We start from the raw sequence: 56,030 nt of genomic DNA, 5'->3' as shown, positions 1-56,030 counted from the left end.
TGAGCCCCGTGGCCGCGAGCAGCTCGTCGGACCAGTCGCGAGCCCCCACGTCGAGCCACAGCGTGCCCGCCGCATCCGACATCTCGCTGACGGCCTCGCCGCTGAGCATGAAGCGCAGCCAGTCCTTCGGCAGCAGCACGCGCGCGACGCGGCTGAAGACTTCGGGCTCGTGATCGCGCACCCACAGCAGCTTGGGCGCGGTGAAGCCGGGCATCGCGAGGTTGCCGGCGATCTCGCCCAGCCTGGGTACGGCACGCGCGAGCGCTTCGCACTGCGGCCCGCTGCGGCCGTCGTTCCACAGGATCGCGGGGCGCAGCACCTCGCCCGCTTCGTCGAGCAGCGTGGCGCCGTGCATCTGGCCCGAAAGGCCGATGGCGCGCACCGCCGCGAGCTCTTCGGGATGCGACTTGCCGAGCGCACGCATCACCTCCTCTAGCGCCTGCCACCACTGCTGCGGCGCCTGCTCCGACCACAACGGCTGCGGCCTATCGACGGTGAGCGGTGCACGGGCCACGCCCACGATGCGGTGATCGTCGGCGAGCAAGAGCGCCTTGAGCTCGGACGTGCCGAGGTCGAGTCCCAGATACAAGATGAACCCCCTGGTTTTGTGTCGGTGCTTAGGAAGGAATGCCGCTGCCGAATCGCGTGTCGGCCTGCTTTCGGAATTCGCTGGGCGTCATGCCCTTGATCTCTAGAAAGCGGCGGTTGAAGTTCGCCACGTTGTTGAAGCCCACCTGGTAGCAGATGTCGGTCACGTAGTGGTCGGTCTGCATCAGCAGGTGGCAGGCGCTGTTGATGCGCACGCGGTTGACGAAATCGGTGAAGCTGTTGCCGGTGGAGCGCCTGAAGAAGCGGCTGAAGCGGCTCTCGCTCATGCCCAGCTCGGCCGCAACGTCCGACATCGAGATCGGGTCGGCCATGTTGTTGGTGATGCGGTTGACGATGCCGTTGATCTGGTCAACCTGCGCGTCGCCGTCCGCGCCTTGCGCGCCCTGCATCTGCACGCTCGACAGCAGCCGGTAGTCGGTGCATTGCGCGAGGTCGGCCATGAAGTCGAGGAACAGGCCCAGGCGGCGCACGCCGCGCGCGGCCTTGATGCTGTCCCAGTGCGCCTGCGCCTGCTGCGACATGCCGAAGAACTCGATGCCGTGGCGCGCACGCTCCAGCAGCTGCATCACCTCGCGCAGCTCGGGAATCTGCGCCGCCGCGTGCTCGATGGGCTCGTGGCGGAACTGGATCACCCTGTCGCGCCCCGCCGCGCCGCCTTCGGGCACGTCGAGCGAGATCCAGTTGTGCGGCAGCCGTGGCCCGCACAGCACCAGGTGCCCGGGCTGGAACGGCCCGATCCAGTCGCCGATGAAGGCCTTGCCCGAGGTCTCGGTGATCAGGTGCAGCTCGTAGTCCTCATGGAAGTGCCAGCGCACCAGCGGGCTCGGAAAGCCGTGCGCAAGACATCGCACCAGGCCGGTCTCTTCGGGGGTCTCGTAGCCCAGCGAGGGAGAGCGCGTGAAGTCGCGTTCCAGCTCGGGCTGGCGCTGGCGGGGAATCGAACGCTTGCGGGTGGACGTCGTCATGATGACAGCCCGGCTCAAGGCCGGGAAGCAGCAGCAACAGCGGTATTTTGTGCCTTCGCCAGCGCGGCGTGAACCGCCTCCAGCGTCGGTGGATCGGCACCCTCGCGGGTGCAGTTGAGGGCGGCGGCGGTGGCGGCGAAGCCCATCACGGCCTTCCAGTCTTCGTCGCGCAGCCCGTCGAGCTGCCCGGGCCGTTCGACGCCGTGCGCGAGCAGCGACACCGACAGGCCGGCCGTGAAGGTGTCGCCAGCGCCGATGGTGTCGACCACGGTGACGCGCGGCGCGGCCACGCTCAGCGGCGCATGACCCGTGCGCCAGAGCGTCGCGCCGTCGCCGCCGCGCGTGACGATCACGGCGCGCGCGCCGGCCTTCAGGCACTCGGCGGCCAGCGCATCGACCGGCTGGCCAGGCGCGAGCAGCGCCGCGTCTTCGTCGCTGAGCTTGACCAGGTCGGCCATGCCGAACCAGCCGTTCACGCGCTCGCGATAGGCGGCCATGTCGGTGATCAGGCTGGGCCGCACGTTGGGGTCGAACACGATCACGCGCTGTCCCCGGTTCGCCGCGACCAGGTCGGCGATGCGCGTGGCGGCCGGGTCCTGCAGCAGCGAGATCGAGCCGAAGTGCAGGAAGCGGCACTCCGGCGGCAGCTGCGGCAGCGGCTCGGGCGCCCAGGTGGCGTCGGCACTGCCGCTCGTGTAGAAGGCGTAGCGGTTGGTCTGCGGCGTGCGCTCGACGAAGGCCAGCGTCGATGGTGCGCTGCTGCGCAGGATGAAGCTGGTGTCCACGCCGTTGCGCTGCAGGAAGCCCATCAGCCGCTCGCCGAACAGGTCGGTCGAGAGCTGCGTGAGAAAACCGGTCGGCTGCCCCAGCCGCGCGCAGGCCACGGCCGTGTTGAGCGGCGAGCCGCCCTCGTGCCCCAGGAACGCCAGGGTGCCAGCCTCGCTGGCGGTGAAATCGATGAGGGCTTCGCCCGTGAGTGCAATGCGCATGGTGTCTGGATTCTGTCTGGATCAGGGCAGGTCGCGCGCGTCGGCCAGGAAGCCGCGTTCGGCGGCCAGCGTGGCGGGATGATCGAGCAGTTCGGAAAACAGCCGCGGCGGGATGGTGATCGCGCCCACGCCCAGCTTCAGCAGCGAAAGGTAGGCCTCGCGCGAACGGATGCTGGCCACCAGCAGCCGCGTGCCGGAAGAAGGCCGCTGCGCGACCAGCGCCTGCATCTGTGCGATCAGCGCCAGGCCGTCGACGCCGGAGTCTTCCAGCCGGCCGAGGTACGGCGCAGCATAGGCCGCGCCGAGCTGCGCCGCGAAGTGCGCCTGCTCCGGCGCGTACACGGCCGTCCAGGTGACCGGCACGCCCTGCGCGATGAGCTGCGCGCCGGCGGCGAGTCCCTGGCGCGTGGCGGGAATCTTCACGACCAGCTGGCCGGGCTCGAAGTGCGACAACAGCTCCCGCGCGTCCTCCAGCATGCCGTCGGCGTCCTCCGAATAAACCTGCGCCTGCACCTGCCGCGCGCCCAGTTCGATGCAGCGCTGAAGCAGGCGGGGCAGCTCGCCGCGGCCGATGCCGGCGCGCTTGAGCAGCGTGGGGTTGGTCGTCACGCCGTGCACCACGGGGTGCGGCAGGCAGGTCTTCAGCTCGGACAGGTCCGCGCTGTCGAGGTACAGGTGGAAGTCTTCGTTCATCGCACGCAGGAAAGGAATCTTCAGCTCATGACATTGCCGCCATCGACATTGAGGGTCTGCGCCGTGATGTAGCGCGCCTCGTCGCTGGCGAGGAACACCGCCGCCCCCGCGATGTCGTCCGGCACGCCCATGCGTCCGAGCGGCACCGCCAGGCCGACCTGCCGCTTCTTCTCTCCGGGCGGCAGCCCCTCGGCCCTGGCGAACAGGCTGTCGACATGGTCCCACATCGGCGTGTCGACCACACCGGGAGCGATGCCGTTGACGCGGATGCCGTGCGGCGCCATGGCCAGCGCCGCGCTCTGCGTGTAGCTGATGACAGCCGCCTTGGTCGCGCAGTAGTGCGACACCAGCGCCTCGCCGCGCCGCCCCGCCTGCGAGGCCATGTTGATGACCGACGCGCCCTGCGTGCCGGCCTCCACCATGTGGCGCAGCACGGCCTGCATCACGAAGAACATGCCCTTCACGTTGACTGCGAACAGCCGGTCGAACGAAGCCTCGTCGCTGTCGAGCAGCGGCGCGAGGTCGAACACCGCCGCGTTGTTGAACAGCGTGTGGATCGGCCCGAAAGCGACCTGCGCCTCGGCCAGCATGTGCGCGATGGCCTTGGTGTCGGTCACGTCGGCCGCGATGTAGGCCAGCCTGTCGGGATGGCGCTGCTGCAGCGCGCGCACGGCTTCGGGCGCGGCCGCCGCGCGGTCGATCACCGTGCAGCGCGCGCCTTCGGCGATGCAGGCCGCGGCCACGGCCAGACCGATGCCGCCGCCCGCGCCGGTCAGCAGCACGTGCCGGTCCTGCAGGCGGCCGCTCATGACTTGCGCTCCGCGGCCTTCTGCACGAAGCGCGCGACGCGTCCGCCCGCCCGGCGCACGGTGTCGATCAGCCGGGCATCGCCCGCGAGATTGCCCCACAGCCCCGCGTCGGAACACAGCGCGACGACCGGGTCGGCCGCATCGCAGATGGCGTGCGCCACCGCTTCGTCCATGCCCTGGTCCTGGTAGGCATAGGGCAGCGCGCCCTTGTGCCAGCGCTGCAGGAAGGCCAGGAACAGCGCCGGCAGCATCGCCACGCTCTCGATGGGCTGGCCGGCGGCGAGGCGCTCGCGCACCGTCGGCGCGATGAAGCCCGGAATCTTCGAGAAGCCGTCCGCCGCCACGCGCTGGTTGGTGTCGCGGATGGCGGGGTTGCCGAAGCGGTCGAGCACCACGTCGCGATACGCCGCGAGGTCGATGGGGCTGGGGCTCAGGCAGGGAATGACATCGTCGGTGACATAGTCGAAAGCCATCTTGCGGATGGCCGCGTCGTGCGTGCCCTCGTGGATGAAGCCGAGCCCCACCAGCGTGCCCGCCCAGGCGATGCAGCTGTGCGTGGCGTTGAGGATGCGGATCTTCGCCTCTTCGTACGGCTGCACCGACTCGACCAGCTCCACTCCCACGCGGCCCCAGTCGGGCCGGGCGGCGATGAAGTCATCCTCGATCACCCACTGGATGAAGCTTTCGCCGGTGATGGCAGCCGCATCGTCGCGCCCGGTGGCCGCCTTCACGCGCGCGCGCAGCTCGGGCGGCGGGCGCGGCGTGATGCGGTCGACCATGGCGTTCGGACAGCGCGTGTTCGCGTTGACCCAGGCCAGCAGATCGGCATCGCCCGCCAGCTCGATGAATTCCAGCAGGCCGGCGCGGAAGCGGTCGCCGTTGTGGCGCAGGTTGTCGCAGTTCAGCAGCGTGACCGGGCCCGCGTCCGCGGCCTTGCGCGCGCGCAGGATGGCGCAGACGGCGCCGTAGATGGTCACACCGTCGCCGCCGGTCTCGCCGCGCCGGGCGCGTTCCACGTCGGCTGCCAGGTCGGGGAACGACAAGTCCAGCCGGCCCTTGTCGTCGAGGTAGTAGCCCGCCTCGGTCACGGTGAACGAGACGATGCGCGTCGAGGGCGCCGCGCCGCGCGCGATCACGTTGGCCAGCGAGTGCTCCCAGGGCAGCACCTCGCGGATGGCGCCGATCTCCTCGTAGCGGTACTCGCCCGCGGGCGAGACGGTCTCCAGCGTGTAGCGCCCGCCCTGCGCCTTCAGCGCCGCGACGACGTCGGCCATGTCCGGCCGGATGTTGGCGCCCGACAGCGACCAGCGGGTGTCGCCCGCATCGATCAGCCGCTGCAGGTACACGGCCTGGTGGGCTCGGTGGAACGAGCCGAGGCCGAGGTGAAGCACCGTGAACTCGGAAAGAGCCGGTGGAGTTTGCGCAATGGTCACGAAGATGTCCGTTGAAAAGACGGTGGATGGTTGGGGATCACGCCAGGACCGAACGGCCCTCGCGGTTGAACAGATGCAGCACCGACGGATCGAGCTCCACGGCCACGTCGTCGCCGGCCTGCAGCGGCGTGCGCTCGTTCTGCCGCGCGATCAGCGGCACGCCTGCCACGTCGACGTGGATGAGCGTGTCGGCGCCCAGCGCCTCGATCAGCTCCACGCGCCCCAGCACGTCCGACACCGGCGCGCCCTGCTTCGGATGCACGCGCAGGCCCTCGGGCCGCACGCCCAGGAAGCCGTCGGACGGCAGCCGGCCACCGGTGGCGGCGGAGAAGGAAGGAATGGCGTTCGCCGCCACCATGTTCATCGACGGCATGCCGATGAACTGCGCGACGAACTGGTTGGCCGGGCGGTCGTAGAGTTCCAGCGGCGTGCCGACCTGCTCGATGAGCCCGTCCTTCAGCACCACCACGCGGTCTGCCAGCGTCATGGCCTCGACCTGGTCGTGCGTCACGTAGATGGTGGTCGCGCCCAGCGCGCGGTGCAGCTTGTGGATCTCCACCCGCGTGTTGCCGCGCAGCGCCGCGTCGAGGTTCGACAGCGGCTCGTCGAACAAGAACACCTTCGGCGCACGCACGATGGCGCGCCCGATGGCCACGCGCTGGCGCTGGCCGCCCGAGAGATCCTTCGGCGTGCGGTCGAGGTACTGCGTGAGGTTCAGCGTCTTCGCCGCGTACTCGACCTTGGTCTTGATCTCGCTCTTCGACACGCCCGCCAGCTTGAGCGCGAAGGACATGTTGTCGTACACGCTCATGTGCGGATAGAGCGCGTAGCTCTGGAACACCATCGCGAGGTCGCGCTTGCCCGAGGGCGCCCAAGTGATGTCCTTGCCGTCGAGCAGCAGGTTGCCGCTGGTGATGGGCTCCAGCCCTGCGATCAGCCGCAGCAGCGTCGACTTGCCGCAGCCCGAGGGCCCGACGAAGACGATGAACTCGCCCTTCTGGATCTGCAGGTCGACGCCCTTGATGATGTTGACTTCACCAAAGCTCTTCTTGATGTTCTTGAGTTCGAGGTAGGCCATTCACGACTCCTTGATGTTTTGCCGGCAGGCGACCGATGCGCCGACGTTGTTCGAAAGCGCGCGGCGCAATCCGGGAGCTGCCGCGGAACCGGCTTTGCCGGGCCGCTGGCAGCGCCCCCTCGAGGGGGTTGGCGAAGCGACACGCAGTGCGCGAAGACTGGGGGTGGTGTTCATTTCACGGCACCGAAGGTGAGGCCCTGGACGAGCTGCTTCTGGCTGAACCAGCCGAACACCACGATGGGCGCGATGGCCATCAGCGAAGCCGCGGACAGCTTTGCCCAGAACAGGCCCTCGGGGCTGGAGTACGAGGCGATGAGCGTGGCCAGCGTGCCGGCCTTGGCGGAGGTGAGGTTCAGCGCCCAGAAGGCCTCGTTCCAGCTCAGCACCAGGCACAGCAGGCCGGTGGATGCGAGGCCGCCCACCGACAGCGGCATCACGACGTGGCGGAACTCGGTCCAGAGGTTGGCGCCGTCCATGCGCGCGGCCTCCAGGATCTCGGGCGGGATGTCCTTGTAGGCGCTGTAGAGCATCCACACCATGATCGGCAGGTTCGACAGCGTGAACACGATGGTCAGCGCGGTGAGCGAGTCCAGCATGCCCGCGGTCTGCGCGATCACGTAGATCGGCACCAGCGCGCCCACGGCCGGCATCATCTTGGTGGAGAGCATCCACATCAGGATGTCGCGCGTCTTCTTCGTGCGGAAGAAGGCCATCGAGTACGCGGCCGGCGCCGCGATCAGCAGGCCCAGGATGGTCGAGCCCAGGCTGGTGATGAGCGAGTTGCGCGCGTACAGCAGGTAGTCGCTGCGACGCTGCACCTCGCCGAAGTTGTCGAGCGTGGGCTCGAAGATGAAGAGCGGCGGCACGTGGATGGCCTGCAGCTCCGTCTTGAAGGCCGTGAGGAACAGCCAGCCGAGCGGAAAGAACAGCAGCAGCGCGACGGCCCACGCGCCAATGGTGCGCAGCAGTTGCGGCAGGAAGTTGCTGGGAGCTTGTGTCTGTTGCATGGCGTGCGGCTCCTCAGTCCAGGTTCTTGCCGATGATTCGGATGAGGAACACGGCCACGATGTTGGCCAGCACCACCGCGAACAGCGCACCCGCCGAAGCCACGCCCACGTCGAAGTTCATGAGCGACTGCTTGAAGATCATGTAGGTCATGTTGGTGCTCTCGTTGCCCGGGCCGCCGTTGGTGGTGATGGCGATCTCGGCGAACACGCTGAGCAGAAAGATCATCTCGATCATGATCACCACCGCCATGGGGCGCGCGAGGTGCGGCACGGTGAGATAGAAGAAGCGCTGGAACGCGCTCGCGCCGTCCATGCGCGCGGCCTCCATCTGCTCGCGGTCGAGCGACTGCAGCGAGGTGATGAAGATCAGGCAGGCGAAGGGCAGCCACTGCCAGGCCACCATGATGATCACCGACAGCAGCGGCACGTCGGTGAGCCAGTCGACCGGCTCCGCGCCGAAGGCGCGCCACACGTCGGCCAGGATGCCGTAGATGGGGTTCATCATCATGTGCTTCCACAGCAGCGCATTGACCGCGGGCATGACGAAGAAGGGCGAGATCAGCAGCACGCGCACGATGCCGCGTCCCGGGAAGGGCTCGTTCACCAGCAGCGCGAGCAGCACGCCGAGCACCACGGTGATGACGATCACGCTGCCGATCAGCAGCAGCGTGTTCCAGGTGGCCGGCCAGAAGTCGGGGTCGGTGATGAAGTAGTGAAAGTTCTCGATGCCCGCGAATGTGCGCTCGCCGGGCTGCATGAGGTTGTAGTTCACGAACGAGAAGTACAACGTCATCACCAGCGGCACGATCATCCAGGCGAAGAGCGTGAGCACGGCGGGCGCCATGAGGGCGCGTGGCAGGAGTCTTTTCATTGTGTGTTCCTCTCTGAGGCTGTTGCCCCCTCTCCCGCTTGCGGGAGAGGGTTGGGGTGAGGGCAATCGTCGCCGGCTGTGGACGCGCTGCCCCTCACCCTGGCCCTCTCCCCGAGGGGAGAGGGGAAGGAAGCGGCTTACTTGTAGTAGCCGGCCTTCTTCATCTCGCGCTCTGCAGCGGTCTGCGAGGTCTTCAGCGCCTGGTCGACCGTGACCTTGCCCGACAGCGCCGCGCTCATCTGCTGGCCCACCGCCACGCCGATGGCCTGGAACTCGGGAATGGCCGCGTACTGCACGCCGGCGTACGGCGACTTGGGCAGCGTGCTGTCGGTGAGGTTGGCGCTGTCGATCGCCTTCTTCTCGGCCGCGGCGAACTTGGCGACCTTCTGGAACTCGGGGTTCGCGTAGGTCGACTTGCGCGTGCCGGTCGGCACCGAGGCCCAGCCGGTTTCCTTGGCCACGAGGGCGATGTAGTCCTTGGAGGTGGCCCACTTGATGAACTTCTGCGCCGCCTCGTCCTTGGTCGAGCTGGCCGGAATGGCGAGGTTCCACGACCACAGCCAGTTGGCGCCCTTCGGCGTGACGGCGGTGGGTGCCTGCGCGAAGGCCACCTTGTCGGCCACCTTCGACTGCTTCGGGTCGCTGATGAACGAGGCCGCGATGGTCGCGTCCACCCAGGCCGCGCACTTGCCTTCGTTGAAGAGCGCGAGGTTCTCGTTGAAGCTGTTGGCCGACGCGCCCGGAGGGCCGTCCTTCTTCATCAGGTCGACGTAGAAGCCGATCGCGTCCTTCCAGGCCTTGGTGTCGATCTGCGGCTTCCACTGCATGTCGAACCACTGGCCGCCGTTGGTGTTGACCAGCGTGGTCAGGAAGGCCATGTTGTCGCCCCAGCCCGGCTTGCCGCGCAGGCACATGCCGTACACGCCCGCCTTCGGGTCGTTGGCCTTGTCGGCGAACTCCTTCACCTGCGCCCAGGTGGGCTGTTCGGAGAACTTCACGCCCACCTTGTCGGCCAGGTCCTTGCGGTACATGAGCATCGAGCTCTCGCCGTAGAAGGGCGCGGCGTAGAGCTTGCCTTCGTTCGACAGGCCGTCGCGGATGGCGGGCAGCAGGTCGTCAACGTCGTAGGCGGCGTCGGTGGCGATGGGCTTGAGCCAGCCCTTCTTCGACCAGATCGGCGTCTCGTACAGGCCGATGGTCATCACGTCGAACTGGCCGCCCTTGGTGGCGATGTCGGTGGTCACGCGCTGGCGCAGCGTGCCTTCTTCAAGGGTGACCCACTTGAGCTTGATGTCGGGGTTGGCCTTCTCGAAGAAGGGGGTGAGCTTCTGCATCTCGATCATGTGGCCGTTGTTCACGGTCGCGATCACGAGTTCGGTGGCGGCCTGCGAGACGACGCCCGTACCGATGAGTGCGAGGACGAGGCCCGCTTTCAGAAAACGCTTCATGTTTGTCTCCTAGAGGTGAGCGACGCCCAGGTCCTGTCGGGTCGCCGTGCCGCGAATTCTGGAGAAGCACGCCTGCGGTTTTGGTACTGCCGCCGCCATCACCAGTACTTTCATGCACCAGTTGGCTAGTGAATTCCCTAGTTAACGCAATACAGCATGGAAAACAGCAGCACAAAGGCTTCAAGCGCCGCCCAGCAGCTGGCGGCGCAGCTGCGCGGCCGCGGGCGACAGCGCCCGGTCGGTGCGGGTGATGAGGCAGATGGGCGGCACGCGCACCGGCAGCTCGATCGGAACGGCACGCAGCACGCCCAGGCGGGCGTAGTGGTCGGCCTGCGAGGCGGGCATCACGGCCGCCATGTCGGAGCTCTCGAGCAAGGCTGTGATGGCGATGGGCGATGCCGTTTCGATGATGTCGAGCCGCTCGGAGATGCCCGCCTCGCGCATCGCCGCCTCGAAGCGCCCGCGCTGCGGCGAGCCCGGCGGCTGCAGCACCCACGACCAGCCCGCCATCTCGGCCAGCGTGACGGTGGCACGCTCGAACACCGGGTGGGCGGCGCGCACCACGACCACCTGCAGCTCGCCCAGCAGCGGCACGCTCGCGTACCTCGCCTCGTCGTGGCCGTCGGTGAGGCGGCCCAGCACGAAATCGACGTCGCCCTGCTCCAGCTGCGCCTGGATCACGTCGCTGGTCTCGACCACCACCGACACCGCCACCTGCGGGTGCCTGCGGTGGTACTCCACGAGAGCCGGCGCCAGCAGCCCCGGCACCGCGCCGGGCACGCTGCCCACGCGCAAGGCGCCGCTGAGGCCCGAGCGCAAAGCGAGCATTTCCTCGCGGGCGGTGCCGAAGTCGCTGAGCACGCGGCGGGCATAGCGGATCAGGATCTCACCGTAGGGCGTGGGCTCCATGCCGCGCGCCAGGCGCTCGAAGAGCTTCTCGCCCAGCGAATCCTCCAGCTGCTGCAGCAGCTTGGTGGCCGCGGGCTGGCTGATGTTCATGGCCTCGGCCGCCCGGCCGAGGTGGCGGTGGGTGTCGAGCCGGGCGAGCAGAAGCAGCTGGCGCGGCCGCACGAGGAGCATCAGCGAGGCATCGGAAGGGCCTTGAGTCATGCACAAAAGTATATGGAGCTCCCGGCTTTTTCGATTGGATCGCACGGGCAAAGCTCCGTACGCTGGGCACCACTACAAGCAGGAGACAAACCCGATGAAGACTTCCTTTCTCGCCCGCGCGGCAGGGCTGGCGGCCGTCGCCGTGCTGGCGGCGATGCCGGCCGGCGCACAGCAGCAGGCCTATCCCGACAAGCCGATGCGCATCATGGTCGGCGCCTCGCCCGGCGGCGGCACCGACATCCTGGCGCGCGTGCTGGCCGACAAGTTCTCGCCCGCGCTCAAGCAGCCCGTGGTGGTCGAGAACCGGCCCGGCGCCTCCAACACCATCGCGGGCGAGCTCACGGCCCGCGCGCCGGCCGACGGCGCCACGCTGCTGCTGGCCACCAACACGGCGCAGGCGGTGGCGCCGCACATCCTCAAGCTCAAGTACGACCCGCTGAAGGACCTGCAGCCCGTGGGCCTTGTGGCCGTGATGCCCAACGTGCTGGTGGTGTCGGCCAGCTCGCCCTACAGGTCGGTGAAGGACCTGGTGGCGGCCATGGCCGCGAAGCCGGGCAGCTTCAAGTACGCCTCTTCCGGCATCGGCAGCACCCAGCACGTGGGCGGCGAGGCCTTCAACCTGGCCACGGGCATGAAGTCGATCCATGTGTCCTACAAGGGCAGCTCGCAGGCGCACGTCGACATCATCGCGGGCGAGGTCGACATGATGTTCGACAGCACCTCCTCGGCCATGGGCCAGATCAAGGCCGGCAAGTTCCGCGCGCTGGCGGTGAGCGCGCCGCAGCGCTCGCCCGAGCTGCCCGACGTGCCCACGCTCGCCGAGCAGGGCATCAAGGGCGCCGACGTGTCAACCTGGTACGGCCTCTACGTCACGGCCGGCACGCCGCGCCCCGCCGTCGAGCGGCTGAGCGCCGAGCTCTCGCGCACGCTGAAGCTGGCCGACGTGCAGACGCGCATCAAGGCGCTGGGCGGAGAGCCCGGCGGGCTGACCGGCGAACCCTTCGCGGCCATGAACAGGCAGGAGTTCGACCACTACGGCCAGCTCGTGCGCGACGCCAACATCAAGGCCGAATGAAACGGCCGGACGTTCCTTCTCTTCTCCTCACCAACCGCATCCGACCGACACCATGTCCACCCCTTCCCCCAAGACCCAGAGCGTGACCTCCGCCAAGCCCCGCATCGCCGTGCTGCTCGGCGACCCGAGCGGCGTCGGCCCCGAGATGGCCGTGAAGCTGCTGGCGCGCCAGCGCAACCTCGACGCCGCGCACGTGCTGCTGATCGCCGACCCGGTGGTGCTCGCGGCCGGCGAACGCGCGGCGGACGCGAAGCTCGATCCACTGCGCATCGACAGCCTCGACGCGCTGCGCTTCGAGGACGGCCGCCCCACCCTGCTCGCATGCGACTGGATGGCGGGGCAGGAGCCCGTGCCGGGCGAATCGAACGAGCAATCGGGCCGGGCTTCGTTCGAGGCCCTCGAGCTGGCCACGCAGGCGGTGCTGCAGGGGCAGGCCGACGGAATCCTGTTCGCGCCGCTCAACAAGCACTCGCTGCGCCTGGGCGGACTGGTGCACGAGGACGAGCTGCGCTACATGCAGGAGCGCTTCGCGGTGAAGGGCTTCGTCTGCGAGTTCAACCTCACCGGCTCGCTGTGGACCTCGCGCGTGACCTCGCACATTCCGCTGAAGGACGTGGCGAGCCACATCACGGTGCAGGGCGTGGGCGATGCGGTGAAGATCATCGCCAGTGCCCTGCGCCGCGCGGGCGTCGCGCAGCCGCGCATTGCGGTGACGGGGCTCAACCCGCACGCGGGCGACGGCGGCTCCATCGGCATGGAAGAGATCGAGATCATCGCGCCCGCCATCGAGCAACTGCGCGCCGAGGGCTTCGATGCGCGCGGGCCCTTCTCGCCCGACACGGTGTTCATCGGCGCGCGGCGTGGCGACGTAGACGCGGTGGTCTCGATGTACCACGACCAGGGCCAGATCGCGATGAAGCTCATGGGCTTCGAGCAGGGCGTGACGCTGCACGGCGGCCTGCCGGTGCCGGTGGCCACCTCGGCCAGCGGCAGTGCCTTCGACATCGCGGGCAAGGGCATCGCGAAGATCGAAGGACTGCAGCAGGCCTTCGACCTGTGCGTGCGCATGGCGGGCGGCGCGCCGGTGCGCGTCGCGGCGCAGGCGACTGCGGAAGCCGCGGCCTGAACCGCATCGGCAGGTGCGTCGGACCCAATGAAAAAGGGCCGCTTGCGCGGCCCCTTCTTCTTTTCTTCTTCTTTTGAAACTCAGGCGGTCGGCGGCTCGCCGTAGCTGTTCGACTCGGGCTGCGTCGGCTGCACGTAGAAGTAGATCAGCACGAGGTTGACGAGCGGGATGAGCGCCAGCAGCAGGAACCAGCCGCTCTTGCCGATGTCGTGCAGGCGGCGCGCTCCCACGGCCAGTGCGGGCAGCAGCAGGCCCAGGGCCGCGATGCCGTACACGAAGCGATGGATCAGGCTTGCCACGATGAGAATGACCAGCTGCGCAAGCACGAACCACCAGAACTCCGAGCGCGATGCGCGCCCGGTGAAGTCCGTGTACTTGCTCAGGCAGGTCTTGACCGCTGTTTGAAAATCCATTGATCGACTCCTCTTTTGTGATTGGTCCCAGGGAAATTTCCCCGGGCCATCATATCGACGCGTCTTTCAACGGCAAATACGGCCGGAAGCCATAGCCAGGCTTAAAACAAAAGACTCCGAAACGGCCTTGCGGCCGTCTCCGGATCAGCGCGAGAGCCGCTTCAGCAGGCCCGCGGTCGAGGCATCGAGTCCCGTGATGTCGCCCGATGCGAGGCGCGGTTCGATGTCCTTGGCGAGCACCTTGCCGAGCTCCACGCCCCACTGGTCGAAGCTGTTGATGCCCCACAGCGCGCCGCTGGTGAACACGCGGTGCTCGTACATCGCGAGGAAGGCACCCAGCGCCTCGGGCGTGAGCTTCTCGAACACGAAGAAGGTGCTCGGCCTGTTGCCCGGGAAGTTCTTGTGGCCGCCCTCGTCGAGCTTGCCCACCATCAGCGCCTGCGCCTGTGCGAGCGCATTGGCCAGCAGCTTGGGGTGATGGCCCTCGAGGTCGTGCGAGGCATCGCGCACCGCCACGAACTCGAGCGGAGTCACGTCGGTGCCCTGGTGCAGCATCTGGAAGTAGGCGTGCTGGCCATTGGTGCCCGGTTCGCCCCACAGCACCGGCGAAGTGCCGAAGGCCAGCGGCTTGCCGCTCGCATCGACCTGCTTGCCGTTGCTTTCCATCTCGAGCTGCTGCAGGTAGGCCGGCACGCGCTTCAGTGCGCTGTGGTACGGCGCGATGCTGCGGCTCGTGAACTTGTGGAAGTTGCGATACCAGACGTCGAGCAGGCCCAGGCGCACCGGCAGGTTGCGCTCCAGCGGCGCGGTGCGGAAGTGCTCGTCCATCGCGTGCGCGCCCGCCAGCAGCCGGCGGAAGCCCTCCGCGCCGATGGCCAGCGCAATGGGCAGCCCGATGGCCGACCACAGCGAATAGCGCCCGCCCACCCAATCCCAGAAGCCGAAGGTGGTGTCGATGCCGAACTTCTTCGCGGCTTCCACATTGGTGGTGAGCGCCGCGAAGTGGCCCGCGATGTCGGTGCCGCCCGACTGCTCGTACCAGCGCTTGGCCGACTGCGCGTTGGTCATCGTCTCGGCCGTGGTGAAGGTCTTGGAGGCGATGAGGAACAGCGTGTGCTCCGGCGCCAGGCCCTGCAGCACGCCGGCCAGCTCGTGGCCGTCGACGTTCGAGACGAAGTGGAAGCGCTTGCCCGGCGCGGCGAACTCGGCCAGCGCCAGCACCGCCATCTGCGGGCCGAGGTCGGAGCCGCCGATGCCGATGTTGACCACGTCGGTGATCGTGTGGTCGGCGCGCACCTTCTCGGCATAGGCCAGCATCGCGTCGAGCGTGGCGTGCACCTCGCGCAGCTCGCTGGCCGTCTTCGGGCCCGTGGGCGCATCGGCCGGGGCGCGCAGCAGCGTATGCAGCACGGCGCGGTCTTCGGTGTTGTTGATGTGCTCGCCGGCGAACATGGCGTCGCGGTGCGCCTCGAGGCCGCATTCGCGGGCCAGCTTGAAGAGCAGCTCCTCGGTGCGCGCGTCGATCAGGCTCTTCGACAGGTCGGCGAAGACGTAGGGAGCCTCCTGGCTGAAGCGCTCGAAGCGGCCCGCGTCGTCGACGAAGGCATGGCGCAGGTCGAACTGGCGGCCGGCGGTCTCGAAGGCGGACTGCAGTTGCGCCCAGGCCGGCGCGCGGTCGCAGCGAAGGGTCATGGCCATCTTTACTTGCCGCTTTCCTGCATGAGCTTCTCGAGCTTCACGGCGTCGGCCGCGAAGGCGCGGATGCCTTCGGCCAGCTTCTCGGTGGCCATGGCGTCCTCGTTGAGCGCGAAGCGGAAGCCCGCCTCGTCGTAGCTCACCTTGGCGATGTCGGCGCCGGCGGCCTTGGCGTCGAGCGCGTGCTGCAGCGGCTCGTTGCTCGCGGTCAGCTCGGCCAGCAGCTCGGGGCTGATGGTCAGCAGGTCGCAACCGGCCAGGGCCTTGATCTGGCCCACGTTGCGGAAGCTCGCGCCCATGACCTCGGTCTTGATGCCGTGCTGCTTGTAGTACGCGAAGATCTGGCGCACCGACTTCACGCCCGGGTCGTTGGCGCCGGCGTTCGCGGCCTCGTCCCAATTGGCGCCGGCCGACTTCTTGTACCAGTCGTAGATGCGGCCGACGAAAGGCGAGATGAGCTGCACGCCCGCCGCGCCGCAGGCCACGGCCTGCGCGAACGAGAACAGCAGCGTCAGGTTGGTGCGGATGCCCTTGCGCTCGAGCTGGCGCGCGGCCTCGATGCCTTCCCAGGTGGAGGCCACCTTGATGAGCAGGCGCTTTTCGGTGTCGATGCCTTCGGCCTTGTAGAGCGCCACGATGCGCTCGCCGCGCGCGATGGTCGCGGCGGTGTCGAAGGACAGGCGGGCGTCGACCTCGGTGGAGACGCGGCCCGGGATGATGGAAAGGATTTCGGTGCCGAAGCGCACCAGCAGGCGGTCGATGACCTCGTCGAGCGGCTTGCCTGCGTGCTTCTTCACGGCCTCGTCGAGCAGCGGCCGGTATTCGGGCTTCTGCACGGCCTTGAGGATCAGCGACGGATTGGTGGTCGCGTCCTGCGGCTTGGAAATGCTGAGCTGTTTGAAGTCACCGGTGTCTGCGACGACGGTGGTCCACTGGCGGAGGGCATCGAGTTGGTTCATGAAATCATTATCCTGTGCCGGTTGTGACAAGACCTGCACGCAGTTGCGCGCCGGCCGATGTTTTCATGCGCACCGTAGCACGGGTTTCCACGCGGCTCCATCAGCCTGCGGCCGGTGGGGTTGTCGGATCTTCCCGGCCCGTCTTCCCGCCCCCGTGCCCTACAGCGCCTGTGGTCCGTGGCTTACGGTCGCGCGCACCTGCGCTGGCTAGCCTGAGGCTTACGCCGAATGTCTTCAGCCTCAGGAGTGCCTCCATGACCCAACGCCCGCGCCCCGGCGCCACCGCCGTCCAGCCCTTCGATGACCGCCGTACCAGCAACGCGATAGGCGCGATGGCCACGGCCTTCGTCGTCGGGGGCGTGGCTGCGTGGTTCACGATGGGCGCGGCACGCAGCGCCGCCCGCGCCCGCTTGAGCAGACCAGCCGGCCCGGCCGACGGCGCACCGCTGATGCGCGCGCCGCTGCAGGTGGTGGCACCGGTCGACCTGGAGCGCTATGCGGGTCTCTGGCACGAGCAGGCCCGCCTGCCGAACCGCTTCCAGAAACAGTGCGCCGGCCCCGTGACCGCCGAATACACGCTGCAGCCGGACGGCACCGTGCAGGTGCGCAACCGCTGCGTCAGGGAAGACGGGAATTTCGACGAAGCCGTCGGCACCGCACGTGTGGTGCCCGTGGCGGGCCAGCCCGGCGCGGGCCGGCTGGAGGTGCGATTCGCGCCGGCGTGGCTCGGCTGGCTGCCCATGGTCTGGGGCGACTACTGGATCCTGAAGCTCGACCGCGAATACCAGGTGTCGCTGGTCGGCACGCCCGACCGCGAGTACCTCTGGGTGCTGTCGCGCGCCCCGCGCCTGGAAGACGCGCTGCTGCAGGCCGAGCTGGACTACGCCCGCAGCCTGGGGTTCGACACGGGCAAGGTGACGCTGACCGGCAGGTAGCGCTGCAGCTGCGACGGCAGCATGGCCGGCGCGGTGCAGTGGATGGCCTGCCAGCCGAAGGCGCGCGCCGCTTCCACGTTGGCGGCGGAATCGTCGATGAACACGGTCTGCGCCGGGTCGAGGCCGTGGCGCATGGCCAGCACCTCGTAGATCTCCCGCTCGGGCTTGAGGAACTTCACGTCCCCCGAGAACACGCCGCCGTCGAAGCGCCGCATGAAGTCGTGCCGCCGCTCGATGGCCCGCGCGTACGGCGAAGGCATGTTCGAAAGGTAATACAGGCGCAGCGGCTGGCCGGCATCCCGGTGGGCCATGAGCTCACCGAGCATCTCGACCGTGACGCCGATGGGCTCCAGCCGCTCGCCCAGCCCGTCGAGCATGGCGTACAGCGGCTCGGGCGGCAGCGCCAGCCGGGCCGACATGCGGGCGATGGAGTCGGCCAGCGTGCGGGTGCCGCAGTCGAAGCTGGTCCAGTCGTCGTGATGGAAAAGCGCGCGGCCCATGGCGGCCGCGGCGGCCTCAGTGGGGGCGTGTTGGGCGAGATGGGCCTGTACCAGCCGCGTGGGCTCCCATGCGAACAGCACGGCGCCCAGATCGAAAACCACGTTCATGGCGCCATTGTTTCATGCGCCGGGCACCACGCTCACGCCATGGGCTCCCAGGGACAGGGTGGCCTGCGCGCCGGCCGCCAGCGGGCTGGACAGGTCGGTCGACACCACGAAGACCGGCCCCAGGGAGGTATCGAAGCCGTATTCGTAGAAGCTGCCGAGGTAGGCCGCCTTGCGCAGCGTGGCCGGCAGGCCGCCCGAGGCTCCGACTGCCCCGCCGGCACCGATCTGCCAGGCTTCGGGCCGCACCGCCACCTTCACCGTACCGGGCGCCACCGCATAGCGCGGCTGCAGGCGCAGCGGGCCTAGCGCCACGCTGCCGTCGACCTCGGCCACCGCCGGGAACACCATCGCCTCGCCCATGAAGCCGGCCACGAACTCGCTCTCGGGCCGGCCGTAGAGCTGCTCGGGCGTGCCGCGCTGGGCGATCACGCCGTGGTCCATCACGATGATCTGGTCGCTCACCGCCAGCGCCTCGCTCTGGTCGTGCGTGACATAGGCCACCGTGAGCTTCAGCCGCTGCTGCAGCGCGCGGATCTCCTCGCGCATCTCGCGGCGCAGCCGGGCGTCGAGGTTCGACAGCGGCTCGTCGAAGAGCAGCACCGCCGGCTCCAGCACCAGCGCACGCGCCAGCGCCACCCGTTGCTGCTGGCCGCCCGAGAGCTCGCTGGGCAGCCGCTCGTCGAAGCCGACCAGGCCCACGCCTCGCAGCGCCTCGCGCGCCCGCGCCGCGGCCTCGTCCTTCTTCACGCCGCTCATGCGCAGGCCGTAGGCCACGTTCTCGATCACGTTCATGTGCGGGAACAGCGCGTAGCTCTGGAACATCATGCTCACGTTGCGCTCGGCCGGCCCCAGCGTGGTGACGTCGCGCCCGCCCATGAAGATCGAGCCCGAGGTCGGCGACTCCAGCCCCGCGATCATGCGCAGCGTGGTCGTCTTGCCGCAGCCCGAGGGCCCGAGGATGGTGGTGAGCGTGCCCACCGGCACCTCGAAGCTGATGCCCTTGACGGCCAGCGGCGCGTTCTTGTCCGCGCCGTAGCGCTTGGTGACATTGCGGAATTCGATGCCGTTCATGTCAGCCCCTCCATCTTGTGATGTCCCTGGTGTTGTTGTGCGGACCCTCGCCGCCCCAGCTTGCGCTCCCCCACCACCCACTGCACCAGCGCGATGGCCAGCGACATCAGGATCATGAGCACCGTGCAGTAGGCCAGCGCGATGCCGTAGTCGCCGTTGCCCACGCGGCCGATGATGTAGGTGGTGGCGAGCTCGTTCTCGGCCGTGACCAGGAAGATCACCGCGCTCACCGTCGTCATGGCGCGCACGAAGCTGTAGACCAGCGCGGCCACCAGCGCCGGCTTCAAGAGCGGCAGCACCACCTTGAAGAGCGTCTGCGAGGTCGATGCGCGCAGCATCAGCGAGGCCTCGTCGAGCGAGCGGTCGAGCTGCTTGAAAGCCGCGGTGCCGGCGCGCACGCCCACCGGCAGGTTCCGGAACATGAAGCACAGCACGATGATGAGCCCCGTGCCCGTGAGCTCGAGGGGCGGCACGTTGAAGGCCAGGATGTAGCTCACGCCCAGCACGGTGCCCGGAATGGCGAAGGCCAGCAGCGCGCCGAACTCGAAGAGGCCCTGCCCCCTGAACTCGTTGCGCGCCAGCAGCCAGGCGATGAGCAGGCCCAGCGCCGCTGTGATGGGCGCCGAGATGCCCGCCAGCTTGAGCGTGGTGATCAGCGAGTTCCACGCCGTGCCGGCCCACACCAGCCCGAACTGGCCCCACTCCAGCGAGAACGCGGTCTTGAAGTGGTTCAGCGTGAAGGTGTAGTCGCGGCCCCAGGTCTGCACGAAGCCGCCCGCGAAGGCGAACAGGTAGACCACGGCGGTGAACGCGATCCACGGCATCGCGATGCAGTAAATGGTGCGACGCACCCCGTCGGGCAGCGCCATGGGGATGCCGGCGTCGCCCTTGCCGCTGACGGTCGTGTAGTTCTGCTTGCCGAGCAGCCCGCGCTGCAGCGCGAACACGCCGAGCGCGAAGAGCGTGAGCACCCAGGCCAGCGAGGCCGCGCGGCCCTGGTCGTACTGCGCGCCGACGATGGCGAAGAAGATGTCGGTCGACAGCACCGAGAACTGCCCGCCCACCACCACCGGATTGCCGAAGTCGGCGATGCTTTCGATGAAGCCCACCAGGAAGGCGTTGGCCAGCCCGGGCTTCAAGAGCGGCAGCGTGATGGTGAAGAAGGCCCGGCGGCGGTCGGCGCGCAGCATCTGCGCGGCCTCCTCCAGGCTGGGCGCAATGCCCTGCACCACGCCGCGCATGATCATGAAGGCAATGGGCGTGAAGGCGAAGAGCTGCGCCACCAGCACGCCCGGCATGCCGTAGAACCAGCGCGTGGGCTCGATGCCGAAGACGCTCTCCAGCACCTGGTTGACGATGCCGGCGCGGCCGAACAGCAGGATCAGCCCCAGCCCCACCACGAAGGGCGGCGTGATGATCGGCAGCAGCGCCAGCACCCGCAGCGCGCCCTGCCCGCGCTTGCTGCCGCGCTCGGCCATCAGCGCCATCAGCGTGCCGAGGAAGGTGGTTCCGGCGGCCGTGAGCAGCGCCAGCACCAGCGTGTTCCACGCCACGCCGCAGCGCACGCCGCCGGACAGGCAGCCCAGGCCCCAGATGCGCTCGGTGAACACGCGGGCGACGAAGGCGCCGATCGACCATTGGCCGTCTTCATTGAAGAACGCGCCCGACAGCGCCTTGCTCACCGGGTAGGCGATGAACAGCGCCATCAGCACGCCGCAGCCGACGACGGCCGCCGCAACGAACAGGTCGCCCTTGAAGAGCCCCAGCCGCGCGATGCCGAAGGCCGCCAGCAGCACCAGCGCCGTGAGCGCCACGAAGCCGCCCGCGCCGATGCCGAACTGGTTGACAGCCAGCTCGCCGAACTGCGTGTTGAGCGCGGCCACGCTCCAGCCGCGCGCGCCGATGGTGAAGCCGGTGGCGGCGAGCCCGAGGGCGCCGATCAGGCCGCCGGCGAGCAGCCAGCGCCCCTGCGCCCTGCCGGCCGGAAGCCACGCCCCCACGGCGCACAGCAGCAGCCCGGCGAGCCCCACGAAGAGCCAGCTGCGGCCCTGCGTCGCGGCCTGCATCAGGCCGTTGGCGCCCTCCGCCTGGCCGAACACCTGCGGAACGGCCTCGTACCAGGTCGAGTCCTGGATCGCATACCAGGGCAGCAGCAGGTAGGCCGCCAGGCCCAGCGCGACCCACGCCCAGACCCAGCGCTGCGAACGCCGGGCCGCCGCCAGCGACGCCGGGTTGACCGGCGCGCCTTCGATGGAACGCGCTTCCACTTATCGGGGCAGCGAATTGACGTCTTTTTCCCAGCGCGCGATCAGGCGACGGCGCTCGGCGCTGGCGCCGTACCTGGCGTAGTCGTAGTTGATGAACTTGATCTTCTTGAAGTCGGGAATCCGCGGGTCGAGCTTGGCGTTGACGTTGCTCGGCAGCTGGAACTGCTTGTTGGCGGCGCCCAGCTCCTGCGCCCCGGGCGTCAGGGCCCACTCGTAGAACTTCTTGGCGGCGTCGAGGTTGCGCGCGCCCTTGACGATGCTCATGGAGCCGATCTCGGCGCCGGTGCCGTCGCTCGGGGTGATGGTCTCGACCGGGAAGCCCTGCATCTTCTCGCCGGGGCCGTCGTGCACGAAGCTGATCGACACGGCCGTCTCGCCGCGCGCCACCGCCTTGATCGGGCCGGTGCCCGAGCGGGTGTACTGGCCCACGTTCTTGTGCAGCGCCTTGAGGTAGTCGAAGGCCTTGTCCTCGCCCATGAGCTGCACCAGCGTGGCGATCATGGTGTAGGCCGTGCCGCTGGAGGCCGGGTTGGCCACCTGGATGTCGCCCTTGTACTCGGGCTTGAGCAGGTCGGCCCAGGTCTTGGGCACGGGCAGCTTCTTCTTGGCCAGCAGCTCGGGGTTGTAGCCGAAGCCCAGCGGGCCCGAGTAGATGCCCACCGTCTTGTAGCCCGACTGCTTGGCCTGCTGCTGCGCCCAGGGATGCAGCTGCGACAGCGTGGGCGACTTGTATTCGAGCGTGAGGCCCTGCTCGGCCGCCTGCAGGTGCGGGTCGCCGGTGCCGCCGAACCAGACGTCGGTCTTGGGGTTGTCCTTTTCCGCGATCAGCTGGGCCAGCGCCTCGCCCGAGCCCTTGAGCGCCATGTTGATGCGCACGCCGGTGGTGCGGGCGTAGACGGTCGCGATCACGTTGCACCATTCGGCCTGGACCGAGCAGATCACGTTGACGGTCTGGGCCGAGGCCGCGGCCGACAGGCCCAGCAGTGCCGCTGCGGTAAGAATCTTGCTTTTTTTCATCTGGTCTCTCTTCCTCTGTACTGCTCTCGGCAATAAAAAAAGGCCTCGCGGCCATCGGCCAGCGTAGCTTTAGTACAGGCCCGGCGAATCCGTACAAGTACCATCGTGCCTGGGGCATGTCGCATCCGCGACCAAGGCGGCCCGGCTCGGCATTCAGACAAGGAAGGAAAGTTTTCTCATGAGCTTCGATCTCGTTCTGTTCGGCGGTACTGGCGATCTCGCGTGGCGCAAGCTGATGCCCGCGTTGTTCCAGGCATTCCGGCACGGCAGCCTTCCCCCCGAGGGCCGCATCGTCGGCGTAGCGCGGGACGACCTGTCGGACGACCAGTACCGGGAGCTGATCCAGTCGCGCTTCAGCGCGGTCGAAGGCGCCAAGCGCCCCTCGCCGGAGGAGTTCAAGAAGTTCGCCTCCATGCTGCACTACCTGCGCATGGACCTCTCCAAGCCCGACGACTACGCCCGCCTGGCCGGCCTGCTCAACCAGCGCGACGCCAAGACGGTCGTGATGTACGTGGCCACCGCCCCCGCGCTCTTCACCCAGGTGGTCGAGCAGATCGCCGCGGCCGGCCTCAACGGCCCGCGCACCCGCATCGTGCTCGAGAAGCCGCTGGGCCACGACCTGGCCTCCAACCGCGCCATCAACTCCGCCGTGGGCAAGGTGCTCGAGGAGAAGCAGGTCTTTCGCATCGACCACTACCTCGGCAAGCCCTCGGTGCAGAACCTGTTCGCCATGCGCTTCGGCAATGCGCTGTTCGAGCCCATCTGGCGCCGCGAGCACATCTCCAACATCCAGATCACCATCGCCGAAGACCTGGGCGTGGAAAAGCGCGGCGCCTTCTACGACCAGACCGGCGCGCTGCGCGACATGGTGCAGAACCACGCGCTGCAGCTGCTGTGCGCCGTGGCCATGGAGCCGCCCATCAACGCGCACGCCGACGCCATCCGCGACGAGAAGCTCAAGGTGCTGCGGGCGCTGAAGCCCTGGACGCCGGAGAGCCTGGGCCTGCACGCGGTGCGCGGCCAGTACACGGCCGGCACGGCCTACGGCGAACGGGTGCCGGGCTACCGCGACGAGGCGGGCGTGAACCCCGACAGCCGCACCGAGACCTTCGTGGCGCTGCGCACCGAGATCGCCAACTGGCGCTGGGCCGGCGTGCCCTTCTACATCCGCACCGGCAAGCGGCTGGCCTCGCGCGATGCGCGCATCGAGGTCAACTTCCGCCCCACGCCGCACGCCATCTACCGCGCGCCGGCCGGCAACGTCAACAAGCTGGTGATCAACCTGCAGCCCAAGGACGGACTGGAGCTGCACATGCTCGCGCAGGCCCAGGACAACCGCCAGCGCAACGGCCACCAGAGCTCGGCCGCGCAGCTGGCGCCGGTTCAGCTCGACCTCGACTTCGACAAGCGCTTCGGCTCCGAGCGCGTGGGCGCCTACGAGCGCCTGCTGCTCGACGTGATCGACGGCCGCCTCAACCTGTTCGTGCGCAGCGACGAGCAGGAAGAAGCATGGCGCTGGGTCGAGCCGCTGATCGACAACTGGGAATCGGACGGCGGCCCGCGCCCCTATGCGGCGGGCACCTGGGGGCCGAGCGCCTCGAGCGCGATGATCGCGCGCGACGGCTTCTCCTGGGGCGAGGAGCAGTAACGCCCTCTCCCGCCTTCGGCGCGCTGCTCAGCCGAACTGCAGGCAGCGCATGCTGAGCGTGCCCGACTGGAATCCCTCGTAGACCGTCTTCGCGCGCTCGCTGCTGCCGGCGGCGCCGAGGGCGTAGAGGAAGGGGAAGTAGTGGTCGGGCGTCGCCACCGCGGTCGACGCGCCTTCCAGCTTCGCGTAGTCGACCAGCGCACGGTCGTCGCGGCCCGCCAGCGCCGACTTCACGGCATCGTCGAAGGATTGCGCCCACGGCCGGCTGGCGCTCGGGCCGTCCGGCGTTCCACGGTCGGTGGCGCGCAGGTTGTGCACCACGTTGCCGCTGCCCATCACCAGCACGCCCCTGTCGCGCAGTGCGGCCAGGTCCCGGCCCACCGCATAGTGGAAGGCGGCCGGCTTGTCGTAGTCGATGCTGAGCTGGAACACCGGGATGTCGGCCTTGGGGTAGAGGTGCTTCAGCACCGTCCACGTTCCGTGGTCCAGGCCCCATTGATCGGTGGCGATCACCGGCGCCTGCTTCACCACGCCGACGGTCTCGCGGGCCAGCGTCGGGTGGCCGGGCGCCGGGTATTCGATGTCGAACAGCGCCTGAGGAAAGCCGCCGAAGTCGTGGATCGTCTTCGGGCGCTCCTGGATGCCGACGCCGGTGGCGCCCCGGCTGAGCCAGTGCGCCGACACGCTGAGGATCGCCGACGGCCGGGGCAGCTCCTTGCCCCATGCCGCCAGCCGGCGCGTGAAGGCGTTGTCGGTGATGGCGTTCATCGGCGAGCCATGGCCGATGAAGATCACCGGCATGCGGCGAGTGGCGGCACCGGCGGCCTGCACGCTGCAAGCCAGGGAGGCAAGCACCACGGTCGCGCCCACGGCTGTTCCCATCAGGAAGCCGCGGCGGCCGAGTTCGGTCGTTGCGAGAGTCGTCGTCAATGGCATGGCGGGACTCTGCAACGGCTTCCGGCGCAAGGCAGTGCCTTTACGCACACTTTTCCGGAGATCGGGCAACGGCTCGGATCAGCGCACGCTAGATGCGCCCCTCCTCGACCGCGTGGCAGGCCACCTGCACGCCCTTGAGGCTCAGCAGCTTCGGCCGCTCGGAAGAGCAGCGCGCATTCGCGTGCGGGCAGCGCGGGTGAAAGGCGCAGCCCGTGGGCGGATTCAGCGGATTGGGCACCTCGCCCTGCACGGGCGTGCGCGAACGGCCCGTGTGCTTCATCTGCGGAATGGCGTCGAGCAGCATGCGGGTGTACGGATGCTGCGGTTCCGCGAACAGCTTCTGCTTGTCGGCCACCTCGACCAGCCGGCCCAGGTACATCACGCCGACCTGGTCGGCCACGTGGCGCACCACCGCGAGGTTGTGCGAGATGAAAAGGTAGGTCAGGCCCCGCTCGCGCTGCAGGTCCTTCATGATGTTGAGCACCTGCGCCTGCACGCTCACGTCGAGCGCCGAGGTGGGCTCGTCGCACACCAGGAACTCGGGCTGCGTGGCGAGCGCGCGCGCGATGGAGATGCGCTGGCGCTGGCCGCCCGAGAACTGGTGCGGGTACTTGCTCATGTCCAGCGGCGACAGGCCGACCGACTTGAGCAGCTCGCCCACGCGCTCGCGCAGCGCTGCCTTGTCGCTCAGGATGTCGTGCTCGCGCAGCGGCTCGCCGATGATGTCTTCGACGATCCAGCGCGGGTTGAGGCTCGCGTAGGGGTCCTGGAAGATCATCTGGATGCGGCGGCGCAGTTTGCGGCCCTCGGGGGTCTTGAACGCGGCGTGCGCGTCCTGCCCGTCGAAGGTCAGGCCGCCGCGCGTGGGCGCATACAGGCCCACCAGCAGCCGCGCCACCGTGCTCTTGCCGCAGCCCGATTCGCCCACCAGCGCCAGCGTCTTGCCGCGCTCGATGGAGAAGCTCACGCCGTCCACCGCGTGCAGCAGCACGCGCGGCTTGCGCTCGAGTACGCGGTTGAGCCAGGGCGGGGAAACGTCGAAGGTGCGCGCGAGGTCCTGGGCGACGACGAGCGGTTCGCTTGCCACGGCGTTCATCGCGTCACCTCCACAATGGGTTCGGCCGCCTCGGGCGTGGCGCGCTCGCCGGCCGCCAGCGCGTCGTGGTGCCTCGCGGCGATCTCGGCCTGGCCCGCGTGCGGGTCGGCCGCGTCGTGCAGCCAGCAGGCGGCGCGCGTGGCACCGGCATGCATGAGTTCGGGCCGCTCGACGAGGCAGCGCGCGAAGGTGCGCGGGCAGCGCGGGTTGTAGGCGCAGCCCGTCGGGATGGCGTTGAGCCGCGGCATCGCGCCATCGATCTGGTTGAGCCGCTCGCGGTCGCTGGTCATGTCGGGAATCGAGCCCATCAGGCCCGAGGTGTAGGGGTGCGCGGGCTGGTGGATCACTTCGTGCACCGGGCCGATCTCCGCGATGCGGCCGGCATACATCACGGCCACGCGGTCACAGGTTTCGGCGATCACGCCCATGTCGTGCGTGATCAGCATCACCGCCGCGCCGCGTTCCTTGCAGACCTGCTTGAGCAGCTGGATGATCTGCGCCTGGATCGACACGTCGAGCGCGGTGGTCGGCTCGTCGGCCACGATGAGCTTTGGCTCGGCCGCGAGCGCCAGCGCGATCACCACGCGCTGCCGCATGCCGCCGGAGAACTGGTGCGGAAAGTGGTCGATACGCTGCTCGGCGGCGGGAATGCCGGTGTCCTGCAGCAGGCCGATGGCCCGCTTGCGCGCCTCGGACTCGTTCACCGGCAGGTGGGAGCGGATGGTTTCGACCAGCTGCCGGCCCACGGTGTAGAGCGGGTTCAGCGAAGTCAGCGGGTCTTGAAAGATCGCGCCGATCTTGCGCCCGCGGATGGGCCGCATCGCCTCGAAGCCGAGGTTGTCGATACGCTGGCCCTCCAGCAGGATCTCTCCGCCGGCCACGCGGCCCGGCGGCTCGAGCAGGCCGATGATGGCCGCGCCCGTGAGCGACTTGCCGGCGCCCGATTCGCCCACCACGCCGAGGATTTCGCCCGGCGCGATGTCGAAGGAAATGCGGTCGAGCGCGCGCAGCGTGCCCCGGCGGTTCGGGAATTCGACGACGAGGTCTTTGACCTGGAGCAGCGTCATGGTGGCGTTCTCCTTATCTTTCTTCTGTCTCTTCAGCGCAGGCGCGGGTTGAGCGCGTCGCGCAGCCAGTCGCCGAGCAGGTTCACGCTGAGCGCGATGAGCACCAGCATCAGGCCCGGAAACACCGTGATCCACCATTCGCCCGAGAACAGGTACTGGTTGCCGATGCTGATGAGCGTGCCCAGCGAAGGCGAAGTGGGCGGCACGCCGACGCCGAGGAAGGACAGCGTGGCCTCGGTGATGATGGCCGTGGCCACCTGGATCGTGGCGAGCACGGTCACCGGCCCCAGCACGTTGGGCAGCACGTGGCGCAGCATGATGCGCAGCGGCGCCACGCCGGTGACGCGCGCGGCCTGCACATATTCCTTGTTGCGCTCCACCAGCGTGGAGCCGCGCACCGTGCGCGCGTACTGCACCCAGCCGGTCAGCGAGATGGAGATGATCAGCACGCCGAAGGCCAGCGATTCGTGCGCGCCGGGAAAGAGCGCCCGGCCGACGCCCGCGATGAGCAGCGCCACCAGGATGGGCGGAAACGACAGCATCACGTCGCACACGCGCATGAGGAAGGAATCGAGCCAGCCGCCGAAGAAGCCGGCCAGCAGCCCCAGCACCACGCCGACCACCACCGACAACACCACCGACACCAGGCCGACGATCAGCGAGATGCGCGCGCCGTAGATGACGGCTGACAGGATGTCGCGGCCCTGGTCGTCGGTGCCGAGCAGGTACTTGGAGGAGCCTTCAGCGCTCCATGCGGGCGGTAGCCGCGCGTCGCCGAGTTCCAGGGTGGCGAGGTCGAAGGGGTTGTGCGGAGAGACCCATCCTGCGAACACCGCGCAGAACACGCAGACCAGCGCGATCACCGCCGCGGCCATGGCCACGGGCGATGTGCGAAAGCTGTAGCCGACATCGCTGTCGAGCCAACGGGCGAGTGTTTTTTTCATCGCCGGGCCGCCCCAAGATGAAAAGCTGCCCCCTCGGGGGGCAGCGGACCTTGCGCAGCAAGGGGAGCGTGGGGGTTATTTTTCATCGTGAAGCAAAAGGAATGGGCCCGCAAGAAGCGGGCCCATGGTCAGGCCGCCCTGTTCAACCAGCAAGCGGCCGGCGGCATCAGGGCTTGATGCTCATCCACTTGAAGTACATGAAGTTGTCGGCCAGTTGCACCAGCTCGACCTTCTTGCTCACGCCCCAGGCCAGCGACTGCTGGTGCAGCGGCAGGTGGCCGATGTCGTCGGAGTGGAGCTTGAAAGCCTCCTTGATCATCTCGTTGCGCTTGGTCTTGTCGGTTTCCGACTGGATCTTCTTGGTCAGCTCGTCGAGCTTGGGGTTGCAGTAGGCGCCCAGGTTGAACTGGCCAGTGCCCTTGTCGTCGGGGCAGGAGGTGAGCGAGCTCAGCGCGTTGTGCGCGTCGTAGGTGGTCGGGGTCCAGCCCAGCATGTAGAAGCTGGTGTCGCGACGCAGCACCTTCGGGAAGTAGGTGCCCTTGGTCTCGGCCACGAGGTTGATCTTCACGCCGATCTTCGCGAGGTTGGAGGCCACGCTCTGGCAGATCTGGCCGTCGTTCACGTAGCGGTCGTTCGGGCAGTTGAGCGACACCTCGAAGCCGTTGGGGTAGCCGGCTTCGGTCAGCAGCTTCTTGGCGGCATCGACGTCGAAGGGCAGGCGCTTGTCCTGCTCGGCGCTCCAGCCGTTGATGCCGGGGCCGACCAGCAGGCCGGTGGGACGCGAGGCGCCGCGCATCACGGTGCGCTGGATGCCGGCGATGTCGATGGCCTGATAGAAGGCCTGGCGAACACGCTTGTCCTTGAACGGGTTCTTGCCCTTGATGTTCGAGTACTGCAGCTCGTCGCGCTTCTGGTCCATGCCCAGGAAGATGGTGCGCAGCTCGGGGCCGGTGATCACGCGGGCGTTGGGCGCGGCGTTGATGCGGGCGATGTCCTGCACCGGCACCGGTTCCATCACGTCGACTTCGCCGGAGACCAGCGCGGCCACGCGGGTGGCGGGGTTGGCGATGGGCGTGAAGACGATCTCCTGCGCGTTGCCTTCGATCTTGCCCCAGTAGGTGCCGTTGCGCGTGAACACGGTGCGCACGTTCGGCTGGCGCTCGCGCACGCGGAACGGACCGGTGCCGTTGGCCTTGAACGAGGCCGTGTTCTCGATGCCCTTGCGGCGGTCGACGGGCTTGGTGGCCTGGTTTTCCTCGCACCATTTCTTGCTCATGATCATGGTGAGCGAGATCACGTCGGGCAGGATGGGGAACGGACCGTTGGTCTCGATCTCGACGGCGAGGTCGCCGACCTTGCGCACGGCCTTGATGTCGCTGAGCGTGGCTCGCAAGTCGGAGCCGTCGCCCTGGGCGCGGGCGAAGCTGAACACCACGTCGTCGGCGGTGAACGGCGTGCCGTCGTGGAACACCACGCCCTTGCGCAGTTCGAAGCGCCACACGTTCGGCGAGGTCTGCTTCCAGCTGGTGGCCAGCAGGGGGGCAAGGCTCAGGTCCTTGTTGCGTCCCACGAGGGTTTCATAGACGTTGGCCGTGACGCTCAGCTGCAGCGACTCGTTGAGCGAGTGCGGGTCCAGCGATAGCGCGTCCCCCTGGTTCGCGATGCGGATGGTCTGCGCGCCGGCGACCATGCTGACGGCGCTCAAGGCGCACAAAACGGCGGCCGCGGCCACATTCTTCTTGAAACTCATGGGAACACTCCTCGGGTTGGAATCAAACAAATCACGTCACCGCGGTGGCGGCGGCTTTCCCTGGCTGCGCACCGCGGGTAGCGGCAAGCGGCATGCCCTGCTCGATCAGGCCGGCATGCAGCGCGGCGCCTAGCGGCAGGATCTCGTCATTGAAGTCGTAGCGGCTGTTGTGCAGGTACGCGCCCTCGCGCACGTCCTGGCCGATGCGCAGGTAGGCGCCGGCCTTCTTCTGCAGCATGAAAGAGAAGTCTTCGGCGCCCATGCTGGGCTCCATGCTGCGCTCGACGTTGCGCGCACCGACCAGCGACTCGGCCACGTCGGCCGCGAACATCGCCTCGGGCGCGGTGTTGATGGTGGCCGGATAGATGCGTTCGTACTTGATGCTGGCCGTGGCGCCAAAGCCCGAGGCGATGGCGGTGCACAGCTCGTTGAGCCGCTGCTCGACCTGCGCCTGTACGCGCGAGCTGAAGGTGCGCACGGTGCCGACCAGTGTTGCCTCTCCGGGCACCACGCTCATCGCGCCGAGGTCGCCCGCCTGCATCGCGCAGATGCTGATGACGGCCGCGTCGATCGGACGCACGTTGCGCGAGACGATGGTCTGGGCCGCGGTGATGATGTGCGCCGCGACGATCACCGGGTCGACGGTCTGGTAGGCGTGCGCGCCGTGGCCGCCCTTGCCCTTGATCTCGATGGTGATGCGGTCGGCCGCGGCCATCATCGCGCCGCGGTTGATGCCGACGGTGCCGGCCGGCATGGCGGGCCAGTTGTGCATCGCGTAGACGGCGTCGACCGGGAAGCGGTCGAACAGGCCGTCCTCGATCATCACGCGCGCGCCGGCGAAGCCTTCTTCGCCGGGCTGGAAGATGAGCACTGTCGTGCCGTCGAAGTCGCGCGTCTCGGCCAGGTAGCGCGCGGCGCCGACCAGCATGGCGGTGTGGCCGTCGTGACCGCAGCCGTGCATGAGGCCGTCGCAGGCGGAGCGCCAGCCGAAGTCGTTGTCCTCGCGCATGGGCAGCGCGTCCATGTCGGCGCGCAGGCCGATCATGCGGCCGCTGGCCGTCGAACGGCCGCGGATGACACCGACCACGCCGGTCTTGCCGATGCCTTCGTGGATCTCGTCGACGCCGCAGGCGCGCAGCGCCTCGCGCACGCGGCCGGAGGTGTAGACCTCCTCGAAGCCGAGCTCGGGGTGGGCGTGCAGGTCGCGGCGGAAGGCTGTGATCTCGGGATAGAAGTTCGCGATGTGCGCGAACGCGCGGCCGGAGGCCTTCAGTCGCGGAACCATGGGCGTGGCTGCCGCCATGTCAGTGCCCTCCCGCCTTGCCGACGCGCAGGCGCGGATCGACCACGAAATACAGCAGGTCGACCACGAGGTTGATCACCACGAAGATCAGGGCGATGAGGCAGAGGTAGGCGGCCATCACCGGGATGTCGGCGAAGGTCACGGCCTGGATGAAGAGCAGGCCCATGCCGGGCCACTGGAACACCGACTCGGTGATGATGGCGAAGGCAATCAGGCCGCCGAGCTGCAGGCCGGTGATGGTCATCACGGGCACCAGCGTGTTCTTGAGCGCATGGCCGAAGTGGATGGCACGGTTCGAGAGACCGCGTGCACGCGCGAACTTGATGTAGTCGGTGCGCAGCACCTCGAGCATCTCGGCGCGCACCAGCCGCATGATCAGCGTGAGCTGGAAGATCGCCAGCGTCACCGCCGGCAGCACGATGTGCTGCCAGCCGTCGGCGCTGAACAGGCCGCTGGTCCACCAGCCGATCTTCACCGTGTCGCCCCGGCCGAAGCTCGGGAACCAGCCCAGCGTGACGGCGAAGACGAGGATCAGCAGGATGCCGATCAGGAAGGTCGGCAGCGACACGCCAAGCAGCGACACGGTCATGAACACCTGGCTCATGAAGGTGCCGCGGCGCAGCGCGGTGTAGACGCCCATCGGAATACCGATGAAGAGCGCCAGCACTGCGGCGACCAGCGCGAGCTCGAGCGTGGCGGGGAAGCGCTCGCCGATCAGTCGCGACACCTTCGCGCCCTGGCGCAGGCTCAGGCCGAACTCGCCCTGCGCCGCGTTCACGAGAAAGTGCCAGAACTGCACGAAGAAGGGTTGGTCGAGCCCCAATGCGGCGCGCAGTTCGCGGATCTGCTCGGGCTTGGCATCCTGGCCAAGAAGGAACACGACGGGATCGCCGACGTATTGGAAAAGGAGGAAGGCGATGAACGCGACCGCGATCATCACGATCACGGCCTGGATCAGGCGGCGCAGTACAAAGGCAATCATTCAGCAAGCAAAGTGAACGGGCATGCTAGCAGTGCAAGGTGCGTGCCCGCACGGTGGTTCCCCGGGGGTGCGCATCGTGCTTTCCCGGGGGATACGGCTCGGGGCAGGACGAAAAAAAGCCACTCGACTTTCGTCGAGTGGCTTTCGAGCTTTTCACCAGAAGCTGGCTTGCGCCAGCGTCAGATTAGAAAGCGTGACGGATACCGAAGTCGTAGCCGGTGGAGCTCTTCGGGGTGAAGGCGCCAGCGGTGTTGTTGTAGAACGACGGGCCGCCAACGGTCAGGCCAGCACCGTTCTTGTTGCTGACGCGAGCGATCGTTGCGTAGAGGGCCGTGCGCTTGGACAGGTTGTGCACGTAGCCCAGGGCGATCTTGTTAGCCTTCGGATCGGCGTTGTTCACAGCGAACGGGTTGAACGGCTGGTTCGTGTCGTACTTGACGTGCGACCACGAAGCGCGGATCAGGCCAGCGCCGACCGGCACGGTCACGCCGAGCAGGTAGCCGGTCAGATCGATGTCGGGACGGCCGCCAGCCAGCGGGGTCACTTCGTAGTCGATCTTGTTCTTGGCGCGCGACAGTTCGCCGAACAGCTTCACAGGACCGAAGTCGTACGAAGCGCCCAGGTTCAGGGTGTTGACCTTGGTGGTCGTGCCAGCGTAGTAGTTGTCGCCAACCGTGCTGCTGCCGTAAGACACAGCCACGTCCAGAGGGCCGTTCGCATAGCCGAAGCGGCCACCGATGTAACGGCCTTGGCGCTGGCTGTTAGCAACGTCAGGCGTGTAGATGCCCGAGCTGTACTTGGTCTTCTCGGCGAAGGCGTACTGAACCTGGCCATAGAAGCCGCCGAGGTTGGATGGCAGGAAGTAGCCGATCGAGTTGCTGGCGCGAACGTAGTTGCTGGTGCCGACGTTGGTGAACGCGCCGGTCGAAGCTGCGGGGGTGCCGAAATTACCGAACGGGGTGTTGGCCGTCGAGATCAGGTTGGTACCAACGCCGTTGGTACCGAACGGGTCGAACACGGTGTCGTTCCAGAACGTCGGGGTGTAGTCGCGGCCCAGGCGGATTTCACCGAAACCGCCCGACAGGCTCACGGTCGAACGACGAGCGAACGTCGCGATACCTTGCTGGCCGTCGTCATTGGAGATCGGAGCTTCGAGCCAGAAGCTGGCTGCCAGACCGCCACCCAGGTCTTCCGTGCCGCGGAAGCCCAGGCGGCTGGAGTTGTAACCCGAGTTAGCCAGCCCACGGCTGCTGGTCTTGACCGAACCTTGGTTCAGGTAGACGGGAATGCCGAAGGCGTTGGGGAAAACGGTCGCGCGGTTGTCGCGCGCGGTGTTCGAGTAGCCGCTGATCGACGCGTCGACCACACCAAACAGCGTGACGGACGACTGAGCCGAGGCAACACCGGCAACAGCCAGGGCAGCCAGAGCAACTGCCCTTCCGGTGCGGAAACTAGAGTGGTTTCCGGGGCGGTCGGAGTGGTCCGGGCAGAAAAAAGCCCCGAGCTTTGCAGCTCGGGGCTAAATCCACCAATTGGAAGGGTGGAGGAGACAACTGGGTGCGCATACGTTTGCGCAATGAAATAAAGTATATCGGCTGTTTGTTGCGTTGCAACAAGCGAGTGATGCTTTTCCCACACATAAATGGATGCTGGCGTGCATTTTGCCCTGCATCCCACACCTGGAAGCCCGAAAAACCATGGAATGCACAGTAAGTTGGACCGGAGACGCAGGCACGCGATCGGCCATGGGCTTTGTTGCCGAGACCGGTAGCGGCCACGTCCTGATGATGGATGGCGCCCCTGACGCCGCGAAACCCGAGAACGGCGGCCAGAATCTTGCGGCAAGGCCGATGGAGACAGTCCTGGCTGGTACCGGGGGGTGCACCGCCTATGACGTCGTGCTCATCCTGAAGCGCGGGCGGCATCGCGTCGAGCGCTGCAGCGTCAAGCTGACCAGCGAGCGCGCCGAAAAAGACCCCAAGGTCTTCACGAAGATCCACATGCATTTCACCGTGGCGGGCAAGGGGATTCCGACTTCGGCCGTGGAACGCGCGATTGCCTTGAGCCACGAAACCTACTGCTCCGCCAGCATCATGCTGGCGAAGACGGCCGAGATCACCACCAGTTTCGACCTGATCGAAACCTGAGCCGGGCGGTCTAGATGCGGTGCGCCAGCGTGGTCATCACGCGGGACGCCACTCGCATCAGTGCCTTGGCCGGCGCCGGGAGTTCCGCCGCGCCGGCGTCGACGGCCTGGGATGCGTGGCGGGCTTCGTCGAGCTTCATCTGCTCCACAACCGCCCTGGATGAACTGTCCCCGGGTGGGAGGCGGTCGAGATGGCTGTCCAGATGGGCCTCCACCTGGCGCTCGGTTTCCGCGACGAACCCCAGGCTCAGCGGATCCCCGAGACGGCCCGCGACCAGGCCGAGGCCGAAAGCGCCTGCATACCAGAGTGGATTCAGGATCGACGGGCGGGCGCCCAACTCATCCAGTCGCTGCCGGGTCCATGCGAGGTGATCTGTTTCTTCGTGTGCCGCCTCCATGAAGTGAGCGCGCAGTGCCGGATCGCGTGCCACGGCCGCCTGGGCCGTGTAAAGCGCCTGGGCGCAGACCTCGCCGACATGATTCACTCGCATCAGCGCCCCGGCTTCCCGGCGATCTGCCTCGCTCAACTCGCCCGTTGCCTGGGAGGGGGCAGGAGTCGCCCGGGTTGCATGGGGACGGGCAAAAAGCGTGCGCAACGCCGAGTCCGCCGCGGTCAGAACTGAGTCGATCATGAGCGTCATGGGGCTATTTGAACGCACACGCGAAATGCCTCGCCGCAGCCCATGATTTTTCACATTGTGGTGTTTTGCGGGGCATAAGTCCTTTGTTGCAGGCGTGCAACGAAACGCGAGGGCCATCCAAGATTTCGGGCGATTTGTTTTGCCCTGCCGCAGCGGCTCTGGTGCAATAGCATCAACTTCCCAAAAGGAGGTTGGCCCGGGGTCCGGTGGGAGCACAAAAGTGCCAGTCACGGTGAGCCCTTCGCACCGGAGCCCTATGTTTAACCTTGGAGAAACTTGCAATGAAAAAATCTCTAGTTGCTCTGGCTGCCCTGGCTGTTGCCGGTGTTGCCTCGGCTCAGTCGTCCGTCACGCTGTTTGGTGTGGTCGACGCGTCGATCAGCGGTTACTCGTCCAGCTCGCGCGACCTGAAGCCTACCGTCCTGCGCAACAGCTTCGGCGCTCCCACCTATACGAACCAGGGCAGCGTAAAGGTTCGCCGCACCGCGCTGGCCAACTCCGGCTACAACTCGAGCCGTCTGGGCTTCCGTGGTACGGAAGACCTGGGTGGTGGCCTGGCAGCCAGCTTCTGGCTCGAAGCCCCCATCACCAACGACGACGGCGCCACCGGCGTTGCCAGCTTCGTACGTCGTTCCACCGTGAGCCTGTCGGGTGGCTTCGGCGAAATCCGTCTGGGCCGTGATTACACCCCGACGTTCTGGAACGACACCGTGTTCGATCCGTTCGGCACCAACGGCGTCGGCGCCAACCTGATCAACACGGCCAACGGCTTCAATGCCGACACCTACGGAGCCAAGGACACCGGCGGCTTCGGCGGTAACCAGAACTATGCCCGCGCCAGCAACTCGATCGGCTACTTCCTGCCGCCGAACCTCGGTGGTTTCTATGGCCAGGTGATGTACGCGTTCCACGAGAACGACAAGTACAGCAATGGCGGCTTCACCCCCAAGGACAGCGCAACTTCGAAGAGCCGCGCGGGCCGCTACATCGGTGGCCGCTTCGGCTACGCAAACGGTCCTCTGGACGTTGCACTGGCTTACGGCAGCAGCACGGTTGCCGATCAGTACTACGCAGGCACCACCGACTCGGTAAAGACCTTCAACCTGGGCGCTTCGTACGACTTCGGTCCTGTGAAGCTGTTCGGTGAACTGTCGCGCGCCAAGAACTCGCGCGACTACGAGGTCACGCCCGTCACCGGAGCTCGCCCTGACGTGGACCTGAATGGCTACCTGCTCGGCGTCACCGTACCCGTCGGCGCAGGGCTCATTCGTGCTTCCTACTCGGCCGTCAAGTACGACTACAACCGACCCGCCGTCCTCTTCACGCCGCGAGCAGCGGATCCGAGAGCCAACAAGCTGGCCCTGGGCTACGTGCACAACCTGTCGAAGCGTACGGCTCTGTACGCAACGATCGCTCGCGTCAGCAACAAGAACGGTGCAGCGCTGACGGTAGGCGGCCCGGGTTTCTACAAGGCCTCGGAAGGCGTGTTCACGCCGAAGACCTCGACGGGCTACGACTTCGGCATTCGCCACGCCTTCTGATCGTCGTGCCTTTCACGCTTTCTGTTTGACCCCGATGCTGGCTCTCGCCAGTTCGACGCGGCAACAAAGCCTCAAGTCGCCCGGCCAATGCCGGGCGGCTTTTTTCTCTTTCTGCCCTTCAGCTCGCCCGGCTGCGCCGGCTCTGCAGCAACCCCACATTCATTTCTCCGCTCAACACCGATGCGTAGAAACGCTCGACCATGTTGACGCTCGTGCGCGCATTGCGTGCCAAGGTCAACATGTCGATACCTTGCCCGTACAAAAGCCGCAGCGTGATCGCGGTATGGCGCAGGCAGTACAGCGTCCTCGATTGACCCAGTGGTCCCTTTTCGAGCCCTGCCTTCTCGAGCACCCAGTGAAAGAAGAAGTTGAGCACCGCGAGCGCGTGTTCGCGGTTCTTCAACTGCGGCATGAAGACATAGTCTTCCGCTCCACCGTATCCGTGCTCTTCACGATAGGCGAGCAGACATTCATAGACCCGTACAGCTGGGCACAGGCTCACGATGGGCTGACTGTGTCTCTTGGTCTCTGGCAGGTTCATCCGCAGATAGACATGCTTGCCGCGCACGACCTCGATGTGTTTGTGCTTCATGAACTTGATGTCGCTCGGACGCACGAAAGTGTTGACCATCCATCGGACAAGCCAGGGCAGTTCGTCCGGCATCACGAGCAGCTCGCGCGCAATCCAGAAACGCTCGCCCGCTCCGAGTTGATCGAGCACCGGATGCGAGTGTCCGCGCAAGCTGCGCGCGGTCCTGATGATAGAGCGGTACTCCGCAACGCTGAAGCTGCCGCGCGGCTGGCTACGTACCTTGACCTTCGGAAACGCAGGCGCATCGCGAAGCACACCGATGTGCACGCCATGCATCACGACCTTGCGCAACAGCACCAGGTACTGGGCAATCGTCGTGCTCGTGAAGCCCTGCTCGCCGAGGTGATCAATCAAGCGTTGCGCATCGGCCGTTGCAAACGACTGCGCCGGCACATCGCCCAGCAACGGAACGATGTGCGCGCGCAATCTGTTGCCCATCACCTGCCATGTGGCACGCCCAATTTCCTTTCGCTGAACGCGCGCGGCCTCCGCTTGCATCAGCCTCTTCGAAAGGTCCCTGACAGAAATTGATAACAGATTCTGCTCATTTGTAATTTGATCGGCGGTCGGATGAATCGCGGGATAGCTGCGTCCAAAAAATCCCGAATCATTTGCAGCTGGGGCTTTGTTGAAGAGGTTTATGACATTTGTGTCCATGTCATATCTCGCATGCAATCTCGATGCCTCTTATCATCGGCAGTTAGCAAATGAAAACTCCCTTGGAAAAAATCGTGCAAAACGCACCTCTTAAAACAGCGCTGACGCCCGCCGACTATCTCAGAAAAATACTTAACGCCCGGGTCTACGACGTTGCTGTCGAGTCCGCACTCGAGAAGGCACGCGCCCTTAGCGAACGGCTCGGCAGCACCGTTCTATTGAAGCGCGAAGACCAGCAACCGGTCTTCAGCTTCAAGCTTCGCGGTGCCTATAACAAGATGGCGCATTTGAGTCCCGCGCAATTGGCGAGCGGCGTGATTTGCGCGTCTGCAGGCAATCACGCGCAAGGCGTTGCATTGGGCGCACGCAAGCTGGGTACGCGCGCCGTGATCGTGATGCCGGTGACAACACCCAAACTGAAAATCGATGCGGTGCGTGGTTTCGGCGGAGAAATCGTGCTGCATGGCGACAGCTATTCGGATGCCTATCTGCACGCGCTCGAATTGCAGACGAAGCAGAACCTGACCTTCGTTCATCCTTTCGACGATCCCGATGTCATCGCTGGCCAAGGCACCATCGCCATGGAAATCCTTCGACAGCATCAAGGCCCGCTCGACGCGGTGTTCGTCGCGATCGGCGGAGGCGGCCTGATCTCCGGCGTCGCCAACTACATCAAGGCCGTGCGCCCCGAGGTCAAGGTGATCGGCGTGCAGATGAACGACTCCGACGCGATGATGCAATCGGTCGCGGCGCATCAGCGCGTGAACCTCCCCGACGTCGGCCTGTTCTCGGACGGCACTGCAGTCAAGCTCGTCGGCGAGGAAACCTTCCGCATCGCGAGCGACCTGGTCGACGACTACATCGCCGTCGACACCGACGCCGTTTGCGCCGCCATCAAGGACATCTTCGTGGACACGCGCAGCATCGTCGAACCCGCCGGTGCGCTGGCGGTTGCTGCCATCAAGGAATACGTCGCCCAGCACGGCCGTCATGGCGAGACCTACGCGGCGATCCTGTGCGGCGCGAACATGAACTTCGACCGGCTGCGTTTTGTCGCCGAACGCGCCGAGGTCGGCGAGGAGCGCGAGGCGCTGTTCGCCGTCACCATCCCTGAAGAGCGCGGCAGCTTTCGCCGCTTCTGCGAACTGATCGGCGAGATGCCCGCGAGCGATTCGGAAGCTCCAGGCACCGGCGGCGGCGCACTGCGCAACGTGACCGAGTTCAACTACCGCATCAGCGATGCGGCGAAGGCCCATGTGTTCGTCGGCCTCACGACCTCGACGCGCGGCGAATCGGCCGTCATAGCGCGGACTTTCAACGAGCACGGGTTCGATGCGCTCGACCTCACGCACGATGAACTCGCGAAGGAGCATCTGCGCCACCTCGTGGGCGGCCGCACCGGCCTCGCGCACGACGAACGCCTGCTGCGCTTCGTGTTCCCCGAGCGGCCGGGCGCGCTGCTCAAGTTCCTGAGCCTGATGCAGCCGAGCTGGAACATCAGCCTGTTCCACTACCGCAACCAGGGCGCCGACTACGGCCGCATCCTCGTCGGCCTGCAGGTACCGGCCGCCGAATCCGCCGAGTTCGACGCCTTCCTCAAGACGCTGGGCTATCCCTACGTGGAGGAGACCGCCAACCCGGCGTACCGGCTCTTCCTGCAGGCCTGAAAAAGCAGAAGCCGGCGCAAGGCCGGCTTCCATCCTTCATCGGGAGACTGCTGCCTACTGGGCGACAGCTTGTTGCGGCGGAGGCTCCGTCGCCGTCGATTGCTGCAACAGGCTACCGGACTGCGGTGGCTGCATCTGCTGCGGAGGCATTTGCGGCGGAGCAGCCACGGCCGGCATCGTCGCCGGCAAGGGCCCGGCCGGAGCGGTCATCGGCATCGCCGGGCTCGAAACGCTGATCGGCGCGCGCACCGGCAGCTGCAGCGTGAAAGCCGCCGGCCCGTCGACCTGCATGCCGATCGTCGCGGAGCGCAGGCCCACCGACTGCAGCACATAGCTCTCGCCGATCGTCGAGCCGACACGGAAAGGCCGCGGCGGCTTGCCATCGATGGAAATCAGTGCGGCACCCTGCTTCGAAGGGTCCGCCACCACGCCCGACAGCGCGAAGCGGCTGGCCGCCTCCGGGGCGACGGGTGCCGTGCGGGAGGCGGGCAGCACGCCCAGCAGCCGCGCCACCGAGTCCGAGTCCGCCGCCACCGAAGGCCGGGGCATCGTCGCAGCCGCCGCGACCACGTCGGTCGGCGAGGCCAGGCGAAGCGCCCAGAACACCGCGGCACCGGCCGCCAGCGCCCAAAGCCCCGTCGTTGCAAGTGGGGCATGCCAGCGGGCTGCGGAGTAAGGACTTGTCATGGCCGCGGATTATCATGCAGCGCGCCTTCCGAATCATGTCCGCACAAGCTATGAACAAATTCCTCCGTGCCGCTACCCGTACCGCCCAACGCGGCTTCACGCTGATCGAACTGATGGTGGTGCTGGTCATCATCGGCGTGCTGGCGGCGCTCATCGTGCCGAACGTGATCGAGCGCGCCGACGACGCCCGCGTGACGGCAGCCCGGACCGACATCAACAACCTGATGCAGGCGCTCAAGCTCTACCGCCTGGACAACCAGCGCTACCCCACCGCCGAGCAGGGCCTGCAGGCGCTGCTCACGCGCCCCACCGCCGGCCCGGCCGCGCCCAACTGGAAGGCCTACGTCGAGAAGCTGCCCAACGACCCCTGGGGCCATCCGTACCAGTACATGAACCCTGGCATCAAGGGCGAGATCGACGTGTTCTCGTTCGGCGCCGACGGCCAGAGCGGCGGCGAGGGCAAGAATGCCGACATCGGCAGCTGGCAATAGCGGCAAGGGCTCGCCGCCCGACAACCCGCAGCCACGCTCCCAGCGCCACCACCGGGCCGGCGGCTTCACGCTGCTGGAGCTGATCGTGGTGATCGCAATCATCGCGATCGCCACCGCCGCCGTGAGCTTCGCCATACGCGACACCAGCGCCGCCAACCTCGACCGCGAGGCCGACCGCCTCGCGGCCCTGCTCGAATCAGCCCGCGCCCAGTCGCGCGCCAGCGGCATCGTGGTGAGGTGGCGGCCGGTCGAGGGCAGCTTCAGGTTCGACGGCCTCCTGCCCGGCTCGCTGCCCGATGGCTGGGCCGCCGAGGGCATCACCGCGCAGGCCTCGCTCGCCAACGGCACGCTGGTTCCCGCGCTGCAGCTCGGGCCCGACCCCATCATCGCGGCGCAGCAGGTCATGCTCCATTCCGCCGGACCGCCCGCGCGGGCGCTGCGCGTCTCGACCGATGGGGTGCGTCCCTTCACCGTCTCGGCGGTCCAGTGACATGAGCGCACGACGACGCCCTCCTGCTTCGCCCTCGCGCATCGGCGGCTTCACGCTGATCGAAGTGCTGATCGCGCTCGGCATCGTCGCGATCGCGCTGGCCGCGGGCTCCCAGGCCACCATGTCGCTCACGCGCAACGCGCAGCGCCAGTCCGACCTCGTGCTGGCCGACCTGTGCGCCGAGAACGAGCTCGCCAAGGCCCGCCTCTCGAGGCAGATGCCGGCGGTGGGCGACTCCGGGTCCATCTGCCTGCAGGCCGGCGTCTCGTTCAACGTGACCACCTCGACCATCCCGACGCTCAACCCGAACTTCCGGCGCGTCGACGTGCAGGTGCGCGACGAGGCCGACTGGCCGATCCTGCGCATCTCCACCGTGGTGGGGAGGTACTGATCGATGCGGCAACACGCTGGCGTTCGCGCCGCACGCGGCTTCACGCTGATCGAGCTGCTCGTCGCCATCGCGGTGATGGCGCTGCTCTCGCTCGTGAGCTGGCGCGGGCTCGAGAGCATGTCGCGCGCCACCACGCACAACCAGCAGCGAGCCGATGCAGTGCTCACTCTGCAGGCCACGCTCGCGCAATGGGGCGCCGACCTCGACGCAGTGACCACGCTCGCGCAGACCCGCCCCGTCGACTGGGACGGCCGGGTGCTGCGGCTCACGCGCCGCGGCAGCGACGACACGGCGCCTTCGGTGCAGGTGGTGGCATGGACGCTGAAGTCCGGCCCCGACGGCGTGCGCTGGCGGCGCTGGCAATCGCTGCCGTTCACCACGCGCGGCGAATGGCAGCAGGCCTGGAACCTCGCGGCCGCCTGGGCGCAGGACGGCGGCGTGGGCTCGAACGGCGGCTACAGCGACGTGGCTCTGGTGCCGGCCAACAGCTGGCAGATCTTCTTCTTCCGCGACAACAGCTGGGTGCCGGCCAGCCAGCTGCCCACTACCCAGCCCAACCCCAACAACCCCTCGGGCCCCATCGTCGCCATGCCCGACGGCGTGCGCCTCGTCATCACGCTGCCGCCGGGCGATGGCCTCTCGGGCACGCTCACGCGCGACTGGGTCAAGCCGACCGTGGGGGCGCCGAAGACGTCATGACAGCGCACAGCAAGAAGCAGCAGCAAGGAGGGCGCCAGTCGGGCGCCGCCCTGCTCGCCGCGATGCTGACCGTGATGCTCGTGGCCACCTTCGCCGCCGCGGCGTTGTGGCAGCAGTGGCGCTCGGCCGAGGTCGAAGGCGCCGAGCGGGCACGCGTGCAGGCCGCCTGGGTGCTGATCGGCGCGCTCGACTGGTCGCGCCTCATCCTCGGCGAGGACGGCCGCGCCGGCGGCCCCGACCACCTGGGCGAGCCCTGGGCCGTTCCGCTGGAGGAAGCGCGGCTCAACAGCTTTCTCTCGGCCGAGAAGAACGTGGCCAGCGACAACCTCGAAGGACTGCCCGACGCCTTCCTCTCGGGCCGCATCGTCGATGCGCAGTCCAAGCTCAACGTGCTCGCGCTGGTCGACAACGGCAAGCCGTCGCCCGCGGGCGTTGCCACCTTCACCCGGCTGTTCAACCTGCTGGGCCTGCCCGTGTCGGAACTCAGCCTGATGACCACGCGCCTCGCGGCGGCCCTTGCCACGGGCACCTCGACCGATGGCAGCGGCAGCGGTGGCGATGGGGGCGATTCCGGTGCCGCGCCGCTGCTGCCGCAGCAGGTTTCGCAACTGGTGTGGCTGGGCCTCTCACCTTCCACCGCCTCGGCGCTCGAGCCGTACGTGACGATCCTGCCGGTGAAGACCACGCTCAACCTCAACACCGCGAGCGCCGAGGCCATCAGCGCGAGCATGGAGTCGCTCAACATCGCGAGCGCGCGCCAGCTGGTGGACCGCCGCTCGCGCACCTTCTTCAAGGACATCGCCGCCGCCAATGCCGCGCTGCCCAGCGGCACCGCCCCATTCAACGCGGCCCAGCACGGCGTGGGCACCCAGTTCTTCGAGGTCTACGGCAAGCTGCGGCTCGATCGCACCTACGTGGAGGAACGCTCGTTGCTACAGCGAAGCGGTGTCACGGTGACGACGATCTGGCGCACACGCGGCGCCGGCGCAACGAACACTCCGGTCAAACCCTGATTTCGATGCATTATTTGTAGCCAAAAAGCCTTCCAGAGCGCGTCACATCAGCGTGATACGCTATGAAAAACAGAGCGCCACCATGTCAGACGCGCACCTACAATCACCGGCTTTTCCAAGATCCACATGACTCCCCTGCTGCTCATTGCTCCCCTCCCTCCGGCCGATGCCGCGGGCGAGTACGACTGGGCCCAGGCAGGCGACGACGGCATTGCATTGCGCAACCAGGGCCGTGCGTTGCTGGCGCTGCTGCCCTCGAGCGCGGAGGTCATGCTCGGCATTCCTTCCGCGGCTCTCTCGTGGCACCGAGTGACGCTGCCCAAGGGCAGCATGGGCAGTGCGTCGAAGCTGCGTGCAGTGCTCGACGGCCTGCTGGAGGAACACCTGCTCGACGAACCCGAAGCCCTGCACTTCGCGCTCGAGCCCGATGCCAAGGCCGGCGCACCCGTGTGGGTCGCGGCCTGCAACCGCATCTGGCTGCGCAGCTTGGTGCAGGGGCTCGAGGCCGCCGGCCGTCGCGTGGTGCGCATCGTCCCCGAATTCGCGCCGCAGCCGGCCGACGGTCCGCCGATGCTGCTGGTCACCGGCGAGCCCGAGGCACCGCGGCTCACGGTCTGCGACGCCGACGGCGTGGTCTCGCTGCCGCTGGCCGGCGCGGGCGTGGCGCTGTCGGACGGCCTTCCGCTTGACACCGCGGTGATCACCACCGAACCCGCCGTCGCCGAGGCCGCCGAGCACCTGCTGCAGCGCCGCGTGCCCATCGTGCAGTCGCCGCAGCGCTGGCTGCAGGCCGCGCGCACCCCCTGGGAGCTCGCCCAGTTCGATCTTGCGGTGACCGGTCGCGCGCGTGCCGGCAAGAAATTCGCGTCGGTGGTGCAGACGCTGCGCTACGCGCCCGAGTGGCGCGCAGCGCGCTGGGGCGTGGTCGCGCTGCTGCTCACCCAGCTCATCGGCCTCAACGCCTGGGCCTGGAAGGAACGCAACGCGCTCGAATCGAAGCGCCAGGCCGCCAAGGCGATGCTGACGGCGACCTTCCCCTCGGTGAGGGTCGTGGTCGACGCGCCACTGCAGATGCAGCGCGAGGTCGCCTCGCTGCAGCAGGCCGTGGGCGACGTGGCGAACAGCGACTTCGAACCCATGGTCGGCGCGCTCGCCGCAGTCCTTCCTCCCGGCAAGGTGCCGAGCGCCGTCGACTACAACGCAGGCCAGCTGCGCCTGCGCGGGCTCGGGCTGCAGCCGTCGGAGGTCTCGCAGATCACCGGCGCGATGGCGCCGCGCGGCTACAACGTGCGCACCGAGGGCGACCTCCTGCTGGTACAGGCCGAGGCCAACCGATGAACTTCAGCGAACAGCTCAAGGCCCGCTGGGCCACCCTGGAAGCGCGCGAGCGCCGCATGGTCTACGCCGCCGCCGCGCTCGTGGCACTGGCGCTGCTGTGGTGGATCGCGCTCGCTCCCGCGCTGCGCACGCTGTCGGCGGCGCCTGCCGAGCATGCGCGGCTCGACGCGCAGCTGCAGCAGATGGCCACCCTGCAGGCCCGCGCGAAGGCGCTGCAGTCGCAGCCCCGCCTGAACCGCGACGATGCGCTGCGCGCGCTCGAGACCTCGGTTCGCGAAGGCCTGGGCACAAGCAATGCGCAACTCATGGCATCCGGTGGCGACGGCGCCGCCACGGTCTCGCTGCGCGGGGCACCCGCCTCCACCGTCGCGCAATGGCTCGGCCAGGCCCGCGGCAATGCGCACGCGGTGCCGCGCGAAGTCCACCTGACCCGCGCACCGGCCTCGACGTCGGCATCGACGCCGCCATCGTCGCCCGCAGCCAAGGACGCACCGAAGACGCCGCCCGTCCGCTGGGACGGCACCGTCGTCATGGCGCTGCCCGCGGCGCGATGAGCAGCAACAAGCGCCCCGCATGCTGAGCCGCACCCCCATCCCCGAAGCCCGACCGCGCCGCGGCTGGCGCTGGGCGCTGCTCGGCGCCGCCATCGGCCTGCTGCTGGCGGTGGTGCTGTTCGCGCCGGCGCGCTGGCTGTCGGCGGCGCTGTCGAGCTGGAGCCAGGGCCGCCTGGTGCTGGCCAACCCGCGCGGCACCGTCTGGAACGGCACGGCCGCGGTGGTCCTCGCCAGCGGCGCGGGCGGCACGCAGGCGGTGTCGCTGCCCGGCCTGGTGCACTGGCGCATGCGCCCCGGCTTCGGCGGCATCTCCGCCAGCCTCGACCTGCAGTGCTGCGCCGCGCAGCCGCTCGAACTCAAGGCAAGCCCGCGCGCGGGCGGCATGCAGCTCGCCTGGCAGGACAGCCGCTCGCGCTGGCCCGCCACCCTGCTCACGGGCCTGGGCGCGCCGTGGAACACGCTCAAGCTCGAAGGCGCGCTCGACCTCACAACCAAGGCCTTCTCGATGCAGTGGGACGGCCCGGCGCTGCGCATCGCCGGCCAGGCCACGCTCGACGCCACCGATGTTTCCTCCAGCCTGTCGACCCTGCGGCCGATGGGCAGCTACCGGCTCACGCTCGAAGGCGGCAGCCGCCCCACGCTGCTGCTGAGCACGCGCGAGGGCAGCCTCGAACTGAACGGCAGCGGCAGCTGGAACGGCACCTCCTTCCGTTTCAACGGCGAAGCCAGTGCCGCGCCCGGCCGCGAAGACGCTCTTTCCAATTTGTTGAACATCATCGGGCGGCGCGACAACGCGCGTTCGATCATCACCCTGGGTTGATCCTCATGATGAAGCCACTGTTTTCGACCGGCACCGTCGCACTCGCCGTGCGCGTGCTGATCGCCGCCACGTTCCTGCAGGGCGCGCCGCTCGCGTTCGCGCAGACCGGCGACGCGCCGCGCCGCGGCGAGCCGATCACGCTGAACTTCTCCAACGCCGACATCGAGGCCGTCGCCCGCACCATGGCTGTGGTCACCGGCCGCGACGTGGTGGTCGACCCGCGCGTGAAGGGCACGATGAACCTGGTCACCGACCGCGCCATCCAGCCGGCGGCCGCCTTCAACCAGTTCGCTTCGGCGCTGCGCCTGCAGGGCTTCGCGGTGGTGGAGGCCGACGGTCTCTACAAGGTGGTGCCCGAGGCCGACGCCAAGCTGCAGAGCAGCACCGTCAACACCTCCATCAGCGCCACGGCGTCCAGCGGCAGCAACCAGATCGTCACGCAGATCTTCCGCCTCAACTACGAGTCGCCGAACAACCTGCTGCCGGTGCTTCGCCCGCTGATCCCGCCGAACAACACCATCAACGTGAACCCGGGCAACAACTCGCTCGTGATCACCGACTACGCGGACAACATGCGCCGGCTGGCGCGCATCATCGCGTCGCTCGACGTGCCGAACGCCTCCGACATCGAGGTCATCCAGCTCAAGCACTCGGTCGCCACCGACATGGTGCCGCTGGTGCAGCGGCTGGTCGACGGCGGCGGCTCCGGCGCGCCCGGCGCGGCGGCGGCCCCGGGCGCGGCCGATGCGTCGTTCCGCACCACCCTGATGGCCGACCCGCGCAGCAACTCGCTGATCCTGCGCGCGGCCAACCCGGCGCGCGTGGCGCTGGTGCGCACGCTGGTCGACAAGCTCGACCGCCCCGCCGCCGAAAGCAGCAACGGCGCGGCCGGCAACATCTACGTGGTGTACCTGAAGAACGCCGACGCAGTGCGCCTGGCGGCCACGCTGCGCGCCGCGATGGCGGCGAACCAGGTGAGCACCACGCCGGGCACGCCTGGCGCCACCGGCAGCGCGGCGCCGCAGCAGAGCGCGCCGCAGGCGATGCAGGTGAACCTGAACAGCGGCAGCCAGTCCGGGGCCTCGGCCGCCGCCAGCGCACCGCTCAACAACGCCAACCAGCCTTCCACCGGCGGCCAGATCCAGGCCGACCCGTCGACCAACTCGCTGATCATCACCGCGCCCGAACCGCAGTACCGCCAGATGCGCGCGGTGATCGACAGGCTCGACGGCCGCCGCGCGCAGGTCATGATCGAGGCGCTGATCGTCGAGGTGAGCGACACGGCCGCCGCGAAGTTCGGCGTGCAGTGGCAGAGCGCGCTGGGCAACAACGCTGTGCTCGGCACCAACTCCTCGGTGGCCGGCGCCAACCTGCTGACGCTGACCCAGGCACTGGCCACGCGCAACGCCTCCGGCCTGGCCGGCGCGATCACGCCCGGCATGAACCTCGGCATCGCCGGCAAGGTCGGCGGCCAGTACATCCTGGGTGCGATCGCCAGCTTCTTCGACAGCGACAAGGACGCCAACGTGCTGTCCAAGCCCAACCTGCTGACGCTGGACAACGAAGAGGCCAAGATCGTGATCGGCCAGAACGTGCCCTTCGTCACCGGCCAGTACGCCAGCACCTCGGGCTCGGTCGGCGTCAACCCGTTCACCACCGTCGAGCGCAAGGACGTCGGCCTCACGCTGCGCGTGCGCCCGACCATCAACGAGAACGGCACCGTGAAGCTGACGATCTTCCAGGAGACGTCCACGGTCGACCAGAACACTGCCAACAACCAGAACGGCCCCACCACCAACAAGCGCTCGATCGAATCGAGCGTGCTGGTGGAAGACGGCGGCCTCGTCATGCTCGGGGGCCTGCTGTCGGACACCTACGGCAACACGATCGAGAAGGTGCCGCTCGCAGGCGACATTCCCGTGCTCGGCAACCTGTTCAAGAGCCAGGCCCGCACGCGCGAGAAGATCAACCTCATGATGTTCCTGCGCCCCGCGGTGATGCGCGATGCCGCTGCCACCGAGGCCTTCTCGTACGACCGCTACGACGAGATCCGCGGCATGCAGCAGCGCTCGCAGCCCGACACCTCGAACGTGATGCTGCGCGGCGTGGACGGCTCGAACATCCTGCCCGAGCTGGCGCCTCCGGCACGCACGACGGCCCCCACGTCGTCGAATTCGTCGACCTCGTCGGCCGCGACCGTCTCGCGCGGCGGCTCGCGCCTCGAAGGCACCCAGCTGATCCCGCCATCGCAGCCCGCGGCGGACACCCGCAAGCTGGCGCCGAGCCCGCTGCGCGGCGCCCTGCCCCCCACCGCCGACCCGGTGAGCTCGCGGGAAATGCCTTGATACTGACCTGATGTCCATGCGCTATCCCCTGCCCTACGCCTTCGCACGCAGCCAGCAGCTGTTGCTCGAGGAGACCGACGACGGCCGCTACACGTTGTGGATGTCGCCCAACCCGGCGCGCAGCGCGGTCGGCGAGGTCTCGCGCAAATATGGCGTGCAGGCCTTCGAGGTGCTGGCCGACGGCCCGCTGGCGCAGCGCATCAGCGCGGCCTACGCGCAGGGCGAGTCGAGTGCCGCCGCGGTGGTGAGCGAGGTGCAGAGCGACGCCGACCTCTCGCGCATGATGCAGGAGCTGCCGGCGGTCGAAGACCTGCTGGAAAGCGCGGGCGACGCGCCCATCATCCGCATGCTGAACGCGCTGCTCACGCAGGCCGCGCGCGACGGCGCGAGCGACATCCACATCGAGCCCTACGAGCGCACTTCGTCCGTGCGCTTTCGCATCGACGGCACGCTGCGCGAGGTGGTGCAGCCCAACCGCGCGCTGCACGCGGCGCTGATTTCGCGCCTGAAGATCATGGCCGACCTCGACATCTCCGAGAAGCGGCTGCCGCAGGACGGGCGCATCTCGCTGCGCATCGGCACTCGCGCGGTCGACGTGCGGGTGTCGACGCTGCCGAGCGCGCACGGCGAACGCGCCGTGCTGCGCCTGCTGGACAAGAGCGAATCGAAGCTCACGCTCGAATCGGTGGGCATGCAGGGCGACACGCTGGAGCGCTTCGAGAAGCTCATCGCGCAGCCGCACGGCATCATCCTCGTGACCGGCCCGACCGGCTCGGGCAAGACCACCACGCTGTACGCCGCGCTGGCCCGGCTCGACGCAAGCCGCAGCAACATCATGACGGTGGAAGACCCCATCGAGTACGAGCTGCCGGGCGTGGGCCAGACGCAGATCAACGCGAAGATCGAGCTCACCTTCGCCAAGGCCCTGCGCGCCATCCTGCGGCAGGACCCGGACGTGATCATGATCGGCGAAATCCGCGACTTCGAAACCGCGCAGATCGCCATCCAGGCCTCGCTGACCGGCCACCTGGTGCTGGCCACGCTGCACACGAACGACTCCGTCAGCGCCGTCACGCGTCTCACCGACATGGGCGTCGAGCCCTTCCTGCTGAGCTCGTCGCTGCTGGGCGTGCTCGCCCAGCGCCTCGTGCGCAAGGTCTGCACCTCGTGCGGCGGCGCGGGCTGCGAAGCCTGCGGCCAGACCGGCTACCAGGGCCGCACCGGCATCTTCGAACTGCTGGTGGCGGACGACGAAGTGCAGGCGCTCATCCACGGCAAGGCTGCGGAAAGCCAGCTCTTCGAGGCCGGCGAACGCGGCGGCCTGCGCTCCATGCGCGAGGACGGCGAGCGACTGGTGCAGGCCGGCATCACCTCGCGCGCCGAGCTGCTGCGCGTCACCCGCGAGTAGCGAGCAAGAAAAAAAGAGATGCCCGCCTACGCATTCGAAGCCATCGACGCCAGCGGCCAGTCGCGCGAAGGCGTGCTGGAAGCCGACACCGCCCGCAGTGCGCGCAGCCTGCTGCGGGCGCAGGCGCTCATTCCGCTGTCGGTCAAGCCGGTGGGCAGCGAGCATGCCGGCGGTGCAGGCCAGCGCAGCGGCCTCGGACGATGGCTCGGCGGCGGCAAGCGCGTCTTCAACTCGACCGGCCTCGCGGTGTGGACGCGGCAGCTCGCAGGCCTCGTCTCTTCGGGCCTGCCGCTGGAACGTGCTCTCACCGCCCTCACCGACGAGGCCGAATCCGAGCAGCAGCGCAACCTCGTCGCCTCGCTGCGCGCCGAAGTCAACGCGGGCTCGCCGTTCGCGCGTGCGCTGTCGGCGCATCCGCGCGAGTTCTCGCCCATCTATACCGCCGTGATCGGCGCCGGCGAGCAGAGCGGCAACCTGGGCCTCGTGCTCGACCGCCTCGCCGACGACCTCGAGGAACGGCAGGCGCTGCAGCAGAAGCTGATCGGTGCGGCGCTGTACCCGGCCATCGTCACGCTGGTTGCGATCGTGATCGTGATTTTCCTCGTGAGCTACGTGGTGCCGCAGGTGGCGCAGGTGTTCGCGGGCACCAAGCGCTCGCTGCCCTTTCTCACCACCGTGATGCTTTCGCTGAGCGCCGGCGTGCGCAACTACGGCTGGTGGATGCTGGCCGGCGTGGTGCTCGCCGCCATCGGCACGCGGCTCGCGCTGGCGCAGGAAGCGCTGCGCCTGAAGTTCGACGCGGCCTGGCTCAAGCTGCCGCTGGTGGGCAAGCTCTCGCGCGGCTACAACGCGGCGCGCTTCGCGAGCACGCTCGCCATGCTGGCCACGGCCGGCGTGCCGATCCTGCGCGCGCTGCAGGCTGCTTCCGAGACGCTGGGCAACCGCGCGATGCGCGCCGACGCGCTCGACGCGCTGGTGCTGGTGCGCGAGGGTGCGCCGCTGGCTTCGGCGCTGGCGCAGAAGAAACGCTTTCCCGGGCTGGTGTCGATGTTCGCCCGGCTCGGCGAGCAGACCGGCACGCTGCCGCTGATGCTGCAGCGCGCCGCCAACCAGCTCGGCGCCGAAGTGCAGCGCCGCGCGATGCACCTCGCCACCATCCTCGAGCCGCTCCTGATCGTGGCGATGGGCGGCGTGGTGATGCTGATCGTGCTGGCCGTGATGCTGCCTATCATCCAGCTGAACCAGTTCGTCAAGTGACGACGGTCGGCCCGCAGAGCAGGACGCACGCAACATGCCCGTAACCCTCGAAGACAAGCTCGTGGTCGCGATCTCCTCGCGCGCCCTGTTCAACCTCGAAGAAGAAAACAAGGTCTTCGAGGCCGGCGACAACGAGGGCTACATGAAGCTGCAGCTCGACCGCATCGACGTGCCGGCCGCGCCCGGCATCGCCTATTCGCTGATCCGCAAGCTGCTGCGCTTCAACGACGACGGCGTGCAGCGCGTGGAGGTGGTGATCCTCTCGCGCAACGACCCGGTCTCGGGCATGCGCATCTTCAAGTCGAGCGCGGCTGCCGACATCCGGCTTCAGCGCGGCGTTTTCACCCAGGGCCGCCCGCCCTTCGGCTACCTGCGTCCGCTGCGCGCGCACCTGTTCCTGTCGGTCAACGCGCAGGACGTGCGCGAGGCGCTCAACGCCGGCTTTCCGGCGGCTCGCGTGCTGGTCGAATCGGTGAAGGCCAGCGACGCATGGCCGAACGAAGTGCGCATCGCCTTCGACGGCGACGCGGTGCTGTTCTCCGACGAGGCCGAGCGCGTGTACCAGAAAGATGGCCTCGACGCCTTCCAGGCGCACGAACTCAGCAAGGCCGACCTGCCCCTGCCCGAAGGCCCGTTCAAGCCGCTGCTGATGGCGCTGCACCGCCTGCAGATGGCCGGCAACGCGCAGATGCGCATCCGCACCGCGCTGGTGACCGCACGCAGCGCGCCGGCGCACGAGCGCGCCATCCGCACGCTGATGAAGTGGAACATCCGCGTCGACGAGGCCATGTTCCTCGGCGGCCTGCCCAAGGGCGAGTTCCTGCGCGAGTTCGAGCCCGACTTCTTCTTCGACGACCAGACGGGGCATGTGGATGCGGCCTCGCGGCACGTGCCTGCGGGGCATGTGAGCAGCGGGATCAGCAACGAGTCCTGAGGCGGCGCACGAGCGCGTGCAACGCGCGCTTACATCCCTGACATCGCGGAATTCATCCCGACGTCATTGAGCCTTTCTAGCCTCTGCGGCACAACACCGAGAGAGGATCTCCCCATGCGACTCGTCATCTCGCGCGCGCGTCACGCCTGCGCGCTGCTCTTCGTTGCCTGCGCACTTTCCGCCTGCGGCGGAAGCGGTGGCGGCGGCGGTTTTGCCGGCCTGCCCGGCACGGTCACACCACCCACCACGACGCCGCCACCGGACACCGGCGTCAAGCCCGAGAAGCGCTGCGCACCCTGAGCGCCCGAAGAAACACGACAAGAAGCCTTCCCCATGAATTCACGCCGCAAGTTCCTCACCGGCACCGCCACCACCGGCGCCGCAGCCCTCGCACTCAGTGCGTTTCCGCCGAGCATCCGCCGTGCGCTCGCCATTCCGGCCAACAACAAGACCGGCACGATCAAGGACGTCGAGCACATCGTCATCCTGATGCAGGAGAACCGCTCCTTCGACCACTACTTCGGCATGCTGCCGGGCGTTCGCGGCTTCGGCGACCGCTTCACCGTTCCGCTGCCAGGCGGGCGCAACGTCTGGCAGCAGGGCGATGCCGACGGCAAGATCGTGCTGCCCTACCACCTCGACCAGACCAAGGGCAACGCGCAGCGCGTGAGCGGCACGCCGCACTCCTGGGGCGACAGCCAGGACGCATGGGACAACGGCCGCATCTCCCAGTGGGCGCGCCACAAGACGAGCGCGGCCATGGGCTACTTCAAGGAAGCCGAGGTGCCGTTCCAGTTCTCGCTGGCCAACGCCTTCACGCTGTGCGACAGCTACCACTGCGCGATGCACACCGGCACCGACGCCAATCGCTCCTTCCACCTGACCGGCACCAACGGGCCGACCGCCCAGGGCGTGGCCTACGTCACCAACGAGTGGGACTGGCTCGACGGGCGTGCATCGGCGGTGAACACCGGCTACACGTGGAAGACCTACGCCGAACGGCTCGAAGATGCCGGCGTGAGCTGGATCTGCTACCAGAACATGCCCGACGAATGGGGCGACAACATGCTCGGCGCATTCCGCCAGTTCAGGCGCGCCAACCGGGCCTCGCCCTTCCCCGTCTCCAGCGGCGGCGAGCCCAACGTGCCCTATTCCGACAGCGGCCAGGCAGCACCCTATCACGCCTACGACGCCGCCAGCGACAACCCGGGCAACCCGCTCTACAAGGGCATCGCCAACACCCTGCCGGGCAGCAAGCCGGAGGAATACCTCGACGCCTTCAGGCGCGACATCAAGGCCGGCCGCCTGCCGCAGGTGAGCTGGATCAACGCGCCCTCCGTCTATTGCGAACACCCCGGCCCCTCCAGCCCGGTGCAGGGCGCCTGGTTCCTGCAGGAAATCCTGGACGCGCTCACGGCCGTGCCCGAGGTCTGGAGCAAGACCGTGCTGCTGGTCAACTTCGACGAGAACGACGGCTACTTCGACCACGTGCCCTCGCCTTCCGCGCCTTCGGTCAACCCCGACAAGTCGAAGGCCGGCAAGACCACGCTCGCCGATGCCGACATGGCGCACGAGTACTTCACGCAACCGCCGCCGGAAGGCAGCACCTCGCAGCCCGCGCCCGACGGTCGCGTGTTCGGCCCCGGTCCGCGCGTGCCGCTGTACGTGCTTTCGCCGTGGAGCCGCGGTGGCTGGGTCAACTCGCAGGTGTTCGACCACACCTCGGTGCTGCGCTTCATCGAGGCACGATTCGGCGTGAAGGAGCCGAACATCTCGCCATTCCGCCGCGCGGTGTGCGGCGACCTCACGAGCGCCTTCAACTTCGCCACGCCCAACAGCGAGACTCTGCCCACGCTCACCGGCCGCAGGAACAGGACCGAGGCCGACAAGCTGCGCCTCGACCAGGAGGCGCTGACGCAGGTGCCGCTGCCGCCCGATCCGCAGTTGCCGCGCCAGCCCACCGGCACGCGGCCCTCGCGCGCGCTGCCCTACGAGCTGCACACCAGCGCCCTCGCCGATGCGGTCGGAGGAAAGCTCAAGCTGCTCTTCCTCAACACCGGCAAGGCCGCCGCCGTGTTCCACGTCTACGACAGGCTGCATCTCGACCGCCTGCCGCGCCGCTACATGCTCGAGGCCGGCAAGGCACTCGACGACAGTTGGGCCGCGATGGCCGACGACGCCGGTGCCTACGACCTGTGGGTGCTCGGCCCCAACGGCTTCCACCGCCATTTCAAGGGCAACCTCAACACCCTGCGCGCGGGCGGTGCGGCGCAACCCGAGGTGCGCGTGTGCTACGACATCACCAACGGCAACGTCTACCTGAACATGCGCAACGACGGCAAGGCCGCGTGCAGGTTCACCGTCACCGCCAAGGCCTACCGCAACGACGGGCCCTGGACCGCAACCGTGAACGGCGGCACCAACGCAGACCAGCCCTGGGATCTCGCAGCCAGCGGCCAGTGGTACGACTTCGCGGTCACCTACGACGCCGACCCCGCCTACTACCGCCGCTTCGCAGGCCGCGTCGAAACCGGCAAGCACACGGTGAGCGACCCGGCCATGGGCTTGCCCGACCTCTGAACCCGCATGCATGATTCGCCCCGCGCCCCCAGCGGCGCGGGGGAAACATGCACGCCAAGGTCATTCGCTATTTCGTCGAGGTGGTTCGCGCGGGCTCGATCCGCAAGGCGGCCGAGCAGCTGCATGTGGTGCCCACGGCGGTCAACCGGCAGATCCTGAATCTCGAGGAGGAGTTGGGCGCCCCGCTCTTCGAGCGCATCCACAACACGCTGAAGCTCACGCCCGTGGGCGAGATCGTGCTGGCCCACGCGCGCGGCACGCTGCACGAGTTCGACCTGGTGCGCCAGCGCATCGAGGCCGTGCGAGGGCTGCGCCAGGGCGAGGTCACGCTCGCCACCACGGCGGGCCTGGCCGACTCCTTCCTTCCGGCCGTGGTGCAGCGCTTTCGCGAGGCGCATCCCGGTATCCAGCTGAAGCTGCTAGGCCTGCCGATCGCGGCGGTGCTGCGCAGCGTGAGCGAGGGCGACGCCGACCTGGCGCTGGCCTACGACGTGCCCGGCACCGCCGGCTTTCGCACGCTGTTCGCCAGCGAGTGGCCGATCGGCGCGGTGGTGCCGCCCGGCCACCCGCTGACTGCCCATGCGACGACGGTTCTGGCCGAGTGCGTCGGCTATCCGCTGATCCTGCCGGCGCCTTTGCTGTCGATCCGGCCCATCCTCGATGCGGCCTTCGGGCTCTCGGGGGTCAGCGCCTCGCCGGTCGTCGAAACCACTTCCACCGCGCTCATGCGCCGGCTGGTGCGCCAGGGCGGCGGCATCACGCTGCTCAACCGGCTCGACGTCGACGAGGAGCGGCAGGAGGGCTCGCTGGTCTTCGTTCCGTTGCGCGACGCCGCGCTGCGCGCCCAGACGCTCACACTCGAGACCCGTGCCTCGCAGCCTCCGAGCCCCGCGGCTGAGCTGTTTGCCAACCACCTGGTGGCCAGCCTCGACGAGTTGCTGGCGTCCTGATCGCGCCGCCCAAGTCCGTCCACTTTTTGTGCACAGGGCGGGTCATTTATTGACTTTGCGCGTGCGAATGCATCGCTCCTAGACTGCCGCGCCGGTTCATCGGCAGGAAAGAAAGGTCCACATGCTTTCGAACGATAAAAAGACCCCCGCAGGAGACGGCGAAGGGGTCGACCAGAAGCTTCCCCTCGGCCGCTGCGGCGCGCTGAGCCTGCAGCACGTGCTCGTGATGTACGCGGGCACGGTGGCGGTGCCGCTCATCGTGGGCGGCGCGCTCGGCCTCTCTAAAGCCGACATCGCCTTCCTCATCAATGCCGACCTCTTGGCCGCGGGCATCGCCACGCTGGTGCAGGCCATCGGCTTCTGGCGCTTCGGCATCCGCATGCCGGTGATGATGGGCGTGACCTTCGCGGCGGTCGGCCCGATGATCGCCATCGGCATCGATCCTTCGCTGGGCCTGCCAGCGATCTACGGCGCCACCATCGTGGCGGGGGTGTTCGGCATGCTGGTCGCGCCGCTGATGGGGCGCGTGCTGGGCGTGTTTCCTCCGCTGGTGACGGGCACGGTCATCACGCTGATCGGCGTGTCGCTCATGGGCGTGGCCATCAACTGGGCTGCGGGCGGGCAGCCCACCGCGACCCGCATGGTCGACGGCGTGGCGCATGCGGTGGCGAACCCCGCCTACGGCGAGCCGGTGAACCTGGCGATCGCGGCGGCGGTGCTGCTGGTGATCATCGCGATCACGCGCTTCGGCAAGGGCCTGGTTGCCAACATCGCGGTACTGCTGGGCATCGTCTTCGGCGTCGGCCTGTCGCTGGCGCTCGGGCGCATGCACTTCGACGGGCTGGCCGAGGCAAGCTGGGTCGCGGTGACCACGCCCTTTCACTTCGGCATGCCGCGCTTCGAGCTCACGGCCATCGCCTCGATG

General features: G+C 67.9%; 52 protein-coding genes (2 of these 52 cut by a window edge). 23 read left to right on the top strand and 29 right to left on the bottom strand.

Going from position 1 to position 56,030, the window contains the following annotated elements:
* The 11 genes from xylB to ABL840_RS07525 all read right to left on the bottom strand — a co-directional run.
* Positions 1-589: the beginning of a xylulokinase gene (gene xylB, locus ABL840_RS07575; protein WP_093196551.1), read on the bottom strand. Its footprint begins 878 nt before the window's first position; 589 of the gene's 1,467 nt are visible here — the first part of the coding sequence; the start codon lies at positions 587-589; the stop codon falls past the left edge of the window.
* A 28-nt stretch (positions 590-617) separates the two neighbouring features.
* Positions 618-1,574 (bottom strand): AraC family transcriptional regulator, encoded by a 957-nt coding sequence (locus tag ABL840_RS07570; protein ID WP_093196552.1) that lies wholly within the window; start codon positions 1,572-1,574, stop codon positions 618-620.
* A 14-nt stretch (positions 1,575-1,588) separates the two neighbouring features.
* The gene (locus ABL840_RS07565; protein ID WP_093196554.1) at positions 1,589-2,563 is read right to left on the bottom strand and encodes a carbohydrate kinase family protein; all 975 of its coding nucleotides are present in this window, start codon (positions 2,561-2,563) and stop codon (positions 1,589-1,591) included.
* A gap of 21 nt (positions 2,564-2,584) precedes the next feature.
* Positions 2,585-3,256, bottom strand: coding sequence for a transaldolase family protein (locus ABL840_RS07560; RefSeq protein WP_093196556.1), 672 nt, complete (start codon positions 3,254-3,256; stop codon positions 2,585-2,587).
* Positions 3,257-3,276: 20 nt separating this feature from the next.
* A complete protein-coding gene (locus ABL840_RS07555; RefSeq protein WP_093196558.1) occupies positions 3,277-4,065 on the bottom strand; it encodes an L-iditol 2-dehydrogenase in 789 nt (262 codons plus the stop codon).
* A complete protein-coding gene (gene dalD, locus ABL840_RS07550) occupies positions 4,062-5,456 on the bottom strand; it encodes a D-arabinitol 4-dehydrogenase (RefSeq protein WP_093299793.1) in 1,395 nt (464 codons plus the stop codon). Before dalD ends, ABL840_RS07555 begins: the two co-directional genes overlap by 4 nt.
* A gap of 79 nt (positions 5,457-5,535) precedes the next feature.
* Positions 5,536-6,576 (bottom strand): ABC transporter ATP-binding protein, encoded by a 1,041-nt coding sequence (locus tag ABL840_RS07545; protein ID WP_093196562.1) that lies wholly within the window; start codon positions 6,574-6,576, stop codon positions 5,536-5,538.
* Positions 6,577-6,746: 170 nt separating this feature from the next.
* Positions 6,747-7,583 carry a carbohydrate ABC transporter permease gene (locus ABL840_RS07540; protein ID WP_093196564.1) on the bottom strand — a complete coding sequence of 279 codons (837 nt, stop codon included), beginning with the start codon at positions 7,581-7,583 and terminating at the stop codon, positions 6,747-6,749.
* Between the two features lie 13 nt (positions 7,584-7,596).
* A complete protein-coding gene (locus ABL840_RS07535) occupies positions 7,597-8,454 on the bottom strand; it encodes a carbohydrate ABC transporter permease (RefSeq protein WP_093196566.1) in 858 nt (285 codons plus the stop codon).
* Positions 8,455-8,591: 137 nt separating this feature from the next.
* Positions 8,592-9,902, bottom strand: a complete 1,311-nt coding sequence (locus ABL840_RS07530) for an ABC transporter substrate-binding protein (RefSeq protein ID WP_093196568.1) — start codon at positions 9,900-9,902, stop codon at positions 8,592-8,594.
* Between the two features lie 180 nt (positions 9,903-10,082).
* Positions 10,083-11,012 (bottom strand): LysR family transcriptional regulator, encoded by a 930-nt coding sequence (locus ABL840_RS07525; RefSeq protein ID WP_176947384.1) that lies wholly within the window; start codon positions 11,010-11,012, stop codon positions 10,083-10,085.
* 94 nt (positions 11,013-11,106) lie between these two features.
* On the opposite strand from ABL840_RS07525, the gene ABL840_RS07520 reads away from it, so the two are divergent.
* Positions 11,107-12,087: a Bug family tripartite tricarboxylate transporter substrate binding protein gene (locus ABL840_RS07520; RefSeq protein WP_093299790.1), complete on the top strand. Its 981-nt coding sequence runs from the start codon at positions 11,107-11,109 to the stop codon at positions 12,085-12,087.
* A gap of 52 nt (positions 12,088-12,139) precedes the next feature.
* Complete coding sequence (locus ABL840_RS07515) at positions 12,140-13,213, top strand: 4-hydroxythreonine-4-phosphate dehydrogenase PdxA (RefSeq protein WP_093196572.1); 1,074 nt, start codon at positions 12,140-12,142, stop codon at positions 13,211-13,213.
* A gap of 80 nt (positions 13,214-13,293) precedes the next feature.
* Here ABL840_RS07515 and ABL840_RS07510 read toward each other — a convergent pair whose 3' ends face one another.
* From ABL840_RS07510 to tal, 3 genes are all read right to left on the bottom strand, one after another.
* Positions 13,294-13,626 (bottom strand): DUF805 domain-containing protein, encoded by a 333-nt coding sequence (locus tag ABL840_RS07510; protein WP_093196574.1) that lies wholly within the window; start codon positions 13,624-13,626, stop codon positions 13,294-13,296.
* Between the two features lie 144 nt (positions 13,627-13,770).
* A complete protein-coding gene (gene pgi, locus ABL840_RS07505) occupies positions 13,771-15,324 on the bottom strand; it encodes a glucose-6-phosphate isomerase (RefSeq protein ID WP_093299787.1) in 1,554 nt (517 codons plus the stop codon).
* 2 nt (positions 15,325-15,326) lie between these two features.
* Positions 15,327-16,280 (bottom strand): transaldolase, encoded by a 954-nt coding sequence (gene tal / locus ABL840_RS07500; RefSeq protein ID WP_093196578.1) that lies wholly within the window; start codon positions 16,278-16,280, stop codon positions 15,327-15,329.
* A 254-nt stretch (positions 16,281-16,534) separates the two neighbouring features.
* Between tal and ABL840_RS07495 the strand changes: the two genes are divergently transcribed.
* Positions 16,535-17,215 carry a lipocalin family protein gene (locus ABL840_RS07495; RefSeq protein ID WP_093196580.1) on the top strand — a complete coding sequence of 227 codons (681 nt, stop codon included), beginning with the start codon at positions 16,535-16,537 and terminating at the stop codon, positions 17,213-17,215.
* Here ABL840_RS07495 and ABL840_RS07490 read toward each other — a convergent pair.
* From ABL840_RS07490 to ABL840_RS07475, 4 genes are read right to left on the bottom strand one after another with little or no spacing between them, the layout of a single operon-like run.
* Positions 17,161-17,823: an HAD family hydrolase gene (locus ABL840_RS07490; protein WP_093196582.1), complete on the bottom strand. Its 663-nt coding sequence runs from the start codon at positions 17,821-17,823 to the stop codon at positions 17,161-17,163. The genes ABL840_RS07495 and ABL840_RS07490 overlap by 55 nt on opposite strands.
* Positions 17,824-17,835: 12 nt before the next feature.
* Positions 17,836-18,894, bottom strand: a complete 1,059-nt coding sequence (locus ABL840_RS07485) for an ABC transporter ATP-binding protein (protein ID WP_093196600.1) — start codon at positions 18,892-18,894, stop codon at positions 17,836-17,838.
* Positions 18,891-21,161 carry an ABC transporter permease gene (locus ABL840_RS07480; protein WP_093196602.1) on the bottom strand — a complete coding sequence of 757 codons (2,271 nt, stop codon included), beginning with the start codon at positions 21,159-21,161 and terminating at the stop codon, positions 18,891-18,893. The genes ABL840_RS07485 and ABL840_RS07480 overlap by 4 nt, the downstream gene beginning before the upstream one ends.
* Entirely contained in the window at positions 21,162-22,178 is a 1,017-nt protein-coding gene (locus tag ABL840_RS07475; protein WP_093196604.1) for an ABC transporter substrate-binding protein, read from the bottom strand. It abuts the gene before it with no gap.
* A gap of 178 nt (positions 22,179-22,356) precedes the next feature.
* Between ABL840_RS07475 and zwf the strand changes: the two genes are divergently transcribed.
* Positions 22,357-23,826: a glucose-6-phosphate dehydrogenase gene (gene zwf / locus ABL840_RS07470; protein WP_093196606.1), complete on the top strand. Its 1,470-nt coding sequence runs from the start codon at positions 22,357-22,359 to the stop codon at positions 23,824-23,826.
* 27 nt (positions 23,827-23,853) lie between these two features.
* Here zwf and ygiD read toward each other — a convergent pair whose 3' ends face one another.
* The 8 genes from ygiD to ABL840_RS07430 all read right to left on the bottom strand — a co-directional run bounded on the left by ygiD (position 23,854) and on the right by ABL840_RS07430 (position 33,330).
* Positions 23,854-24,762 carry a 4,5-DOPA dioxygenase extradiol gene (ygiD, locus tag ABL840_RS07465; RefSeq protein WP_093196608.1) on the bottom strand — a complete coding sequence of 303 codons (909 nt, stop codon included), beginning with the start codon at positions 24,760-24,762 and terminating at the stop codon, positions 23,854-23,856.
* A gap of 88 nt (positions 24,763-24,850) precedes the next feature.
* Positions 24,851-25,858 carry an ABC transporter ATP-binding protein gene (locus tag ABL840_RS07460; protein ID WP_093299785.1) on the bottom strand — a complete coding sequence of 336 codons (1,008 nt, stop codon included), beginning with the start codon at positions 25,856-25,858 and terminating at the stop codon, positions 24,851-24,853.
* Positions 25,855-26,925, bottom strand: a complete 1,071-nt coding sequence (locus ABL840_RS07455; RefSeq protein WP_093196612.1) for an ABC transporter ATP-binding protein — start codon at positions 26,923-26,925, stop codon at positions 25,855-25,857. The genes ABL840_RS07460 and ABL840_RS07455 overlap by 4 nt, the downstream gene beginning before the upstream one ends.
* 32 nt (positions 26,926-26,957) lie before the next feature.
* On the bottom strand, positions 26,958-27,869 hold the full coding sequence (locus tag ABL840_RS07450; RefSeq protein ID WP_093196614.1) for an ABC transporter permease: 912 nt from the start codon (positions 27,867-27,869) through the stop codon (positions 26,958-26,960).
* A 166-nt stretch (positions 27,870-28,035) separates the two neighbouring features.
* Positions 28,036-29,619, bottom strand: coding sequence for an ABC transporter substrate-binding protein (locus ABL840_RS07445; RefSeq protein ID WP_093196616.1), 1,584 nt, complete (start codon positions 29,617-29,619; stop codon positions 28,036-28,038).
* Between the two features lie 31 nt (positions 29,620-29,650).
* Entirely contained in the window at positions 29,651-30,922 is a 1,272-nt protein-coding gene (locus ABL840_RS07440; protein ID WP_093196618.1) for a M20 aminoacylase family protein, read from the bottom strand.
* Position 30,923: 1 nt separating this feature from the next.
* On the bottom strand, positions 30,924-31,904 hold the full coding sequence (locus ABL840_RS07435) for an ABC transporter permease (protein WP_093196620.1): 981 nt from the start codon (positions 31,902-31,904) through the stop codon (positions 30,924-30,926).
* Positions 31,905-32,088: 184 nt separating this feature from the next.
* A complete protein-coding gene (locus tag ABL840_RS07430; protein WP_418116350.1) occupies positions 32,089-33,330 on the bottom strand; it encodes a porin in 1,242 nt (413 codons plus the stop codon).
* Between the two features lie 271 nt (positions 33,331-33,601).
* Here ABL840_RS07430 and ABL840_RS07425 point away from each other — a divergent pair, with 271 nt between their 5' ends.
* On the top strand, positions 33,602-34,051 hold the full coding sequence (locus tag ABL840_RS07425) for an OsmC family protein (protein ID WP_093196626.1): 450 nt from the start codon (positions 33,602-33,604) through the stop codon (positions 34,049-34,051).
* Between the two features lie 10 nt (positions 34,052-34,061).
* On the opposite strand, the gene coq7 is transcribed toward ABL840_RS07425, so the two are convergent.
* A complete protein-coding gene (coq7, locus tag ABL840_RS07420; RefSeq protein WP_093196624.1) occupies positions 34,062-34,691 on the bottom strand; it encodes a 2-polyprenyl-3-methyl-6-methoxy-1,4-benzoquinone monooxygenase in 630 nt (209 codons plus the stop codon).
* 281 nt (positions 34,692-34,972) lie between these two features.
* On the opposite strand from coq7, the gene ABL840_RS07415 reads away from it, so the two are divergent.
* Positions 34,973-36,232, top strand: coding sequence for a porin (locus tag ABL840_RS07415; protein WP_418116223.1), 1,260 nt, complete (start codon positions 34,973-34,975; stop codon positions 36,230-36,232).
* Between the two features lie 118 nt (positions 36,233-36,350).
* Here ABL840_RS07415 and ABL840_RS07410 read toward each other — a convergent pair whose 3' ends face one another.
* The gene (locus ABL840_RS07410) at positions 36,351-37,481 is read right to left on the bottom strand and encodes a hypothetical protein (protein WP_093196630.1); all 1,131 of its coding nucleotides are present in this window, start codon (positions 37,479-37,481) and stop codon (positions 36,351-36,353) included.
* Between the two features lie 50 nt (positions 37,482-37,531).
* Between ABL840_RS07410 and ilvA the strand changes: the two genes are divergently transcribed.
* Complete coding sequence (gene ilvA, locus ABL840_RS07405; RefSeq protein ID WP_093196632.1) at positions 37,532-39,148, top strand: threonine ammonia-lyase, biosynthetic; 1,617 nt, start codon at positions 37,532-37,534, stop codon at positions 39,146-39,148.
* A gap of 54 nt (positions 39,149-39,202) precedes the next feature.
* Here the strand turns inward: ilvA and ABL840_RS07400 are convergent, their stop codons facing one another.
* Positions 39,203-39,835 (bottom strand): hypothetical protein, encoded by a 633-nt coding sequence (locus ABL840_RS07400; protein WP_093196634.1) that lies wholly within the window; start codon positions 39,833-39,835, stop codon positions 39,203-39,205.
* Between the two features lie 50 nt (positions 39,836-39,885).
* Between ABL840_RS07400 and gspG the strand changes: the two genes are divergently transcribed.
* From gspG to ABL840_RS07320, 16 genes are all read left to right on the top strand, one after another.
* Entirely contained in the window at positions 39,886-40,326 is a 441-nt protein-coding gene (gene gspG, locus ABL840_RS07395; protein ID WP_093196636.1) for a type II secretion system major pseudopilin GspG, read from the top strand.
* Positions 40,301-40,816: a prepilin-type N-terminal cleavage/methylation domain-containing protein gene (locus ABL840_RS07390; protein ID WP_093196638.1), complete on the top strand. Its 516-nt coding sequence runs from the start codon at positions 40,301-40,303 to the stop codon at positions 40,814-40,816. Before gspG ends, ABL840_RS07390 begins: the two co-directional genes overlap by 26 nt.
* Position 40,817: 1 nt before the next feature.
* Entirely contained in the window at positions 40,818-41,207 is a 390-nt protein-coding gene (gspI, locus tag ABL840_RS07385; RefSeq protein WP_093196640.1) for a type II secretion system minor pseudopilin GspI, read from the top strand.
* 3 nt (positions 41,208-41,210) lie between these two features.
* The gene (locus tag ABL840_RS07380) at positions 41,211-41,906 is read left to right on the top strand and encodes a PulJ/GspJ family protein (RefSeq protein WP_093196642.1); all 696 of its coding nucleotides are present in this window, start codon (positions 41,211-41,213) and stop codon (positions 41,904-41,906) included.
* Positions 41,903-42,919, top strand: a complete 1,017-nt coding sequence (gene gspK, locus ABL840_RS07375; RefSeq protein ID WP_093196644.1) for a type II secretion system minor pseudopilin GspK — start codon at positions 41,903-41,905, stop codon at positions 42,917-42,919. Before ABL840_RS07380 ends, gspK begins: the two co-directional genes overlap by 4 nt.
* Positions 42,920-43,045: 126 nt before the next feature.
* Positions 43,046-44,257 carry a type II secretion system protein GspL gene (gene gspL, locus ABL840_RS07370; protein ID WP_093196646.1) on the top strand — a complete coding sequence of 404 codons (1,212 nt, stop codon included), beginning with the start codon at positions 43,046-43,048 and terminating at the stop codon, positions 44,255-44,257.
* Positions 44,254-44,811 (top strand): type II secretion system protein GspM, encoded by a 558-nt coding sequence (gspM, locus tag ABL840_RS07365; protein WP_093196648.1) that lies wholly within the window; start codon positions 44,254-44,256, stop codon positions 44,809-44,811. Before gspL ends, gspM begins: the two co-directional genes overlap by 4 nt.
* A 19-nt stretch (positions 44,812-44,830) precedes the next feature.
* On the top strand, positions 44,831-45,631 hold the full coding sequence (gene gspN, locus ABL840_RS07360) for a type II secretion system protein N (RefSeq protein WP_093196650.1): 801 nt from the start codon (positions 44,831-44,833) through the stop codon (positions 45,629-45,631).
* A 5-nt stretch (positions 45,632-45,636) separates the two neighbouring features.
* On the top strand, positions 45,637-47,976 hold the full coding sequence (gspD, locus tag ABL840_RS07355; RefSeq protein ID WP_093196652.1) for a type II secretion system secretin GspD: 2,340 nt from the start codon (positions 45,637-45,639) through the stop codon (positions 47,974-47,976).
* A gap of 16 nt (positions 47,977-47,992) precedes the next feature.
* On the top strand, positions 47,993-49,384 hold the full coding sequence (locus ABL840_RS07350) for a GspE/PulE family protein (protein ID WP_093197221.1): 1,392 nt from the start codon (positions 47,993-47,995) through the stop codon (positions 49,382-49,384).
* Between the two features lie 18 nt (positions 49,385-49,402).
* Positions 49,403-50,641, top strand: coding sequence for a type II secretion system inner membrane protein GspF (gene gspF, locus ABL840_RS07345; protein ID WP_093196654.1), 1,239 nt, complete (start codon positions 49,403-49,405; stop codon positions 50,639-50,641).
* Positions 50,642-50,675: 34 nt separating this feature from the next.
* Complete coding sequence (locus tag ABL840_RS07340; protein ID WP_093196656.1) at positions 50,676-51,575, top strand: 5'-nucleotidase; 900 nt, start codon at positions 50,676-50,678, stop codon at positions 51,573-51,575.
* Positions 51,576-51,689: 114 nt separating this feature from the next.
* Positions 51,690-51,875 carry a hypothetical protein gene (locus ABL840_RS07335; protein WP_093196658.1) on the top strand — a complete coding sequence of 62 codons (186 nt, stop codon included), beginning with the start codon at positions 51,690-51,692 and terminating at the stop codon, positions 51,873-51,875.
* Between the two features lie 33 nt (positions 51,876-51,908).
* Positions 51,909-54,155: a phosphocholine-specific phospholipase C gene (locus ABL840_RS07330; RefSeq protein WP_093196660.1), complete on the top strand. Its 2,247-nt coding sequence runs from the start codon at positions 51,909-51,911 to the stop codon at positions 54,153-54,155.
* Positions 54,156-54,202: 47 nt separating this feature from the next.
* Positions 54,203-55,105, top strand: coding sequence for a LysR substrate-binding domain-containing protein (locus ABL840_RS07325; RefSeq protein ID WP_093196662.1), 903 nt, complete (start codon positions 54,203-54,205; stop codon positions 55,103-55,105).
* A gap of 121 nt (positions 55,106-55,226) precedes the next feature.
* On the top strand, positions 55,227-56,030 hold the 5' portion of the coding sequence (locus tag ABL840_RS07320; protein ID WP_093196664.1) for a nucleobase:cation symporter-2 family protein. Its footprint extends 612 nt past the window's final position; the window shows 804 of its 1,416 coding nt (coding positions 1-804); its start codon is at positions 55,227-55,229; its stop codon lies beyond the right edge, outside the window.

Source organism: Variovorax sp. NFACC27 (assembly GCF_048301545.1).
In the GTDB taxonomy this organism is placed as follows: Bacteria; Pseudomonadota; Gammaproteobacteria; order Burkholderiales; family Burkholderiaceae_C; genus Variovorax; species Variovorax gossypii.
This window is presented reverse-complemented; position numbering and strand designations above follow the sequence as displayed.

Bases quoted from the DNA above. Each gene is read 5' to 3' on its own strand.
- ABL840_RS07380 (WP_093196642.1), top strand. From the start codon at position 41,211: ATGCGGCAACACGCTGGCGTTCGCGCCGCACGCGGCTTCACGCTGATC.
- ABL840_RS07445 (WP_093196616.1), bottom strand. From the start codon at position 29,619: ATGAGTTTCAAGAAGAATGTGGCCGCGGCCGCCGTTTTGTGCGCCTTG.
- ABL840_RS07475 (WP_093196604.1), bottom strand. From the start codon at position 22,178: ATGAAAAAAAGCAAGATTCTTACCGCAGCGGCACTGCTGGGCCTGTCG.
- ABL840_RS07565 (WP_093196554.1), bottom strand. From the start codon at position 2,563: ATGCGCATTGCACTCACGGGCGAAGCCCTCATCGATTTCACCGCCAGC.
- ABL840_RS07555 (WP_093196558.1), bottom strand. From the start codon at position 4,065: ATGAGCGGCCGCCTGCAGGACCGGCACGTGCTGCTGACCGGCGCGGGC.
- gspK (WP_093196644.1), top strand. From the start codon at position 41,903: ATGACAGCGCACAGCAAGAAGCAGCAGCAAGGAGGGCGCCAGTCGGGC.
- tal (WP_093196578.1), bottom strand. From the start codon at position 16,280: ATGAACCAACTCGATGCCCTCCGCCAGTGGACCACCGTCGTCGCAGAC.
- ABL840_RS07485 (WP_093196600.1), bottom strand. From the start codon at position 18,894: ATGAACGGCATCGAATTCCGCAATGTCACCAAGCGCTACGGCGCGGAC.
- ABL840_RS07400 (WP_093196634.1), bottom strand. From the start codon at position 39,835: ATGACAAGTCCTTACTCCGCAGCCCGCTGGCATGCCCCACTTGCAACG.
- ABL840_RS07530 (WP_093196568.1), bottom strand. From the start codon at position 9,902: ATGAAGCGTTTTCTGAAAGCGGGCCTCGTCCTCGCACTCATCGGTACG.
- ABL840_RS07515 (WP_093196572.1), top strand. From the start codon at position 12,140: ATGTCCACCCCTTCCCCCAAGACCCAGAGCGTGACCTCCGCCAAGCCC.
- ABL840_RS07415 (WP_418116223.1), top strand. From the start codon at position 34,973: ATGAAAAAATCTCTAGTTGCTCTGGCTGCCCTGGCTGTTGCCGGTGTT.
- ygiD (WP_093196608.1), bottom strand. From the start codon at position 24,762: ATGCCATTGACGACGACTCTCGCAACGACCGAACTCGGCCGCCGCGGC.
- ABL840_RS07440 (WP_093196618.1), bottom strand. From the start codon at position 30,922: ATGGCGGCAGCCACGCCCATGGTTCCGCGACTGAAGGCCTCCGGCCGC.
- ABL840_RS07545 (WP_093196562.1), bottom strand. From the start codon at position 6,576: ATGGCCTACCTCGAACTCAAGAACATCAAGAAGAGCTTTGGTGAAGTC.
- ABL840_RS07520 (WP_093299790.1), top strand. From the start codon at position 11,107: ATGAAGACTTCCTTTCTCGCCCGCGCGGCAGGGCTGGCGGCCGTCGCC.
- zwf (WP_093196606.1), top strand. From the start codon at position 22,357: ATGAGCTTCGATCTCGTTCTGTTCGGCGGTACTGGCGATCTCGCGTGG.
- ABL840_RS07350 (WP_093197221.1), top strand. From the start codon at position 47,993: ATGCGCTATCCCCTGCCCTACGCCTTCGCACGCAGCCAGCAGCTGTTG.
- ABL840_RS07495 (WP_093196580.1), top strand. From the start codon at position 16,535: ATGACCCAACGCCCGCGCCCCGGCGCCACCGCCGTCCAGCCCTTCGAT.
- ABL840_RS07460 (WP_093299785.1), bottom strand. From the start codon at position 25,858: ATGAACGCCGTGGCAAGCGAACCGCTCGTCGTCGCCCAGGACCTCGCG.
- ABL840_RS07410 (WP_093196630.1), bottom strand. From the start codon at position 37,481: ATGGACACAAATGTCATAAACCTCTTCAACAAAGCCCCAGCTGCAAAT.
- ABL840_RS07335 (WP_093196658.1), top strand. From the start codon at position 51,690: ATGCGACTCGTCATCTCGCGCGCGCGTCACGCCTGCGCGCTGCTCTTC.
- pgi (WP_093299787.1), bottom strand. From the start codon at position 15,324: ATGGCCATGACCCTTCGCTGCGACCGCGCGCCGGCCTGGGCGCAACTG.
- gspD (WP_093196652.1), top strand. From the start codon at position 45,637: ATGATGAAGCCACTGTTTTCGACCGGCACCGTCGCACTCGCCGTGCGC.
- gspG (WP_093196636.1), top strand. From the start codon at position 39,886: ATGAACAAATTCCTCCGTGCCGCTACCCGTACCGCCCAACGCGGCTTC.
- ABL840_RS07560 (WP_093196556.1), bottom strand. From the start codon at position 3,256: ATGAACGAAGACTTCCACCTGTACCTCGACAGCGCGGACCTGTCCGAG.
- gspL (WP_093196646.1), top strand. From the start codon at position 43,046: ATGACTCCCCTGCTGCTCATTGCTCCCCTCCCTCCGGCCGATGCCGCG.
- ABL840_RS07390 (WP_093196638.1), top strand. From the start codon at position 40,301: ATGCCGACATCGGCAGCTGGCAATAGCGGCAAGGGCTCGCCGCCCGAC.
- ABL840_RS07325 (WP_093196662.1), top strand. From the start codon at position 54,203: ATGCACGCCAAGGTCATTCGCTATTTCGTCGAGGTGGTTCGCGCGGGC.
- gspI (WP_093196640.1), top strand. From the start codon at position 40,818: ATGAGCGCACGACGACGCCCTCCTGCTTCGCCCTCGCGCATCGGCGGC.
- ABL840_RS07490 (WP_093196582.1), bottom strand. From the start codon at position 17,823: ATGAACGTGGTTTTCGATCTGGGCGCCGTGCTGTTCGCATGGGAGCCC.
- ABL840_RS07525 (WP_176947384.1), bottom strand. From the start codon at position 11,012: ATGACTCAAGGCCCTTCCGATGCCTCGCTGATGCTCCTCGTGCGGCCG.
- ABL840_RS07535 (WP_093196566.1), bottom strand. From the start codon at position 8,454: ATGAAAAGACTCCTGCCACGCGCCCTCATGGCGCCCGCCGTGCTCACG.
- gspF (WP_093196654.1), top strand. From the start codon at position 49,403: ATGCCCGCCTACGCATTCGAAGCCATCGACGCCAGCGGCCAGTCGCGC.
- ABL840_RS07425 (WP_093196626.1), top strand. From the start codon at position 33,602: ATGGAATGCACAGTAAGTTGGACCGGAGACGCAGGCACGCGATCGGCC.
- gspM (WP_093196648.1), top strand. From the start codon at position 44,254: ATGAACTTCAGCGAACAGCTCAAGGCCCGCTGGGCCACCCTGGAAGCG.
- ABL840_RS07330 (WP_093196660.1), top strand. From the start codon at position 51,909: ATGAATTCACGCCGCAAGTTCCTCACCGGCACCGCCACCACCGGCGCC.
- coq7 (WP_093196624.1), bottom strand. From the start codon at position 34,691: ATGACGCTCATGATCGACTCAGTTCTGACCGCGGCGGACTCGGCGTTG.
- ABL840_RS07435 (WP_093196620.1), bottom strand. From the start codon at position 31,904: ATGATTGCCTTTGTACTGCGCCGCCTGATCCAGGCCGTGATCGTGATG.
- ABL840_RS07450 (WP_093196614.1), bottom strand. From the start codon at position 27,869: ATGAAAAAAACACTCGCCCGTTGGCTCGACAGCGATGTCGGCTACAGC.
- ABL840_RS07510 (WP_093196574.1), bottom strand. From the start codon at position 13,626: ATGGATTTTCAAACAGCGGTCAAGACCTGCCTGAGCAAGTACACGGAC.
- ilvA (WP_093196632.1), top strand. From the start codon at position 37,532: ATGAAAACTCCCTTGGAAAAAATCGTGCAAAACGCACCTCTTAAAACA.
- ABL840_RS07455 (WP_093196612.1), bottom strand. From the start codon at position 26,925: ATGACGCTGCTCCAGGTCAAAGACCTCGTCGTCGAATTCCCGAACCGC.
- ABL840_RS07540 (WP_093196564.1), bottom strand. From the start codon at position 7,583: ATGCAACAGACACAAGCTCCCAGCAACTTCCTGCCGCAACTGCTGCGC.
- ABL840_RS07340 (WP_093196656.1), top strand. From the start codon at position 50,676: ATGCCCGTAACCCTCGAAGACAAGCTCGTGGTCGCGATCTCCTCGCGC.
- ABL840_RS07570 (WP_093196552.1), bottom strand. From the start codon at position 1,574: ATGACGACGTCCACCCGCAAGCGTTCGATTCCCCGCCAGCGCCAGCCC.
- gspN (WP_093196650.1), top strand. From the start codon at position 44,831: ATGCTGAGCCGCACCCCCATCCCCGAAGCCCGACCGCGCCGCGGCTGG.